This window comes from Roseofilum acuticapitatum BLCC-M154 (genome assembly GCF_030068475.1).
GTDB lineage: Bacteria > Cyanobacteriota > Cyanobacteriia > Cyanobacteriales > Desertifilaceae > Roseofilum > Roseofilum acuticapitatum.
This window is the reverse complement of the sequence record NZ_JAQOSP010000134.1, coordinates 1-57,671: the sequence shown is the minus strand read 5'-3', so window position 1 is coordinate 57,671 and position 57,671 is coordinate 1. Positions and strand designations below refer to the sequence as shown.

46 protein-coding genes and 1 tRNA gene (1 of these 47 running past the window's edge) are annotated in these 57,671 nt (G+C 45.1%); 23 read left to right on the top strand and 24 right to left on the bottom strand.

The genetic code is table 11. The annotated features are described in order from the left end of the window. On the bottom strand, window positions 1–4,248 hold the 5' portion of the coding sequence (locus PMG71_RS21220; protein ID WP_283755730.1) for a response regulator. Its footprint begins 954 nt before the window's first position; the window shows 4,248 of its 5,202 coding nt (coding positions 1–4,248); it begins with the start codon at window positions 4,246–4,248; the stop codon falls past the left edge of the window. 225 nt (window positions 4,249–4,473) lie between these two features. Here PMG71_RS21220 and PMG71_RS21215 point away from each other — a divergent pair, with 225 nt between their 5' ends. After that, window positions 4,474–6,441: a response regulator gene (locus PMG71_RS21215; RefSeq protein ID WP_283755729.1), complete on the top strand. Its 1,968-nt coding sequence runs from the start codon at window positions 4,474–4,476 to the stop codon at window positions 6,439–6,441. Between the two features lie 19 nt (window positions 6,442–6,460). After that, a complete protein-coding gene (locus PMG71_RS21210; protein WP_283755728.1) occupies window positions 6,461–8,389 on the top strand; it encodes a response regulator in 1,929 nt (642 codons plus the stop codon). On the opposite strand, the gene PMG71_RS21205 is transcribed toward PMG71_RS21210, so the two are convergent. Beyond that, entirely contained in the window at window positions 8,351–8,812 is a 462-nt protein-coding gene (locus tag PMG71_RS21205; protein ID WP_283755727.1) for an Lrp/AsnC family transcriptional regulator, read from the bottom strand. The two genes, PMG71_RS21210 and PMG71_RS21205, sit on opposite strands and share 39 nt — an antisense overlap. Before the next feature lie 134 nt (window positions 8,813–8,946). On the opposite strand from PMG71_RS21205, the gene PMG71_RS21200 reads away from it, so the two are divergent. Next, window positions 8,947–9,573, top strand: a complete 627-nt coding sequence (locus PMG71_RS21200; protein ID WP_283755726.1) for a LysE family translocator — start codon at window positions 8,947–8,949, stop codon at window positions 9,571–9,573. Here the strand turns inward: PMG71_RS21200 and thyX are convergent. After that, entirely contained in the window at window positions 9,562–10,284 is a 723-nt protein-coding gene (thyX, locus tag PMG71_RS21195) for an FAD-dependent thymidylate synthase (RefSeq protein ID WP_283755725.1), read from the bottom strand. The genes PMG71_RS21200 and thyX overlap by 12 nt on opposite strands. Before the next feature lie 87 nt (window positions 10,285–10,371). After that, a complete protein-coding gene (locus PMG71_RS21190; RefSeq protein ID WP_283755724.1) occupies window positions 10,372–11,775 on the bottom strand; it encodes an FAD-dependent oxidoreductase in 1,404 nt (467 codons plus the stop codon). Between the two features lie 277 nt (window positions 11,776–12,052). Between PMG71_RS21190 and lepB the strand changes: the two genes are divergently transcribed. Next, on the top strand, window positions 12,053–12,739 hold the full coding sequence (lepB, locus tag PMG71_RS21185; protein ID WP_283755723.1) for a signal peptidase I: 687 nt from the start codon (window positions 12,053–12,055) through the stop codon (window positions 12,737–12,739). A 151-nt stretch (window positions 12,740–12,890) separates the two neighbouring features. On the opposite strand, the gene PMG71_RS21180 is transcribed toward lepB, so the two are convergent. Both PMG71_RS21180 and PMG71_RS21175 read right to left on the bottom strand, forming a co-directional pair. Next, window positions 12,891–13,502, bottom strand: coding sequence for a hypothetical protein (locus PMG71_RS21180; protein ID WP_283755722.1), 612 nt, complete (start codon window positions 13,500–13,502; stop codon window positions 12,891–12,893). A gap of 236 nt (window positions 13,503–13,738) precedes the next feature. Next, window positions 13,739–13,906, bottom strand: a complete 168-nt coding sequence (locus tag PMG71_RS21175; RefSeq protein ID WP_283755721.1) for a metallothionein — start codon at window positions 13,904–13,906, stop codon at window positions 13,739–13,741. Window positions 13,907–14,037: 131 nt separating this feature from the next. On the opposite strand from PMG71_RS21175, the gene PMG71_RS21170 reads away from it, so the two are divergent. Both PMG71_RS21170 and PMG71_RS21165 read left to right on the top strand, forming a co-directional pair. Then, window positions 14,038–14,412, top strand: coding sequence for an ArsR/SmtB family transcription factor (locus PMG71_RS21170; RefSeq protein WP_283755720.1), 375 nt, complete (start codon window positions 14,038–14,040; stop codon window positions 14,410–14,412). A 21-nt stretch (window positions 14,413–14,433) separates the two neighbouring features. Next, the gene (locus tag PMG71_RS21165) at window positions 14,434–14,985 is read left to right on the top strand and encodes an ExbD/TolR family protein (protein WP_283755719.1); all 552 of its coding nucleotides are present in this window, start codon (window positions 14,434–14,436) and stop codon (window positions 14,983–14,985) included. Window positions 14,986–15,009: 24 nt separating this feature from the next. On the opposite strand, the gene PMG71_RS21160 is transcribed toward PMG71_RS21165, so the two are convergent. From PMG71_RS21160 to PMG71_RS21140, 5 genes are all read right to left on the bottom strand, one after another. Next, window positions 15,010–15,558 carry a hypothetical protein gene (locus tag PMG71_RS21160; protein ID WP_283755718.1) on the bottom strand — a complete coding sequence of 183 codons (549 nt, stop codon included), beginning with the start codon at window positions 15,556–15,558 and terminating at the stop codon, window positions 15,010–15,012. A 131-nt stretch (window positions 15,559–15,689) separates the two neighbouring features. Next, on the bottom strand, window positions 15,690–16,673 hold the full coding sequence (locus tag PMG71_RS21155; RefSeq protein ID WP_283755717.1) for an RNA polymerase sigma factor, RpoD/SigA family: 984 nt from the start codon (window positions 16,671–16,673) through the stop codon (window positions 15,690–15,692). Between the two features lie 612 nt (window positions 16,674–17,285). Next, window positions 17,286–18,389 carry a hybrid sensor histidine kinase/response regulator gene (locus PMG71_RS21150; protein ID WP_283755716.1) on the bottom strand — a complete coding sequence of 368 codons (1,104 nt, stop codon included), beginning with the start codon at window positions 18,387–18,389 and terminating at the stop codon, window positions 17,286–17,288. Between the two features lie 15 nt (window positions 18,390–18,404). Continuing rightward, on the bottom strand, window positions 18,405–21,584 hold the full coding sequence (locus PMG71_RS21145) for a PAS domain-containing protein (RefSeq protein WP_283755715.1): 3,180 nt from the start codon (window positions 21,582–21,584) through the stop codon (window positions 18,405–18,407). A gap of 96 nt (window positions 21,585–21,680) precedes the next feature. Continuing rightward, entirely contained in the window at window positions 21,681–23,378 is a 1,698-nt protein-coding gene (locus PMG71_RS21140) for a helicase HerA domain-containing protein (protein ID WP_283755714.1), read from the bottom strand. Window positions 23,379–23,536: 158 nt separating this feature from the next. Between PMG71_RS21140 and PMG71_RS21135 the strand changes: the two genes are divergently transcribed. Beyond that, on the top strand, window positions 23,537–24,301 hold the full coding sequence (locus PMG71_RS21135) for a hypothetical protein (protein ID WP_283755713.1): 765 nt from the start codon (window positions 23,537–23,539) through the stop codon (window positions 24,299–24,301). 155 nt (window positions 24,302–24,456) lie between these two features. Here the strand turns inward: PMG71_RS21135 and psaJ are convergent, their stop codons facing one another. After that, complete coding sequence (gene psaJ / locus PMG71_RS21130; protein ID WP_271936499.1) at window positions 24,457–24,582, bottom strand: photosystem I reaction center subunit IX; 126 nt, start codon at window positions 24,580–24,582, stop codon at window positions 24,457–24,459. Between the two features lie 39 nt (window positions 24,583–24,621). Then, window positions 24,622–25,116 (bottom strand): Photosystem I reaction center subunit III, encoded by a 495-nt coding sequence (locus tag PMG71_RS21125; RefSeq protein WP_283755712.1) that lies wholly within the window; start codon window positions 25,114–25,116, stop codon window positions 24,622–24,624. A 199-nt stretch (window positions 25,117–25,315) separates the two neighbouring features. On the opposite strand from PMG71_RS21125, the gene tsaD reads away from it, so the two are divergent. After that, the gene (gene tsaD, locus PMG71_RS21120) at window positions 25,316–26,359 is read left to right on the top strand and encodes a tRNA (adenosine(37)-N6)-threonylcarbamoyltransferase complex transferase subunit TsaD (protein WP_283755711.1); all 1,044 of its coding nucleotides are present in this window, start codon (window positions 25,316–25,318) and stop codon (window positions 26,357–26,359) included. Here tsaD and PMG71_RS21115 read toward each other — a convergent pair. After that, window positions 26,356–27,240 (bottom strand): alpha/beta fold hydrolase, encoded by an 885-nt coding sequence (locus PMG71_RS21115; protein ID WP_283755710.1) that lies wholly within the window; start codon window positions 27,238–27,240, stop codon window positions 26,356–26,358. The genes tsaD and PMG71_RS21115 overlap by 4 nt on opposite strands. 66 nt (window positions 27,241–27,306) lie before the next feature. After that, window positions 27,307–28,032, bottom strand: a complete 726-nt coding sequence (locus PMG71_RS21110; RefSeq protein ID WP_283755709.1) for an ACT domain-containing protein — start codon at window positions 28,030–28,032, stop codon at window positions 27,307–27,309. A gap of 77 nt (window positions 28,033–28,109) precedes the next feature. Between PMG71_RS21110 and PMG71_RS21105 the strand changes: the two genes are divergently transcribed. After that, window positions 28,110–28,640 carry a GNAT family N-acetyltransferase gene (locus PMG71_RS21105; protein WP_283755708.1) on the top strand — a complete coding sequence of 177 codons (531 nt, stop codon included), beginning with the start codon at window positions 28,110–28,112 and terminating at the stop codon, window positions 28,638–28,640. A gap of 182 nt (window positions 28,641–28,822) precedes the next feature. Continuing rightward, window positions 28,823–28,896: transfer RNA gene (locus PMG71_RS21100), tRNA-Pro, on the top strand. A 170-nt stretch (window positions 28,897–29,066) separates the two neighbouring features. On the opposite strand, the gene priA is transcribed toward PMG71_RS21100, so the two are convergent. Further along, window positions 29,067–31,586, bottom strand: coding sequence for a primosomal protein N' (gene priA / locus PMG71_RS21095; RefSeq protein ID WP_283755707.1), 2,520 nt, complete (start codon window positions 31,584–31,586; stop codon window positions 29,067–29,069). A gap of 376 nt (window positions 31,587–31,962) precedes the next feature. Between priA and PMG71_RS21090 the strand changes: the two genes are divergently transcribed. The 3 genes from PMG71_RS21090 to PMG71_RS21080 are packed head-to-tail and all read left to right on the top strand — an operon-like array spanning window position 31,963 to window position 33,845. Beyond that, entirely contained in the window at window positions 31,963–33,084 is a 1,122-nt protein-coding gene (locus PMG71_RS21090; protein WP_283755706.1) for an RNA polymerase sigma factor, RpoD/SigA family, read from the top strand. 26 nt (window positions 33,085–33,110) lie between these two features. Next, the gene (locus tag PMG71_RS21085; protein ID WP_283755705.1) at window positions 33,111–33,602 is read left to right on the top strand and encodes a GNAT family N-acetyltransferase; all 492 of its coding nucleotides are present in this window, start codon (window positions 33,111–33,113) and stop codon (window positions 33,600–33,602) included. Between the two features lie 36 nt (window positions 33,603–33,638). Then, window positions 33,639–33,845 (top strand): glycogen debranching protein, encoded by a 207-nt coding sequence (locus PMG71_RS21080; protein WP_283755704.1) that lies wholly within the window; start codon window positions 33,639–33,641, stop codon window positions 33,843–33,845. A 50-nt stretch (window positions 33,846–33,895) separates the two neighbouring features. On the opposite strand, the gene PMG71_RS21075 is transcribed toward PMG71_RS21080, so the two are convergent. The 5 genes from PMG71_RS21075 to PMG71_RS21055 form a co-directional block, all read right to left on the bottom strand. Continuing rightward, complete coding sequence (locus tag PMG71_RS21075; RefSeq protein ID WP_283755703.1) at window positions 33,896–35,482, bottom strand: glucose-6-phosphate isomerase; 1,587 nt, start codon at window positions 35,480–35,482, stop codon at window positions 33,896–33,898. 96 nt (window positions 35,483–35,578) lie between these two features. Beyond that, window positions 35,579–35,878, bottom strand: a complete 300-nt coding sequence (locus PMG71_RS21070) for a hypothetical protein (protein WP_283755702.1) — start codon at window positions 35,876–35,878, stop codon at window positions 35,579–35,581. A gap of 28 nt (window positions 35,879–35,906) precedes the next feature. Beyond that, window positions 35,907–36,104 (bottom strand): hypothetical protein, encoded by a 198-nt coding sequence (locus PMG71_RS21065; protein WP_283755701.1) that lies wholly within the window; start codon window positions 36,102–36,104, stop codon window positions 35,907–35,909. A 52-nt stretch (window positions 36,105–36,156) separates the two neighbouring features. Next, window positions 36,157–39,075: a UPF0182 family protein gene (locus tag PMG71_RS21060; RefSeq protein ID WP_283755700.1), complete on the bottom strand. Its 2,919-nt coding sequence runs from the start codon at window positions 39,073–39,075 to the stop codon at window positions 36,157–36,159. A gap of 75 nt (window positions 39,076–39,150) precedes the next feature. Beyond that, window positions 39,151–40,668, bottom strand: a complete 1,518-nt coding sequence (locus tag PMG71_RS21055; RefSeq protein ID WP_283755699.1) for an MBOAT family O-acyltransferase — start codon at window positions 40,666–40,668, stop codon at window positions 39,151–39,153. 204 nt (window positions 40,669–40,872) lie between these two features. On the opposite strand from PMG71_RS21055, the gene PMG71_RS21050 reads away from it, so the two are divergent. Further along, complete coding sequence (locus tag PMG71_RS21050) at window positions 40,873–42,339, top strand: cyclic nucleotide-binding domain-containing protein (RefSeq protein ID WP_283755698.1); 1,467 nt, start codon at window positions 40,873–40,875, stop codon at window positions 42,337–42,339. A gap of 69 nt (window positions 42,340–42,408) precedes the next feature. Here PMG71_RS21050 and PMG71_RS21045 read toward each other — a convergent pair whose 3' ends face one another. After that, a complete protein-coding gene (locus tag PMG71_RS21045; RefSeq protein ID WP_283755697.1) occupies window positions 42,409–42,717 on the bottom strand; it encodes a DUF3181 family protein in 309 nt (102 codons plus the stop codon). A gap of 400 nt (window positions 42,718–43,117) precedes the next feature. On the opposite strand from PMG71_RS21045, the gene PMG71_RS21040 reads away from it, so the two are divergent. Continuing rightward, complete coding sequence (locus tag PMG71_RS21040; protein WP_283755696.1) at window positions 43,118–44,053, top strand: acyl-CoA desaturase; 936 nt, start codon at window positions 43,118–43,120, stop codon at window positions 44,051–44,053. Window positions 44,054–44,330: 277 nt separating this feature from the next. Here the strand turns inward: PMG71_RS21040 and PMG71_RS21035 are convergent, their stop codons facing one another. Further along, window positions 44,331–46,400 carry an ABC1 kinase family protein gene (locus PMG71_RS21035; RefSeq protein ID WP_347179357.1) on the bottom strand — a complete coding sequence of 690 codons (2,070 nt, stop codon included), beginning with the start codon at window positions 46,398–46,400 and terminating at the stop codon, window positions 44,331–44,333. Window positions 46,401–46,521: 121 nt separating this feature from the next. On the opposite strand from PMG71_RS21035, the gene recN reads away from it, so the two are divergent. The 7 genes from recN to PMG71_RS21000 all read left to right on the top strand — a co-directional run bounded on the left by recN (window position 46,522) and on the right by PMG71_RS21000 (window position 55,434). Continuing rightward, window positions 46,522–48,249: a DNA repair protein RecN gene (gene recN, locus PMG71_RS21030; protein WP_283755694.1), complete on the top strand. Its 1,728-nt coding sequence runs from the start codon at window positions 46,522–46,524 to the stop codon at window positions 48,247–48,249. A 328-nt stretch (window positions 48,250–48,577) separates the two neighbouring features. Continuing rightward, a complete protein-coding gene (locus tag PMG71_RS21025; RefSeq protein ID WP_283755693.1) occupies window positions 48,578–51,706 on the top strand; it encodes an adenylate/guanylate cyclase domain-containing protein in 3,129 nt (1,042 codons plus the stop codon). Window positions 51,707–51,925: 219 nt separating this feature from the next. Beyond that, the gene (locus PMG71_RS21020; protein ID WP_283755692.1) at window positions 51,926–52,504 is read left to right on the top strand and encodes a hypothetical protein; all 579 of its coding nucleotides are present in this window, start codon (window positions 51,926–51,928) and stop codon (window positions 52,502–52,504) included. Between the two features lie 59 nt (window positions 52,505–52,563). Beyond that, window positions 52,564–53,016, top strand: a complete 453-nt coding sequence (locus PMG71_RS21015) for an ABA4-like family protein (RefSeq protein WP_283755691.1) — start codon at window positions 52,564–52,566, stop codon at window positions 53,014–53,016. Window positions 53,017–53,156: 140 nt separating this feature from the next. Beyond that, window positions 53,157–53,342, top strand: coding sequence for a TLTLP motif-containing protein (locus PMG71_RS21010; RefSeq protein WP_283755690.1), 186 nt, complete (start codon window positions 53,157–53,159; stop codon window positions 53,340–53,342). Between the two features lie 146 nt (window positions 53,343–53,488). Then, complete coding sequence (locus PMG71_RS21005; protein WP_283755689.1) at window positions 53,489–54,001, top strand: inorganic diphosphatase; 513 nt, start codon at window positions 53,489–53,491, stop codon at window positions 53,999–54,001. A 527-nt stretch (window positions 54,002–54,528) separates the two neighbouring features. Beyond that, window positions 54,529–55,434, top strand: coding sequence for an MBL fold metallo-hydrolase (locus tag PMG71_RS21000; RefSeq protein ID WP_283755688.1), 906 nt, complete (start codon window positions 54,529–54,531; stop codon window positions 55,432–55,434). 493 nt (window positions 55,435–55,927) lie between these two features. On the opposite strand, the gene ndk is transcribed toward PMG71_RS21000, so the two are convergent. Continuing rightward, window positions 55,928–56,377: a nucleoside-diphosphate kinase gene (gene ndk, locus PMG71_RS20995; RefSeq protein ID WP_283755687.1), complete on the bottom strand. Its 450-nt coding sequence runs from the start codon at window positions 56,375–56,377 to the stop codon at window positions 55,928–55,930. Between the two features lie 124 nt (window positions 56,378–56,501). Between ndk and hemC the strand changes: the two genes are divergently transcribed. Continuing rightward, window positions 56,502–57,470, top strand: a complete 969-nt coding sequence (hemC, locus tag PMG71_RS20990; protein ID WP_283755686.1) for a hydroxymethylbilane synthase — start codon at window positions 56,502–56,504, stop codon at window positions 57,468–57,470. Window positions 57,471–57,671 lie beyond the last annotated feature (201 nt).

The following is a 57,671-nucleotide window of genomic DNA, read 5'->3' as shown; positions in this document are numbered from 1 at the left end:
AACCTTATCGCGATCGGGATGGTTAGCAGATCTATCCGATCGCGTCACTTCTAGGGTAACAGAACCTTGAGAGGTAAATTTAATCCCATTATCCACCAAATTCAGCAGAACTTGCCCTAATTTTTTCCGATCTCCATGAACATATTGATGCACTCTTTCTCTAACTTGTATTTTTAATTCTAATCCCTTCAGTCGGGCTTTAAGTTGCAATATACTTTTTAAATTTTCCAGCACTTTGAGTAAATCAAAATCAGTGGTATTTAGGTCAACTTTACCAGATTCTATCCTCGACATTTCTAGCACATCATTGATTAAATTAAGCAGATGTTCGCCACTTTGATTAATAATCTTCAATTGCTCTTGCTGAGTTCCAGATAAGGAGCCATCGCGCCCCATGACTTGGGCAAACCCTAAGATCGCGTTGAGAGGAGTGCGAAATTCATGACTCATTTTAGCTAAAAAAGCACTTTTAGCTCGATTGGAAGCATCAGCATTTTCTTTGGCTATTTTTAACTCTTCTGATTTCTTCTGAATTTGATCGACTAATTGCCATTGTTGAATGGCGATGCTGAGACAATTTGCAATATATAGGGCTATTTTAATTTCATTTTCTTGCCATTCACGAGCCGATCGATTTTGATAGATTCCCAATAATCCCCAGAGCTTGTTAGAGGAAAATAAAGGAATTATCAGATAGGATCTAGCTTGCATTTTTTCCACAAACTTCAGATAATCAACTTCAAAACCGGCTTGATAAATATCTGTCATGCATAAATATTGCCCCTGACGATCGGATTGTTCTAAGGAAATGCATTTCAAAGGATAAGGGCATTGACTGGGAGTATCAAGCCAATGCTTAATTGCACAACTTTCATCGATAATGAGTTCTGACGGGCAAGAAAGTTGAATTTGCAAATCTAATAAAGAAGTCCATCCTGAAGAGAATGAGTCCGCAATAAATTGACCACTAAAGTTAGGGTTTAGTTGATAAATTGCGACCCGATCGCTATCAAATAACTGGCGGATTTCATCGGTTGTTAATTTTAAGGTTTTATCGAGATCCAATATTTGTTGTATGTGAGATAATATTCTCGCAATAGACCGCTCTTGTTGGGCGATTTTTTCTAATTTTTTTTCCGAAATATTCCGTTCTAGTTCTGCTTCGGATCGAGCTACAAATATATCGATAATAACTTGTTTTTGATCGTCTATATTTAATGATTTTGTGTCTAAAATGGACAGGTAACCAATGATTTTTTGGTGGGTATCTTTTAAGGGAATTCCCAAATAGCTTTGAGCATTTAACTGAGTAATTAGGGGATGATTTCCAAAGCGATCTTGTAAGTTATCGGGATAATATACCGACTCTCCAGATAACAGTCGATCGCAGGGGGCATTAATTGTTTCAAATTGCTCAATTCTCTGAACTTCTTTACCATTCCAGAAGGCTAAAATATCAACTTTATGAAACTGGGAATCACAGACTTTAGCAAGCAAGGCATATTTAACTTGTAAAATATTAGCTAAATATTGAGTACAACTCTCGAAAAAGTTGTTGCCTGTAGCAGAGGCAATGCCTTGGGAAATTAACTTTAATGCTAACTCTCGCTGCTTTTGAGCGGTGATATCTACACCAAAGGCTTGAATATCGACTAAAATTCCCCAACGGTCAACAATGGGTTGATTCGTCCACCGTAACCATCTGTGTTCTCCTGTCCCTGAGCGATACTCGTATTCCCAAGTTTTAGGATTTAGGGTGGTTAAGAGTTCTAGGATGTTATTTTCAAGGTCTTGTATAGATTTGGAGTTAACTAGCCATGAGTTCAGTTTTTTGCCAATTAAATCCCCAGGATTTTGATGAAAAAAATGACAGAAATACTGATTAACAAATGTCAGTTCGGTGTTGGGTTTCCAGCGACAAATTAAAACATCTTTTTGGACTTCAATAAGTTCGCGATATCGCCTTTCATTTTCTTTGATCTCCCATTCTATTTTACGAGTTTCTGTAATGTCTTCGACGAGGGCAAAAATAAATTGGATTTTCTGGTGTTCTTGAACGGGTGAAAGGGTTACTCTTCCCCATCGGATTTCGCCATTGTGGTGAACATAGCGTTTTTCAACTTGATAGGATTGAATTCTACCGAGTAATAAGTTTTGAAAATCGGGGTCATCTAGATTGTCATCGGCATAAATTATGTCGTGAATAGGACGGTTTTGAAGGTCTGTTGAGGGATAGCCGAGGAAGGATTCAAAGGCGGCATTGGTTTGTAAAATATGACCTTCTAAGGTGGTAATATATATGCCAATTCCTGCTTGTTCAAAAATGGCTCGAAAACGGGCTTCACTTTGTTGAAGGGCAGTGGTTATGGTTTCTAGGGGAGTGATATCCCGGACAACTAAGAGGATGGTTTTGTGAGATAGGGGGGAAATTTTGCCTGAAAACCACATGCGTCGATCGCCGATGTTGAGATGATATTGAAGGGTTTGGGTTTCTCCGGTGGCGATCGCCTGTCGAATCGCTCTTAGGTGTTCATCGGCTTCGGCTTGGGGTAAACAGTCATATAAACTCTTGTGTAATTTATTTTCTGGGGGTTCCTGGAGAAAGAGGGGATTATTGGTCATAAATTTCAGACAAATTCCCTCCTGGTTATAAACCATGATCAGATCGTCCATAGCCATGAGCATCGCTCTTTGTTCGGCTTCAATCTGTTTCTGATGTAGGATGGTTCCCAGTTGGGAGGCGATCGCCGAAGCAAAAGCTAACAGTTGATGGGATTGATGGTGAAACTCTAAGGTCGAGATTCCTGACAAAAACAGCACTAATACTGCCACCACCTGTTCCTGCTGTCCATCTCCTGAGACCGAAAGAATCGGAATCCATAACCCTTGCTGGATATGACACAGAGCCGCTAAATCCAGTTGTTGACAAATTTCTGGCGATCGCTGGGGAACATCCGGCACATATTCCGCCTTTCCAGTTGCCCAAACATTCCCCAGTAAGCCCGTTCCACTGCTCCAAATCTGCTCTTGACGACCCAGACGAAACCGCTCTAAATGGCTCAATACCTCTGGAGGCTCCTGTTTATGGCAATGCCAAGCAGGACTCAGGGTTAACGTCTGACCATCAGGACTCGGAAGCCAAACTTCACCATAGCTCCAACCACTAGCTTCACAGAGATGTTCCAGAGCGGATTGCAAAGCGCTGTCAAAATCCGGCGATCGGCTAATTGCTTGAGTCACCTTCAGTAATAATTGGGTCTCTTCTTCCGCCTGTTTCTGTTTCAGAGCCGTTTGTCGAATCCCGATCCACTTACCCAACCCTTGAGCCATCAGCTCCACAATATCCTGCGCTTGAGTATCAAATCCCTCCAGGCGATCGTGAGTTGAGCCAAAGATCAAAATCCCATACAGTTCATCCCTTACCCAAATCGGCGTGCCCATAAACGACTTCAACAGACAGCACCCCAAATTCAAAGACTTAAGAGACCTCAACCCCCGATGGATTTCTTCATGGGTAACCGTTTTTTGGCGGCGAACTACCCAATCCAAATCAGTATCCTGAACCCTCAGCTCCCAGGATGGACTCATGCTATCAAACGTTGATTCCAGGGCATCAATCACATACAAATCCCCTTCCAGATGACCCATCAAACCCACTGAACACCCAAAAATAGAACATCCCGTTTGCAGATAATCTCGAAACAAAGCTTCTATGGTTCGATACTGAGAAGTATTTAAACGATGGATCTGTTTGAGATGGACACTAAAGCACTCCAGTTTAGCTTCCATCAACCGGCGATATTCAATTTCTTCTTGCAACCGTAAATTCTGGGTCAGCAGTTGTTTTTGGGTCTGAGACGCTCGGATATGATAGTCAATCCGAGCCAGCACCTCAGATTTCAGAAAAGGTTTCGTCACATAATCAACTGCCCCAACTTCAAAAGCTCTAGCCTTATCAATTTCTTCACCTAGGGCACTAATAAAAATAATTGGGATATCCTGAGTTAACGGATCGCCTTTGAGCAAAGCACAAACTTGATAACCATCAAGTTCTGGCATTAAAATATCGAGTAAAATCAAGTCAGGTAGCATTGCCTTAGCACCTGATATTGCCAATGCACCTGTAACCGCCGATCGCACCTTATAGCCCTCTTGACTGAGCATCTTAGCAAACAAATGCAGGTTTGCTGGGATATCATCGACAACAAGGATATTGGGTTTAACCGGGACAGGTTCCTGCTTAATCATTAGCGATAGGTCAGACAATGAATGCAAAATGGGAATTGGATTTGAGAAACAGAAACAGAGCCATCATGAGTCTAAAGTTATTTTTGATTCATACTAACCCTGTGATTATCCTTCATTGTAAGTCTCTATGGATATTTTTGCCATAAATAGGCTGATCCTTGGGAGTAAAGGAAGAATTCCCCTATAAAGGTTCTGTTGTTTAAAGATCAATCGAGGGCTAATTTTATGACTTCTAATCGAGCGATCCTCTGTGTCGATGATGAGCCAAGTATTTTAGATAGCTTAAAGCGACAACTGAAAACTTGGTTAACATCAGGTTACTTCATTGAACAAGCTGAAAGTGGCATGGAAGCTCTAGAAATTGCCGAGGATTTTTTACTGGATAAAATTGATATTGCTTTAATTATATCCGATCATATGATGCCGAAAATGTCTGGGGATGAACTCTTGATCAGAATTCATGAATTATCTCCTAAAACATTAAAAATCTTATTGACCGGTCAAGCCAGTGCTGATGTAGTTGGAAGAGTCGTTAATCATGCTAAATTATACCGTTATATTTCCAAACCCTGGGATGGGGAAGATTTAAAGTTAACCGTGATTGAGGCATTACGCAGCTACGATCAAGATCAAAAATTAGCGCGACAAAATAAAAAATTACAACTGATTAACTCCGAACTAACAGAGCTGAATCAGGATCTGGAGAAAAAAGTCTATCAAAGAACTCAAGAATTAGAATTTGCCAAACAAACCGCAGAATTAGCCAATCGGGCTAAAAGTGAGTTTTTGGCAAACATGAGTCATGAGCTAAGATCGCCTCTGAATGTAATTTTGGGCTTTTGCCAATTAATGGAGCGTTCCCTTTCTTTGCCCTCAGAACATCAAGAAAATGTCCGCATTATGAATCGCAGTGGACAGCATCTCTTAACCTTAATTAATAATGTTTTAGACTTGTCTAAAATCGAATCGGGGAGAATGACCTTAGAGGAAAGTTGTTTTGATTTCATGAGAATGATTAATGATTTAGAAGATATGTTTAAACTCAGAGCAGAACAGAAACAGATAGAATTACTTTTTTCCATTTCTCCCCAAGTACCTACCTATATTTGTGCCGACCAAGTTAAATTACGCCAAATTTTAATTAACTTACTCAATAATGGACTAAAATTTACCCAAAAAGGCCAAGTCATTCTCCGAGTTTTACAGATCGATACTCCGCCAGCACCATCTGCCAAAAAAGTGGTTTTGCAAGTGGAAGTAGAAGATACAGGGCCGGGAATCGATCCGGAAGACCAGCCCAAACTATTTGAAGCCTTTGTCCAAAGTAAAACGGGAAAAGTTTCTCAAGAGGGAACCGGTTTAGGCTTGACTATTGCCCAAAAGTTTGTGCAGTTAATGAATGGTACAATTACCCTTGAAAGTCAAGTCGGTTATGGCAGTAAATTTCAGTTTACTATTGAAGTGTCTAGGGTGGATTCAGAGCAAATCACTCCTAGCCTTGGAAACTCTAGAGTCGTGGGTTTAGCTCCAGAACAGCCCATCTATCGGATTTTGGTTGTAGACGATCAATGGGAAAATCGCCAACTTTTGTTACATTTTTTAGCCCCCATTGGTTTTGAAGTCCAAACAGCAGAAAATGGCTCCCAAGCGATCGCCATTTGGGAAACTTGGAAACCCCACTTAATTTGGATGGATATTCGGATGCCGGTCATGAATGGCGAGGAGGTGACTAAGTATATTAGAGCCAATACACCCTCTACGGATCAAGCCCCCATTATTATTGCCTTAACCGCAAGCATCTTAGAACAGGAAATCGAGCATATACGGAAGGTAGGGTGTAATGATTGTGTACTGAAACCCTTCACAGAGGATCTGATTTTTGAAAAAATTGCCCAATATTTAGGGGTACGTTATATTCATAGCTATCATTCAGAAAAACCGAGGCAAGCGTCCATTACGGATTCTGTATCCCCATTTATTCTTAAAGCCGATAGTCTCAAGGTCATGCCCCATGAATGGCGAAAGCAGTTGTACGATGCTGCTGATGCGATTGATGACGATCTGCTTTTACAGTTAATTGCTCAAATTCCAGAGCAACAGTTTTCTCTGGCTAAAGCGCTCACTGATTTAGTCAAAAAATTCCGATGCGATCAAATTTTAAGTTTGATCGAAGAGATAGATAATTTAGATTAGGAGATGGTTTTTAAAAGCTGTGGATACTTATAAAGGTAATATTTTAATTGTTGACGATCAACTGGAAAATCTCCAGGTATTATCTCAAACTTTATCCGAAGCGGGATACAAAGTAAAGGGCGCGGTGAAAGGGGAAATGGCCCTAAGAGCTTCCCGATCCGGAAACTTGGATTTAATTCTTTTAGATATTAAACTACCTGATATGGATGGCTATGAAATTTGTCAGCAGCTTAAAGAAGATGAACAAACCCAGAATATTCCCATCGTGTTTCTCAGTGCCTTAGATGAAGTGCTGGATAAAGTGAGAGCCTTTCAAGTTGGGGGCGTAGATTATATCACCAAACCGTTTCAGGTAGAAGAGGTTTTAGCTCGCATTCAACATCAGTTGACGATTCGACGACTGCAAAATCAACTACAAGAGCAAAATAAAACCCTACAACAGGAAATTCAAGAGCGGAAAAAAGCTGAAGAAGAAGCGGCAGCAGCATCTAAGGCAAAAAGTCAATTTTTAGCCAATATGAGTCATGAACTTAGAACTCCTTTAAATTCTATTTTAGGGTTTACTCAAGTGATGCTTCGGGATTATCAAACGGATGATGAACAGCGAGAATATTTAGAGATTATCAATCGAAGTGGTGAGCATTTATTGGATTTGATTGACGATATTTTGGATCTCTCCAAAATTGAAGCTGGAATTATTCATTTAAACGAGAAGGATTTAGATCTTTACTCTTTATTAGATGGATTAGAGGATTTATTTCAAGTTAAGGCGGAATCTAAAAAGATCATCTTAGAATTTAATGTCGATCCACAAGTGCCCCAGTACATTCAAGCGGATGAGCAAAAGTTGCGGAGTTGCTTGATTAATTTAATTGGTAATTCTATTAAATTTACTGAAGTGGGTCGCGTGCAATTGAGCGTTAATGTAAAAACAAATCTAGATCGATCCGATCTTGAATTCCAGGTCAGTGATACAGGTCCAGGTATTTCTAAAGAAGAACAACAGGATTTATTTAAGGCTTTTGTACAAACTTCAACGGGGCTTAAATCAGCTCAAGGTAGTGGTTTAGGATTATCCATTACGCAGAAGTTTGTGCGTTTAATGGGGGGGGAGATTTCGGTTAGTAGTGAAGTGGGAATAGGAACTCTATTTACATTTTACATGCCCTTGAACCTAGGCAATCAATTTTCACCTTCATTCAAGGAACGGGATGATCTGCAAGTGACTCATTTAACTCCGGATCAAAAAAGTTATCGGATCTTAGTGGTTGATGATACCCCAGAAAATCGCAAGCTTTTGGTTAAGTTGCTCGACCCAGTGGGGTTTGAAGTGATGGAAGCCAGTAATGGTCAAGAAGCGATCGCGCTGTGGAGCAATTGGCAACCTGACTTGATTCTTATGGATACTCGGATGCCAGTTATTGATGGTTTAGAAGCAACTCGTATCATTCGAGAGCAAGAACAACAGAATGGTCTACAATCAACCGTGATTATTGCCCTAACTGCTAGTGCTTTTGAAGAGAGACGAGCAGAAATTATCCAAGCTGGTTCCGATGATTTTATTTGTAAACCCTTTAAGAGTCGGGTGATTTTTAATAGTTTATCCCGTTATTTAGATGCTTCTTATATTTATGAAACGATGCCCCAATCGAAAAGGAAGCTTAAAAAACATCGGAAACGCAGCGATCCCTTCTGGTTAGAAGAGTTTAATCAAGTTGCCCAAACCTGGATAGAAAATCTCTATTATGCAGCGAGAGAAGTCAATGAAGAACGGGTTGCTGAGTTGATTAAAGAGATCGCCCCCACTCATAAGGATTTATCTGAAGCTCTGACGATGTTGTTTGAAAATTTTCGCTTAGATATTATTATGCAAATCACTCAGGATTATTTGGAGCGCGATCGCCATAACTCATTCACTCCCCATAATTCCTCGTCTCGGAAGCGGTGATGAGAGAATAATAGAGGTGGAGGTTTGCCCAAATTGACTCAGTTGATTGATAATCTCCTCTAAGTGTGTCATCGAAGATACGGTCACTTCCATGAAGAATGAAACATTACCGGTAACATGGTGACAGGATCTCACTTCTGGTAAGGCTTGAATGACGGCTAAGATCTGCGGATATTGCTGGGGAGTTGTGGTTAGGGCAATGATGGCGGCAATAGGATAGCCCACTTTTTCTGGATGTACCTGGGCGTGGTATCCGGTAATGATACCTGTTTCTTCCATGCGCTTCACCCGTTCGGCGATCGCCGGAGCAGACAACCCCACCTTTCTCCCCAACTCGGCAAACGAGATTCTGGCCTCTACTTGCAGAATCTCTAGGATCTGCCATCCCGTCAAATCTAACAGTTTTTCAGAATCGAAAGTCATTTTTCTATTTTACCTTATATTATCCAAAAAATCAAGTCATTTACCTTTTATTTCCCCTTTAACTTCCCTTAAAACTTAGTTATTCTAAAGTACAGTAACCCAAAGTCATCAGAGAAACCGATTACTCATTACTCATGGCACTTGCAGTCATTCTCAAAGGATTAATCATCGGTTTTTCCATTGCTGCACCCGTTGGCCCCATTGGCATCTTATGTATCCGGCGCACCTTAAGCCAAGGCAGAATTGCCGGATTAATCTCCGGTTTAGGTGCAGCCACCGCCGATGGTTTCTATGGCTGTATTGCCGCATTAGGATTAACCTTTATCTCGAATCTCTTAATCGAACATCAAATTGGACTACGGCTGATAGGTGGACTTTTTCTCTGTTATTTAGGATGGCAAACCTTTCGCAGTTCACCTAGCGAACAAGCCGCTAAAATTGACGGTAAAACCCTATGGCGTGCTTATGTTTCCACCCTATTTTTAACCCTCACCAATCCCCTCACCATTCTCTCCTTTGCTGCCATTTTTGCCGGACTTGGAGCCGGAAATACCTATGGACAAGGATTAGCACTTCTGCTCGTGTTAAGTGTCTTTTCTGGGTCAGCACTCTGGTGGTGTGTTCTGGTTACTGGTATTGGCTTCATGAAAGACAAAATTACTCCCCATCGTTTGCGCTGGATTAACCGTATTTCCGGCATTATTTTATCCGGATTTGGATTACTTGCCTTCTGGAGTATCATCTTTAAATTAGGGGGATAGCTTCGCCTTTTTCAGCCGATTTTTCTCATACCATTTTGCCACTTCAGGCATCCAACTTTGGAAATGGGGAAAGATATGTTCGCAAAGTTTTTGGCATTCTAGTTGAGCATCAAGCTTATATCTTAAGTCTAACAAATGCATCAGCGATCGCCCATTCAAAGAGACCACAAAATGCTGCCTAACATCAAAAGGAATAATTCCCCGTGCATGTTCTTCCGATATCCCCATCTCCACCATTTGCTGATACCGTTTTGCGGCTTCCAAACACCATTCTAAATCTGATTGTCGCTGTTCTTCGGTATAGGTATAATGCTTGCCTTGACGATTACTATATTCTCCCACTGGACGCAGGTAAAACACCTCTTCAATCGATTTTAAACCCTGAGCCGCTTGTATAATTCGCGATCCTGTATATCTATTCGATTGTACATCGAATGAAATTCCGACCCGATGAGTCCGTACCTGTTGCATGACACTGTGGGGAAAATAACCACAATTCAAGACAATTTGAGGATGTTCTAAGGGGCCATAATGTCCCCGACCCCCGGATAATAAATGTTTAACAATCAGTTCTCCCGCTTTAGATTCATTCGGCCATTTTTCTCGTTCATCGTAAACTAGATTTTCACTATAATCTTGATGCATTGCTGCATAAATTACCTGTTGAGGATTGGGGGTTTGAGCAATGACTTCAACTCTAAATTTATCCATGATTGAGAAAATCAGATTAAGCCCGATCGAATTCTGGGAAATGACCGTCTTAGAATACCATAATTGTTAACCCTAATGATGAATCCTTTAACCTCGCTTCCAGGATAGCCACCACTTGAGAAAGGTTTGAGACCAAAAGGACTGATGAAATTGCTGAAGTTGCCAGCGATCGCCCACTCTCGTCAGCAGTTGTGATACACTGCCGAAGACTCCCGGACTATCCGGCAAAGCTTGCACCTTGATCTGATGATTAATCGCTAGACTCAAAGATTGAATAACTTCTTCTGCTCTAGTTCCCAAAACCGTTGCCCCCAAAATCCTACCATCGGGTTGCACAATCACTTTAATAAATCCAGTAACCTCTCCGGATAAAACCGCCGCCGGATTCATTTTTAGCTGCTCTTGAATCACCTGAACTTTATCCCCATATCGCCGTCTTGCCCCAGCTTCCGTTAACCCCACTCTAGCTAAGGTGGGCTTGCTATAGATGGTGTAGGGTAACTGCTGATAATCAAGGGTAAAGAAGGGTAAGAATAAAGCATTTTTTAGGGCAAGTTTCGCTTCATATAAGCTAATATGGGGCAAAGAATATCCCCCTAAAATATCCCCACAAGCATAAATCTTCGGGTTCGTAGTTTGCAGCTTATTATTCACCCTTAAATGCTGGTTAGTCCAGTCTATTCCCAGTAACTCCAAGGTGGGAGCAGGAAACGGCAGAGCAGGAGGAGTGACTAATAAGAGCTTATCAAAGGCGATCGCCCGATTACCGACTTGTAACCAAGTTTTGTCCTCAATCAGTCGCGCTTGAGTCACCTGAGTTTCCCCTAAAATCTCCACCCCCAGAGCCTCCAGTTGGCATTGAATCAGATCCGACACTTCCGGTTCTTCCTGGGGTAAAAGTCGCGAATTTTCCGTAATCAGAGTCACCTTAGACCCCAACTCTTGGAACAGGTGCGCCAGCTCAACGCCACAAGGAGCAGAGCCAATAATCGCCAAACAAGAGGGTACAGACTGCAAACTCGCCAAACTCTTAGGAGTCAGATAACCCGTACTCGCCAACCCCTCAATCTCCACCCTAGGATCAGTTGCAGGAGCCAACAAATAGGCACAAGAGAGCAAACGACGGTTCCTTAAAGCGACTGAAATTTGTCCCCCCTTTTCCTCAAACTCCGCCCCCTCGTAAATCAAATCAACCCCTAACTGCTCCAGAGCAGCAGGAGAATCAATCAACGCCAAAGTCTCCACCCCAACTTGTACCCATTGGCATAACCGTTCATAGGAGAGCGCCTCACCATCCCTCATCGGATACCGTCCATTTTGCCCCGATCGCAACGGCAGGGGCAACCTTAAGCAATCCTGGACAGTGTAGCTGTGAGAAGACTCTGGCGGCAAAATCAGGGCAACTCTGGCCCCGTATTGTGCCGCCATTACTGCCGCATAGGTTCCCGCAGGCGAACCCCCCCAAATAATCAGATCGTAATCAACAGACACAATAGGTAGCGATCGGATAAAGGAACTTTCCCAAACTTCTACACCTCAAATCAAGCTATACCGAATCCCAACCCCCTTGAACGACTGAGTAGGAAAAACAACTTGTACAAAGTAGATGACGGATTCAACACAAGTAGACAGAATAGGAAACTTATAGATAACATCGTTAGAACCTATTGTATTCTAGCAGTACACTAAAACAAGCTCCTAAATCATCAATAGGCACTATCTGCCTCTCAGCCTGTGCCTCTCCCTTGCTTCAACTTCGTCCTAACCTATGACTCGTGTGAATAAACCCAACTCTGACCAGAATACCAACCCAACTCCCGAAAATCCCTGGATTGAGGGACTCAAAACCATTGGACTGGCCGCCATTCTGGCCATTGGAATTCGTCATTTTGTGGCCGAAGCCCGTTATATTCCCTCCGGGTCAATGCTACCGACACTGCAATATGAACCCACCAACGATCGCCTCATTATCGATAAACTAGGCTATCGGTTTAGCGATCCCAAACGGGGAGATATCATTGTCTTTTCCCCCACCGACCGGATGAAGGAAAAAGACCCCAATTTCAAAGATGCTTTAATTAAGCGAGTCATTGGTTTACCGGGAGATAAAATTGAAATTGTCAGTGGGCAAGTTTACATCAACGATCGCCCCTTAGACGAGCATTATGTAGCCTCTAATATTAACCCCTCCGCCCAGATTACCGAAACCTCAGATCATCAATTTACCAGCATAGAAGTTTGCCCTCCCGATCAACAATTTCTCGATCAGCCTCAAATCGTGCCTCAAGACTCCTATGTGGTTTTAGGCGATAATCGCAACAGCAGTTATGATAGTCGCTGTTGGGGGGCCGTACCGCGCAAAAATATCATTGGTCGCGCCATACTTCGCTTTTGGCCCTTGGGACGCTTTGGAACCCTTGATGGAGTCCCCATTTATCCCGAAGGAGAAAGTTAATTCAGGCTCTAGGGGCGAATAATTACTTGTTCACCCCTACAACAGTTCTCTACAAAGTTTCTAACAGGGATTTTTCCCGATCGCCCACCCAATCCTTGGGTCTAGATAGAGGATATTTAGGCATCAAACGATTAATTGAATGATAAGGAGTTTATGCCCCCTGCAAAATGCCCAACAAACTCTTGAGCAAGGGGTCTAAATCATCAGGAACCTTAAATAAATTGAGATCCTGAGTCACTTGTTTAAGATCGCGATCCAATTGACCAAAACGCCACACATCCCCCATCGTCACCGCTCCATAGAATACGGCTTGTTCCTCAATATGCGACAGAGCAATTAACTCAACGGCTAATTGAGTAAATCCTCTGGTCAGGTCATCATTTTTGGCTTCAACCACCAGTAAATTATGAGTCGATCGCAACAGATAATCAAAATTACCCTTGAGCCAATTATTAACAGTTAAAGGATATTCAATCCGCATCTGACAATGGCAATAGCGGATCGTTTCTAGCAAGACTGGGGAAACCAGGGTTTCTCGTCTTGCCGTCTCATTACTCAAGCTAATAAAGGGTAAAGTCTCTTCAATGCGTTGCTTGAGTTCTGGTACGCGGTCTAGAGGTTGAGTGGTTTGGGGTAGAGAGAGACGGGATTTAACCAGAGTATAGTCAAACTCGGCTAAAATATCGTCGGCTTCATAGGGCAACTCAAAATAAGACCGAAAGGTGTAGGATTGCCCTTCCTGGAGAATTTTCAGTTTAGCCATAGCAACGCTGACTCCTGCCAATACAATACCCAATCATCGTAATGCCGTGACACAGCTAAAAATGTGCATTAGCGTAGGGTGGGTTAGGCGGCTAAAACCTAGACTGTGATAGCAATCTCTCAATCCGCCGTAACCCACCATTTTAGAGTTGTCACGGCAGTAGGGTCGGCAGGAGGATAAGCGATATCATTACAACTTCTACCCGCATACCCTGCCCAACTTATTCAGATTTTATACTATTTGTGACAATCACATCCCTCATGCCCACAGCCTGAACCATCAGGATGACCATTGGCACAAGCTTCACTACAATAAACTTGGCCGTTTTTCTTGACCCCAGTTGTCTCGTCAACCTTACAGCTACAAGACTCACAAGCACATTTGAGTTGGGTTGCAGTTGCCATAATTTTGTCTCCTTAACTTATATCTGAACAGATATTCATATGTTAGCACACAATAATTGAAAGATTGTTCAGATATTGTTAAATTTGAGGAAGCAACACAATAACGGTGTACTCACTCATTACTCAACTTCATGTCACAACCTCACTGCTCCCCCCACTGTCCCCCCGAAGACTTAGATACCGAACACCGCAAAGATTTAGAATCCCATCTTCTCCATCCCCGGAGAGCCACAAAAATGGCAGAATTCTTTAGTATCCTTGGAGACCCCAATCGCTTAAGAATCCTGTCCCTCTTAGCGACAGAGGAATTGTGCGTGTGTGATTTAGCCAGCACCCTAGAACTCACCGAATCCGCCGTTTCTCACCAACTGCGAATCCTCCGCGCTCACCGACTTGTCCGTTACCAAAAACGGGGCCGAAAAGTCTATTATTATCTAGACGATCGCCATATCCTCGATCTCTATCAGACTGTTGCCGAACACCTAGACGAAAGCGAATCAACCTGAAAACCGAGAAGCAACCACACTATGAAAATCAACTGGGATAATCCAAGTGAAGAAGCGCGGATCGAAGTGATCCCCCTCATTGATGTTATTTTCTGCATTTTGACCTTTTTTATCCTAGCGGCGGTGGGGTTGACGCGCCAGCAAGCAATTACGGTAGATTTGCCTAGTGCTGCCACAGGAACCACCCAAATGCAGGATATGCTGATCGTCAGTGTAGATACGGTCGGACAAACCTATATTGAACAGGAATTAGTGCCTAGGGATCAATTGCGGCAACGGCTGCTGGCCTATCAGATTCAGGCTCCCCAGGGCTTAATGGTGCTGTATGCCTCGAAAACCGCCCTTTATGAAGATGTTGTCCAAATTTTGGATTTAATGCGGTCTGTGGGCGGCGATCGCGTCGCTTTGGCCACCCTTCCCACAGGGGTGAGTGCCCCAGAAGTTCAACCCCCCGAAGCACCGAACCTAGATTTAGGCATTCCCGGTTTAACCCCCTTACCCACTCCCGTTCCTGCTCCCGAACCCCCCGCTACTGTCCCCCCAGCACCAGCGACTCCAGAGGCTCAGGAATAATCATCGGGGAATGGTCAAACAATATTAATTGTTAATGGTTAATTGTTGTACATCTTGACGACAGGTTTCTAGATAGCCAAGCTCATCATCCCTCAGTTCTGCAATGCGGTGCATACCTTGTGGCTTAAACTGGATGTTGAGAGCATCTGGACTAGAGGCGATCGCCACCGGTTCTAAAGCCATTTGATAGGGATAGGGAGTGCGATCGTAACTATCAATCACCGTCATCCCTAAGTGGTTAGGGCCAACTTGTCCATAGAAACAGTCAAAAGAAGAATTGGGAAGATATAAAGCCCCCAACAGCTTGTGCTGACGGGCTTCAAACACCATATAACCATGGCCGATCTGATCCAGTTGAGGAGATTCTCCATAGAAATAAACCCCATCTGGGAAGTGGGCAGTGGTTTCAGATGGAGAAGGAGCGATCTCAACACTCGAAGCCGTTTGAGACAGCGAGGGAGCGCTATTTCCGAAGGAGACTAAGAGCGTAACCATTAGAGGGGTTAGCACGGATGAGGAGTGTGCCAACGTTGAGGTTAAGCGTTGCATTTGAGATGAAAATAATTGAAGCACCCTAGTCTCCTCCTTTAAGAATAGATAGATATTAATCAGTGGGATCGGTTGACTTCCTTAGAAGCACCCATGGGGTTTCTTGGAGTTGAAACTGAGTGCTTCTGAGGTTTTCGGCAAAACACAACTAACCTTTAGCTGGCTAAATACTCGCGCACCAGACCCCGATGGCGACGCAAGTAGGTTAAGGCTTGTCGTTCCAATTGGCGGACGCGCTCCCGACTTAAACTCATGCGTTGACCCACTTGAGAGAGGGATAACTCATGACCATCTGTTAGTCCAAACCTTAAGTTCAATACCTCTCGCTGTTGAGGGGTGAGGTCGGCAATCAGATGGTGTAAGTCTTGGCGCAGGAGTTCTTGAGTGGCATAGTGTTCCGGAGAAATTCCGTCATCTTCCAAGAGTTCTTGGAGTTCCGTATCTTGGTTATCACCCACCCGTAGGTCTAGGGAGACCGGTTGACGGGAGAGGGTGAGGTATTCACGGATTTGAGCCGGTTTGAGGTCTAAAGCCTCAGCAATTTCCGTGGGAGTAGCACTGCGACCGAGTTGCTGGGAGAGTTCCCGTTGAATTTTCTTGATTTTGTTGAGTTTTTCGGTAATGTGGATCGGTAGGCGAATGGTTCGACCTTGTTGGGCGATCGCCCGCGTAATGGCTTGGCGAATCCACCAATAGGCATAAGTAGAGAATTTATAACCCCTCATGGGGTCAAACTTTTCCACTCCTCGCTCTAGACCGAGGGTTCCTTCTTGGATTAAATCCAGAAACTCCATATTTCGTTTCTGGTATTTTTTTGCGATCGCCACCACCAGACGCAAGTTCGCTTCAATCATTTTTTGTTTAGCTCGTTGACCTTGCTTAACAATCCGATCCAACTCTTGAGGATCTAATTGCACTAGATCCGCCCATTCCCGGTCACTGATCGAGCGATCGAGTTGAACTTCTTGTTTCTCCTTAACTTCAATCAACTGCATCATATGCTGAACCTGTTTACCCAAGACAATCTCTTGCTCATGGCTCAACAGGGGAATACGACCGATTTCATGGAGGTAAGTCCTTACCATATCTGCCGTATAGGTGGGGGTCTTAGTTTGTGTCTTGGTCTGTGTCTTGGTCATGGTTTTAGGCATAGGATTAAGTCGTCGTCAAGATCGGGGTTAAAGCTGAAAACTTGAGAGCCAAAAACCGTCTACTGAATTTCATAGACGTTTCCCGGACATCTATCTATATTGGGGGTATCTATTCCTAGGGTTCCCGATCCGTTGCCAAAACTTGACAACTCGGACTGGAGCAATCAGTTAATCGACCTTTTAGCCCCTGGTTCCGTTGGGATATTCCCTAACTTGAACGTCTCTTTCAAAGATGGGGTGAATTTCCGGCTGTTGTCTAACTTGCTTTGTTTCTAAGATAAGTTAAACTTCTACTTCAATACCTCCTCCTTTCAGGTGAACTTGAAGTTTCCTTTTCTTACGCCAATTAGACTAAGTTTTTTTACTTATTTGACTTACAGAAATTCATCTCTCTTGTCCATCTCTAGGATCGAATATTTTCCAGGATGTGTCAGTTCGGTTCATCATCGAAATTGCCGAACCTTGGCCGATGTGCTGGAATGACGAATTTTCTCCCTTTCAGTTCCTCAAACCCTCATGGGAAAGCTCTCAAGCCTTTCTAGACTTCATTTGTAGTATAGCGTAACTTGTCGATTAAATCAACCCCCCATCACCCTATCTCTACACCTCCAAAGAAGGCAACCGAACCCGAAAGGTTGTACCGACTCCCACCTGACTCGAAACCTCAATTGTTCCTTGATGACATTCCACAGCTTGCTTAACAATATACAAGCCGATCCCAGTACCCTTAATTTTGCCCACATTAGTCGCTCGTTCAAAGGGGCTATAGAGGTTGTCTAGATCTTCGGGGGGAATTCCAATCCCCCGATCCTTAACTTCTAAAAGAACCCCATCCGGTTGAGCCGTTAGAGTCAAGCGAACCTCTCCCCCTTCTGGAGAATATTTAATTGCATTAGAGAGTAAGTTATTTAAAATATGCTGAAGGATATCTTCATCAAGATATTGACACAAGTGTTCGGGATCATAGTCAAACTTTAACTCACATTTATGGTCAGCAATAATCTCGAAAAAATCCAATCTTTCTCGGCAAAACTTAACGATATCAATCGGCACAGGATTTAAGGGTAACTTCCCCGATTCTACCCGATCGATAGTTAGCATTTCCTCCAGTTGTAGAGTCATGTTTTTAATTGCAATTTGCATTCGATCGAACTGCTTACTTTTTTGAGATAGATTCAACTCATCTCCATATTGCCGCAAAATTTCTAGGGATACCAAAATATGAGTTAAAGGGGCCCGTAAATCATGGGAAATCATCGAGACAAAACGAGATTTCAGCTCACTGAGTTTTTTCTCCTGAAGCCAAAGAGATGCCATTTTGCGATCTTTTTGGTGTTTAGCTAGAGACAGGGCGATGGCGGATTTAATATCTTCTAGCTTTGCGGGTTTATTCAGGTATCCATAGGCCAAAGTTTCGGTGGCATCTTCCAAGGTTTTGGTATCACTAAAAGCGGTTAAATAAATAATGGGGATATCATAGTCTTGAAGGGCACGGGCAGCTTCAATTCCACTCATATCGCCTTGGAGCTTAATATCCATTAAAATCAAATTGGGCGGGTCATTGATAACCCGATCGATCGCTGCTTTACCGGTTTTAACAATTCCAGAAACTTCATACCCTAATTCTTTGATATTATCTGCTAAGTTATGAGCTGCGATTAACTCATCCTCGACAATTAAAATTTTTTTAACTAAAGCAGTCATAGTTCAATAATTTGATCAAGAACATTGTTTGAACTTTAAGTGAAAACCTGTTCCGTTTTTGGTTTCCACTTTAAGATCGGCATCTAACTGATCCGCTAGAATAGAGACTAAACGCATTCCTAGGGAAGGGGACTGTTGCCAGCTTACTCCAGAAGATAGCCCTACTCCATTATCAATAATCTTTAAATCCAGTTGTCTATTGTCAATTTCACGGAATTTAATCCACACGGTTCCCTTTCGATCGCCGGGAAAGGCATGTTTTAAGGCATTCGTGACTAATTCGTTGATGATTAAACCGGTGGGAATGGCGGTTTCTATGTTGACTTGGACGGGATCGGCTTCAATTTCTAGGTTAATCTGATTGGAGTGCATCCGATAGGAGGCAGAAATACTGAGAGCCAAACTATGGATATATTCGGCAAAATCGATCCGAGAGAGACTCTTAGAGCAATAGAGCTTCTCATGAATGAGAGCCATGGTTTTGAGGCGCTTTTGGCTATCGAGTAACAGCTCATTGAGACTCGGATCGCTGACTTGCCGAGATTGCATATCCAGTAAACTGTAGATGATATTGAGATTATTTTTGACTCGGTGATGGATTTCCCGCAACAAAACTTCTTTTTCAGCTAAGGAGGCTTTCAGTTGGGCTTCTGCTAATTTGCGATCGCTCACATCAAAGATCGCCCCATCAAGATAAACCAGCTCCTGTTGCTCATTCCAGACTCCTTGACCTTTCTCATAAACCCAACGGATGCTACCATCACGGGCAATCATCCGATACTCCAGCTCAAAGGGACAGTGTTGCTCTAAAGCTGAGTTTACTTGCTCTTGTACCCCAGCTAAATCCTCTGGATGCAGCAAGGCAGCTATCCCCGGTACTATCTGAGACATCATTTCCTGGGCACTGTAACCGGTAATCCCTTCAATCGCATCACTAATAAATTCTACAGTCCAATCTTCATTGGGTGAACAGCGATAAATCATCCCTGGGATGTGAGAAACCAAGGTACGGTAGCGCCTTTCATTCTCTTTCAAAGCCACTTCTACCTGTTTACGAGCAGTAATATCTTGAATGAGTCCAAAGAGTTTAATTACCTCTCCCTGCTCGTTAACAATGGGTTGTCCTTGGGCCCAAATATTACGCACTTCACCCCAAGGGCGAAGGATGCGTAATTCAAATGTATATTCCTGTCCTTGGGAAATGGCTTGCTCAACGATCGCCTGAAATTGACTGCGATCGTCGGGGTGATAGTGTTGAATATGTTGGGCATAGGTTGGGGGTTGATCCCAAGTCGGATCTTGACCAAAAATGCGAAAGACTTCATCTGACCAAAAAATTTCTTCAGCGATCAGATCGAATTCCCAGCTACCTAAACGAGCAGCTTGTTGGGACGCTGCCAGAAGTTGTTGACTTTTCTGTAGAGCAGCTTCGGCTTTTTGGCGATCGCGCAAATCGCGGGCGATCGCACAGCTATACTCTAACCCCCGATACTGAAAGAAATTGAGATTAATTTCTACAGGAATTTCCACACCCGATTGGCTCTGATAGATGGACTCAACCCGCATAAATCCGGAAGATTTGACCTGATGCCAGAACTTTGTCCAAGTGCAAGTGCCACAAGAGCGATCGATTTCCCCGATATTCATCTGCAACAATCGATCGCGGGAATACTCCAAGGTCTGACAAGCGCGATCGTTAACATAAATGAGTTGACCTCGATCATCAAGCAGCAAGACAGAATCCATGACCCGATTTAGGGTAAACTGAATTAACTTGAGGGTTTCGTCCGCCTGTTTTTCCTTAGTGATATTCTCGACGATGACAATCCCATGGGTAGGACTAACTGGGAGAGAGTTTACCAAAGCATTAGGGGTAGAAATGACTGAAGCAATCAGCTTTACCCACAAAAATTTTTGACTCTTATGAATACAGCGTTGTTTAACCTGAAAAGAGGGAATTTCCCCCTTCATTAATCGATTCAGCAGTGTCTGACCCAAGTGGCGATCGTCAGGGTGAAGTAAATCGACTAAAGTTAGGGATTGCAAGTCTACACTAGAGTAGCCCAACATGCGGCACAAAGAGAAATTAACCCGTTCTAAACCATACTCAAGATTGAGAATAGCAATCCCTAAAGGACTATCTTCAAAAATGTGACGAAACCGAACTTCACTTTGGCGCAAAGCATTTTCCATCTGATGGCGTTCAAGAATTTCCGCTTGCAGTCGATCGTTCACCTTTTGCAGTTCTTGGGTACGTTCTTCTATGGACAATTCCATCTGTTCATGGAGTGATTCTAGTCTGAGTTCTACCTGTTGTCGTTTTAAGGTATTGGCCAGTAATTCACTTGCCCATTTCAGTTGGCTAATCTGATCCTTTTGCCAAGTTTTAGCCTGTCGAACTGTGGAAAATCCCAGATATCCCCTTAAATGATCGTTGTCGATCAGGGGAAGCAGTAACAAAGATTGCGTTTGCATCGCAGAGGCGATCGCATGTTCAGCTTTGGCTTCTGGGGGAAAATCTTGTAAGCAATGAATGGGGATGACTTGCTGCTCCTCTAGATGCTTCATCCACCAAGGGGTAAATTCTACGGGAATTTGATGCCAGAGGGGGGGTAAGGGGCTAAGATCTCGATGATGCCACTGATAGCGGAGTTGGGCGATCTGGCGATCGCTCACTAAGTCAAATAAGTAAGCGCGATCGCATTGATAATATTGCGCCAAACGACCGATCGCCGCTTCTAGCGCCCGATCCAGTTCCCTAGAGTCTAAGCGCATAAACTGAGTACAGAGGCTACTGATTAAATGCTCAAATTCAATACATTCTTTCAGCTTCAGTTCTTGTTCTTTTTGGTCAGTAATATCCCGACTATAGATAATATCAGCACTTTCTTCTCCTAAAACTTGCCAACAATCCGTTGTTTTGATTCTCTTTTGTTGGTGATAAAGGCTTAAGCAGTGGACTTGAAATTCAGCTCCTTTTTCCAGCAAAGGAGGCCAGTTTTCTGGATTCAGATCCCGTTGAAGAAGCTTAGAGATACTCTGATGATGCCAGCAAGATAGGTTAGATAGGCAAATTTGGGCGGCGATCGCCTCTTGTATCCATTCTCCAATTCCAGGGGATAACTGTCCCTCTTGAAGATACTCCTGAAGGAAAATGGTATAACTTTCTATCCAATCCTCTGCCGATCTCGACATTTTCGATTTGCTATCTCCAGCCTAATTGATGGGTTATTCTCCCGTCGATCCTGTTTTTCTATTGTGCTATATAACCGGCAATTTTGCTGTAGGGGATCAAAACCCCAGATCGCTCATCGCGGCTTCTTCTGCTGCAAAAATATCTTCATCAGGGATATCTTCCCAAGCGGTTTCACCGACTTCAGTATAGAATTTTTGATCGTAGGGTCGAGTTTGGACGACGACTGGCATAGGTACGGCATGACCTAAAATCAAAGCTTGTTGTTTAGAATCGAGTTTAGAGAGAACCGATCGCAAGTTTCCGGCTCCAGAAACTCCAGTAAAAATTGCTTCAATATCCTTATCATCATTCAGTAAAGCGGTCACGCGGGTTCCCATTTGAGACATCACTTCCTTATCAATGCCAGAGGGACGCTGATCGACGACTAAGAGCGTGACAAAGTATTTTCGCATTTCTCTGGCGATCGTGCCAAAAATAGTTTGACTACTGATACTTGGATCGAGGAACCGGTGAGCTTCTTCGATGGTAATGACGAGGGGTAAGGGGCGATCGCTCGATTTTTTTGTCTGTAAAAAATGTTCAGCTTTCTTCACATAAGATTGATGAATCCGGCGGGTAATCATATTCGTCGCTAACATATAGGAGAGGAGATTCGCTTGGGAACCAAACTCAATCACCACATGCTTACCCGCAGCTAAGGTATCTAGAATTTGCCCAAAAGGATTTTGGCGCGTCACTCCCCTTAAATATTTCAGTTGCGTCAAACGGTTAAGTTTTCGTTGTAGTGCCGTAACCGACGACTTGCTACCATTATTATCGAGACAAAAATCTTGGATCTGTTCATTACTCATATTCAGCAATTCTAAGATCCAATTTTTGCCTAACTGATTTTTCAGCAACAGAGCGCTATCTAAACTCGCCTCCGATAGATTCAACTCCTGTTGCACCAGAGCCAGATCTTCAACCTCAATTTGCTCAAAACTCAAATATAATTCTTGGGCATCCCGAATGCCTCGGCGTTGGGCAGACTCTGGATCGAGGGTATACACTTGAACTTGGGAAGGAAACAGTTGTCTTAACCCTTTGGCTGTATTCACCGTTTTCCCTTCACAAACGGCTTCCCAGCCATATTCAGAATGCATATCAAAGATTAAATTCACGCCCACTCGCTGTTTAATAATCCCAGAGAGCAATAAACGCGCTAAAAAGGATTTACCGGTTCCCGATTTGCCGAAAATTCCGTTACTTCGTTCCACAAATCGGTCTAAATCAATGCAAATCGGAACCTCCATATCCACCGGTTGACCAATGGAAAAATTATGGCGATGGGGATCGTCCTCCCAACCAAACACCGTGCGAAAGTCCAGTTCTTGTGCTTCATAGACTTGGCTAAAGTGGCTAGGAATGGTTTTAACCGGTTTGAGGGTAAAATCAACGGTAGTTTGGGCAGTAAATGAGGCTAAATTGGATTGAGCTTCTGAACGAGAGGGCGAAATCTCCTGCTCTTGGGGGGTAATCATCAACATGGGAGTGACTTCTAGGGTTCCGTAGGTGCTACTTCCTGCTAAGACTTCCTGTAAAAAGAAGTTGTTGGGATCGGGGGGATTGGCTAAGATGCGCGGGCTTGCTGTTCCCAATGTTACATCGGTTAACAGACAGAAAAACCGCGATCGCCTGCCCTGAATCACCAAAAATTTTCCCACGCGCATTTCTTCCACAGAGACATCAGGATGCAAGCGCACTTCTAATCCTTTAGAAAGGGAGCCTTGAACAACGGAACCTAGAGGAGTCATGATCGATTAAAAATTAAAAATTAGAACTTAAAAATTATGATTCTTTAGTATATCACTGAGTTCATATAGAGATATCCGGTCAGCAGGTTTTAAAAGTATAATTTACTTAAGGTATGATCGGCCGTTACTTATCTGCTCATCTTCCTCAATCCTGTATCATGACTCTATTTGATACCATGCAATCGATTCTTGCCCAACTCCCTTTAGAAGCCCGTCAATGGACAGAGGGGTTATCTTGGCGGCACAGAAGATATGTATTGTCCCTATGCCATCTGTTATTGTCTGCGCCATCAGATATCCAAGCTGAATTTTTGGATGAATATACGGCTGATGGTATTGTGGCGAAATTAGTCCAAGATCAAAGAACCAAGGAAAAGGTGGAATATTATTTACAGTTGTTTCAAATTCCTACGGTTTTGGATGAACAACAATTAAGACTCTATATCCGCCAGTTTTATGTTCATTCTGCCCATGATTTACGATGTAAGCCGCAGAAGTTTTTGGAATCTGTGCTACAACTGGTGGTTAATCCTGAAGAAAAAAATAATGTTTTTACTTATACCCTGGGTTTTGAGCTGTTGTTAATGATGTTTGGCATGAGTTGGCTACAACATGAACGGCTTTATCTGATGCAAATTAACCAAGAGTTTTTCCTCAATAGTTATATTAAGCCAATTCAACATACCCATAAAATTAATCATATTATTACCCCAAAGGATGAGCGCTTGTTTTTTGCTAAACGAAGCTTTTTTGTCCAAAAGCCTCAAGTCTCAGATAAGAAAGCGAGGGAATTGGTTATGGCAACGTTTTCCACAGAAACGGTAACGAACTTGGGGTTTTCTGTTATTCGCCATGAGAATGCTTTTGTTTTTGACTATGATTATATTACGAGTGAAGAAGATGAAGAAAGTCCGTTAATTTAATGGAAATAGCCCTAAAAATTTTCCTTTTAGCCATAATCTTAACGGTCAACTGTCGATAACGAAAAAACGCCTTTGGGGTAAGGCCAAAGGCGTAATGATTTAATTCAATTTTTCCTTCCCAACACAGCAAATTGCTAGGTGAGTATGCCTGAAACTTACATCGGATGGAAAAGTAAGTCAGGGTAAAAACGGTTAAACTCAATTAAAATGCCAGCCGTGACTGTTAGTAATAACATAATCAGAACTGGAGCGGTGGACAGATACTTAAGTAAACCTTCCATGTGAAGACTCCAAAACAAAACACAGACTTGAACAGAATGTTAACGGGGTGAAACCGTAATTTCGCTATCTTTAGCGAACATTTCTCCGCTCATCATGTCTTTGGCTGCGACCAGGGGCCAAGCAAAGCCAGTGAGCATCATTTTGATCGCTAGAGGTACATCGATAACCACTTCTTTTTCTTCCGCGTTTTTCTCACCCCGGATAGCGATTAGGTAAGCACGACCTACCCAACCAATCCAACCGGCAATGTACAGGAAGAGTAAGCTGGGGATAATGAAATCGCCAGCATGACTCAGACGACCATCAACCACGAGGTGGGGGAGGCCATCTTCGCCACAGAGGGCTTCGGAATAGCGTTCAAATCGTTTGGCCCCAGATTGGGGATCATCGGTGGTGGCTCGAGCTGCTTTAGCCCGTTGCAGAAAAGCGGGTGATTCACTACAGGGAACCAAGTTGGCTAAATCCGCAGAAGCGGGGGGAACAAAGCCCAGCCACAAACAACACATCAAAACCAGAACAAGCAATCGTCGCATGGAAGTGTTTCCTTTTGTTACGAAGTGCAAATTTTATGTTACAAAGAAACCGAAGGCTCTTATGAAAGCCAATCATACTGGACTTAAGAGACTCAGTAAAGATTAAGCTTAAAAAAGTCTCTAAAATGGGCTTTTCTGACCTGTCCACAAGGGAGTGGTGTTCAGAAAAGGTTTTTCCCTTACAACAAGGTAGCAGGCAATGGTAACGGTTCTAGCAATTGAAACAAGTTGTGACGAAACTTCTGTGGCAATTGTAAAAAATTGTAACGTTCTGAGTAATTTTGTGGCTTCCCAGATGGCCGAGCATGGCCAGTATGGGGGAGTTGTGCCAGAGGTGGCCTCTCGTCGTCATTTGGAAACGGTGAATGGGGCGATCGCCACTGCCCTAGAAGAAGCGAACCTGTCCTGGTCAGAAATCGATGCGATCGCCGCCACCTGTGCCCCTGGTTTAGTGGGAGCTTTACTGGTGGGCATGACTGCGGCTAAAACCCTAGCCTTATTGCACGATAAACCCTTTATTGGCGTTCACCACCTGGAAGGCCATATCTATGCCTCCTATCTCACCAACCCCGACTTAAAACCCCCCTTCTTGTGTCTGTTGGTCTCTGGGGGTCATACGAGCCTAATCCAGGTTCACCAATGCGGCAACTATACGACTCTGGGGAGAACCCGTGATGATGCGGCTGGAGAAGCCTTTGATAAAGTCGCTCGTTTGCTGGGATTGGGCTATCCAGGAGGCCCCATTATTGACCAATTGGCTCAAACGGGTAATCCCCAAGCTTTTTCCTTACCCGAAGGCCGCATTTCCTTACCCCAAGGGGGATATCATCCCTATGACTGTAGTTTCAGTGGCTTAAAAACGGCGGTGATGCGCCTGGTGAATCAACTGAAGGCGGATAACCCCGATTTACCCATTGCCGATTTAGCGGCGAGTTTCCAGGAAACGGTGGCTAGAGCCTTGACTAAACGCGCCATCCGAGCGGCTCTCGACCACAATTTATCTACCATTGCCATTGGAGGAGGAGTAGCGGCGAATCGGGGATTACGGCAACACCTGAAGGCGGCTGGAGAGGAGAATAATCTAGAGGTGCTGTTTCCACCGATGAAATACTGTACCGATAATGCGGCAATGATTGCTTGTGCGGCAGCCGCTCATTGGGAAAAAGGCGATCGCTCTTCTTTAACTCTAGGGGCGCAATCGCGGATGGATTTATCTAAACTTCAAACCCTCTATCGTCCTTAACTCGCCAGGCGATCGCCTATTGGAGCCTGAACCAGGCGATCGATCTGCTCGGCCACCCGATCGGTTGCTTCAAGCATGGAAAAATGGCCACAACTAGGAACTTCCACCACATTGTCATATCCAGAGCGGAACAACTCGTGAAAACTAGCCAAATGTCTCACATAGCGAGGTTCCATCACCTTATCCTCAGCCCCCGCAATAAAATAAACCGGCTGTTGTAGATGGGCAACCAATTGGGGTAAGCGGTGAACCTGTTCCTCTGTGGTTGAATCCAATAAAGAGCCTAATGCCGCCTCATATTGGGCGCTGACAAAATCAGCTAACCGTTGTTTCCCCCAAACTCTAGAGAGGGGTTGATAGACCTGAGAGCGAGTAAAGAGCCAATCGAGCAAAGGTATATCCACCAACCACCGAGGCCGCCGTTTGACCAACTGAGCGCCCGCAGAGCGGAAGCGCTCGAACTCCTCTTTTAAGTAAATGCCGCCCCCAGAATTGAGTCCAATCACCCCTTCAATGCGATCGCCCAATTGAGCAGCCGCCCATAGGCACACACTGCCCCCCAGGGAATGGCCCACCAGCCAAGCCTTCTCAATTTCCAATTGATCGAGGAGAATACCCAAATCCTTAGCATAATCACTGGGAGAATACCCCAAAACCAGCTCACCTTCAGGGTCTTGTAAACCAGGACTAGCATGGGACTCACCAAAGCCACGCAAATCATAGGCCAAACATTGATAGTGCGATCGCAGTTGTTCAACCAAAGGCCGCCAATAAGCCCGGCTCAATAACCAACCATGAACAAACACCAAGGTCGGATTAGCCGTTTTCGGTTCAGTTAATTCGTATGTATGGGAAACGCCCAGGATATCGATTTTTGCCATCCTTCTATCCTATCCTGAACCGTGTCCTAGTCCGATCCCTTCAGCAATTTCGATCCCGATGGAGAGCTAATTGAGATCCCCCAATAACCTCTGCTTCACACTTTCGGCAATCTTCTGACCCAAATATTCCGGAATCAAGCTCTCATTGGGGCCGAGCAAGTAGAGAATCAAGCGAGTGCGTCCCCTCCAAACCAACAGATTAGCATTCACCACCAATAAATCTTCTTGCCAAATGGCATACATCACCTTGTAGAACAAGCCGGGTTGATTATCTGCTTCAATGAGCAAAGCCGGTAAATGGAACACCGGATCGACATAAAACTCTGTATCGACCTGTTCTAAACCCGCATCCAGGTTAAACTCGACCGCCAACATTTCCTCCACCTCAAAGTGGCCAGCTAATGCTTCCTGAATCGCTCGACAGACATTTTCCGCAGTTTTCTCCATCAGGGTTTTGCCTCCCCTAGAAACCACCAGCTTAATAAATACCAGCATGGGCGGATGGATTTGACCATAGAGACTGAGGCTATGAATGGTTAATCCATAGGCAGCCAGAACCCCAAAGATATCACTCAAGAGGAAGGACTGATTACGATAAGCAAAGTGGAGAGCGCTTTTCGAGCCTTCAGCCCGAACTTCGATGACAGCTTTCTGGGTTTTGTAGAGTTGATAGGCCAGCTTCAGGTTTTGCAATTGGATGTCAGAACTGACAAACTGTTCATAGAATTGGGGAAACGCCCGGTTAAAGCGTTTGAGCAGTTCTAAGGTAGAGGATTTTAAACCCTGAGCCATAATAGAAGGAAAAGATTGTGGGAGATATACTAAGCTAATATTGTTTATTTAACTTTGACTACTTCAATTACACCTGCATGGGTTTTTGGAAAAGCTTGTTTAGCAGCTCGGATGCTCCGATAACACCAAGTCCAGTGAAAGCACTGGAAGACTTTGCCAGTTTGGATCTCAAGAGCGATTCGGGCAAAATCTCACGTATTGTGTTTAGCACCAATCGGGACATTGACCTATATGAACTGGAAGAGCTATGTGATGCAGTAGGTTGGTCTCGCCGTCCTTTACGGAAAGTCAAAAAAGCGATCGAACATAGCTTTCTCGTGATTTCGATGTGGGACTTACGAGGTAATCATCGTCGGTTGATTGGCTTTGCCAGGGCAACCTCAGACCATGCTTTTAATGCAACGCTCTGGGATGTGGTGGTTCATCCAGCATTCCAGGGGAAGGGTTTGGGCAAAGCCCTGATGAAACATACGATTAAGAAACTTCGTAGTGAAGATATTAGCAACATTACCTTGTTTGCCGATCCCCATGTGGTTGAATTTTACCGCAGTCTGGGTTTTCTCCAAGATCCAGAAGGGATTAAGGGGATGTTTTGGTATCCTAACTAGGAGAGATCGATCGAGATTCATCTTCAGTGCATGAAAGGGCTATCTACCGTTATTTCCCTTTTTGTTTTTTGGCGGGATTTTTACCTATCTGCAAAGTCTATCGCCTTGAATGACCTATTTTTTGTTGAGATGGTCTCTAGCCAAATTTCACTTGAATAGGTTACACTGTAATCAGATTCATCCGGGATGTAGCGCAGCTTGGTAGCGCGCCTGCTTTGGGAGCAGGATGTCGCAGGTTCAAATCCTGTCATCCCGATTCATCTCAATTGCTTATGATAAAAGGGTTCTCACCTGCGGCAGGGTGTACTGAAAGGGATGCCTGCACCTAAATTCACCATAGCACCCCCCAAAGGGGGGGTCAAGTAATAGGTCATGGGGTAAGATATAATATCAAATCTATTTAAGGATTTGATATTATAGTGTCAATTATCCAAAGTTTAGGGGATCGATATCTACGCTTAAACGGACTCTAGCAGAAGAGAGCGATCGCAACTCCCCTAACCCTGGCAGACTAATCTCCATTCCTGGAGGAAACTTGAGCAAAATCTGCCAGCGATAGGCATCGGAGACCCGCATCACCCGCGCCGGTGCAGGGCCTAAGACCTGATAGCTTCCTGCTCTCGACTCTAGGACTTCGGCCACCTGTTGGGCAGCCGTTTGCACTTCCATTAAATCTAAGCCACTGAAGCGAAACAGCACTAAGGAACTGTAGGGCGGATAATGGTAGGACTCTCGCTCCAGTAGCTCCTGCTCCATAAACCTGTCATAGGCATTGTGTTGAACGGCTTGAATGGCGCGATGGTCGGGGGAATAGGTTTGAATAATCACTTGGCCGGGGTCATCTCCGCGACCGGCACGACCGGAAACTTGGGTCAAAATTTGCACGGCCGCTTCCCCAGCGCGATAATCTCCCTGATGCAACAAGCCATCAGCGGCCACGACTCCGACTAGGGTGACTCCGGGAATGTCTAATCCTTTGGTTAACATCTGGGTTCCCACTAATAAGTCGGCTTCTCCTTGCACAAACCGAGTCAGGAGAGTGCGGTGGGCGTTTTTGGTGCGGGTGGTGTCGCTGTCAAAGCGAATGACGCGCAATTCTGGGAAGAGTTTGGCCAGTTCTTGGGTGACTCGTTGGGTTCCTGTGCCAAAGTGCTTCAGATAGGGGGATTGACATTCGGGACAGTGGGAGGGTTGCAGTTGGGAAAAGTTGCAGTAATGACAGCGCAACCGTTCGGTGGCTCCTTCGTGGGTGTAGTGGTAGGAGAGGGAGACATCACAATGGGGACATTCGAGGACATAACCGCAACTGCGACAGGAGACAAAGGTACTATGGCCGCGACGGGGGATGAAGAGGATGCCTTGTTGCTGGCGTTCGCGCAAACCTCTTAAATGATCTTGTAGACTGCGGCTAAAAATTGAGCGGTTTCCCTGTTTGAGTTCCTGACGCAAGTCCACAATGGAAATGGGGGGCAGGGGCCGGTTTTCTACCCGTTCGGGTAAACTCAGGCGCGTGTAAGTATTCCCCGACCGACTGCTAAACCAGGTTTCCATGGATGGGGTGGCGCTACCCAAAATCAGGGGGCAATTTTCCAATTGTGCCCGCCATTGGGCGACTTGACGAGCGTGGTAGGTGGGTGCGGGTTGGCTTTGTTTGAAGCTGGTGTCGTGTTCTTCATCCAGGATAATTAAGCCCAGACGAGGCAAGGGGGCAAAAACGGCGGATCGGGTTCCGATGACGATTTGGGGGGTTCCTTGGAGCATCTGCCGCCAGGTATCGTAACGTTCACCATCGGATAGGGCACTATGGTAAACGCGGATTTTTGCGCCGAATCGGGCCCGGAAGCGATCGGTGAGTTGGGGGGTGAGGCCAATTTCTGGGACGAGGACGAGGATGGATTGTCCTTGTTCTAAAATGGGGGCGATCGCCTGAAGATAAACTTCTGTTTTGCCCGATCCGGTGATTCCATGGAGCAGAAAGGGATGATACCCCGATCTCTCCTGAATGGCTTGTAAGGCTTGAGCTTGTGCGGGAGTGAGGGGTTTAGCTGTATCGCGATCGGGCATGGGGCCGGTATCAGTGCGGAGTTGTTCCTGCTCTTCGATGACCACCCATTGCTTCTGTTCTAAGCTTTTGATTAACCCCGAAGACGTTTGTCCTTGTTGCAGCAGTTCAGTCACCAACATTTCCCCCCCCTGACGAGCGAGAAGGCTTAAAATTTCCTGTTGTCGGGGTGTTAATTCTTTAGGTTCAGGTACAGTAAACTTAACTAGGGTTACCACCTGTTGGCGCTTGGGTTGAAGAGATTTAGGCGGCTCTATGTAGCTTTCTACCCATCCCCGTTTTAACAAATCGTTCAGTCCGCGATCGGCCTGATATACCTGTTTTTTCAGATAACTCCAAGAATAATCTCCCGTTGAGCTACTCGATAGGACATTCAGGACTTGTTGGGCTGAGACATCCAGAAAAATTTGGGCTTCTTTGGGGATGCAGTCCGTTAAGCGGATACGACGTTGGGATTTAGCCAATAATCCTGGAGGGAGAGCCATACGAATCACCCGCATTAAGGGAGTATGGTAATAATCGGCCACTTGGGTTAACAGTTTCCAATACCTGGGGGGAAAAAAACCCGGACTAATGACCTCATAAACCGACTTAATCTTTTCTGGGGGAAAATCTGCTGGAGGTTCCGATAACAGACGAATGGCGATCGCCCCCAATTGTCCAGAACGAGAAGGTACACTCAGAATATCCCCCGGTTGCACCCTCAAGTTGGGGCTTATAGCATAGGTATAAAGCTTTGGCTCCCCTAAGTCCTGTTGATCCACATCCAGCAAAACCTCTACCCAGCGCTCTTGGGCAGCAGACTCCAGATAAAACGGACTCTTCGAGGCTGATACTCGGAAACTGCTAACAGGTTCTTGCAGGCGATCCAGTTTACTGATCATAAAGCTTTAGATGGCGAACTGCTTCCATACTACCGTCTCCAAAGCCGATGACCAGTTACCCATCACCAGCGCCAAGCCCGATCGGTAGCTTGAGACGGGTTAAATTCTATCAAAAAGATTAGGATTTATCATTTTCAGGGTCAGAGTGTATCGTAGTCCACAGAAACTTGAGAAAAAACAACACAACAATAACTTTTGTATCCTTTACTCAGCTCTTTATTGCCAACCTTAAATTATGCTATTACACTAAGGACACTCCGAACCCTTCTCGCTCAAATTCCCTTGACTTAAGCTTACAAGTCGTCTTCTAAAATAATCGCTCCTCACACCACAGATCCTTAATCCTTTGAAGTGCCACTCAATTTTGTCATTTCCTATGTTGAACAGCCCAAAAAATCACGGATCGATCGATCGGGAATACGATAATTCCCAGATGAAGTCAGAGGCAAAAGCTTCTGTTTTAAGTCCCCTGAATTTATTATCATCAGATCCCGTAGACCCTGCTTCCTCATTATCTACCCAAGATTGGACAGATTCAATCGCTTGGATCAATGAGGATACGGTAGGTCTATTTCTCAAAGAAATGGCACGTTATCCCCTCTTGAGTGCAGAAGAAGAAGTAATCTTATCTCGCCAAGTTCAAGAAGGGGTGGATCTGCAAAAAATCACTGAACAAATTATCGCTAAGACAGGAAAAAGTCCAACCCTTAGCGAACTAGCTGGTGCGAGTGGGTTAAGAGAAGCTGAAATTGGCATTAAACTTAAACAAAGCCAAATTGCCAAACAAAAAATGGTGCGATCGAATCTGCGATTGGTGGTGTCGATTGCGAAACGATATGTGAATCGAGGAGTTCCATTTCTCGATCTGATTCAAGAGGGTGCATTGGGATTAAATCGAGCCGCAGAAAAGTTCGATCCCGAAAAGGGTTATAAGTTTTCTACCTATGCCTACTGGTGGATTCGTCAGGGAATCACCCGCACCTTAGCTAACCATGGACGCACAGTAAGATTGCCCATTCATGTGGTGGAAAAGCTGAATAAAATGCGGGTGATGCAACAGCAACTGCGGCAAAAACTCGAACGCAACCCCACGGAAGTGGAACTAGCAGAAGCATTGGAAATTTCGATTGCACAATTGCGCTATTTGCATCAAGTGCGTCGGCGATCGCTCTCTTTAAATCATCGCTTTGGAGAAGATCAAGATACGGAATTACTCGATTTACTCGAAGATCAGGGAACCCAATCTCCAGAAGCGCAGATTAGCGAAACCATGATGCGTCAGGAAATCCTCTCGGTTCTCAGCGATGTACTGACGGAACGGGAAAAAGATATTATTTCCTTAAGGTATGGCTTAAGCACCGGAAAACCCTATACTCTAGAAGAAGTCAGCCATTTGTTCAATCTCTCCCGCGAACGAGTGCGGCAAATTCAAACCAAAGCTATGCGGAAATTGCGTCGTCCTCAAGTGGCTCAACGGTTGAAAGCTTGGCTGCGCTAACTTAAAAATCGGTATTTGATGCAACCATGACTCCAGGCGATCGCCCCCAACTCGATATTCGACCCGCAACCCGCGATGATGTCCCCATTCTATTCGACTTGATCGGCGCGTTAGCCGAATATGAGCAATTATCCGATCAAGTGGTCGGGAGTGTAGCCGAGCTGGAAAAACATCTGTGCGATCGACACTATGTAGAAGCCTTAATTGCCCAATGGGAGGGAAAACCGGTGGGGTTTGCCCTCTTTTTCCATAACTATTCTACCTTTCGCACCCAACCCGGACTCTATCTCGAAGACCTGTTTGTGCGACCCGAATATCGCCGTCAAGGGATTGGGTCTGCCCTATTGAAAACTTTGGCAAAAATCGCTCTAGAGCGGGGTTGTGGGCGCTTTGAGTGGGCGGTATTGGACTGGAATCAACCGGCGATCGCCTTCTACCAACGCATGGGCGCTGATGTGCTTCCCGACTGGCGAATTTGTCGCGTCACCGGTTCAGCCCTTAGCGACTTAGCCACTTAGAATCTAGATATTTCTTACTTTAGGAGTATATGCCCTATGACTATTTGGGTGAATGAACAAATCGATCCCTCTGGCATGATCTATGCTTGCATTGCCTGTTCCGATCACAAACAAGCTCAGGACTGCCACGACTCCTTTAACAGCAACCTCACAGAAGACCAAAAACAAGCCGGATGGACAGCTCGGATGCGTACCGTTTCTTCTTGGGAAGAAGTCCCCGCAAGTGCCTTGAAGTTGAATTGAATGGGGGGATGGGGGGATGGGGGGATAGCCTATTCCCTATTCCCCATTCCCTATTCCCCCGTGACCTTCAACTGCTGGAGTTGAGAAGCATCACCTTGCAAGACGACTCCGCGATTATTGGCCGCTAAATGACGGACAATTTTGTAAACCGCTTCGGTTTCTTCTGGAGCATTGGCAGCAGCCGCTAATTCCGCCAAAGATAAAGGCTGATTACTCTCGGCTAAAGCCTGCACAATTTGATTTTGCAACTGGAGAATACTGGCAGCCGCTTTTTTACCCGCTTCTACTCCCGGTTGGTGATAGGCATTGATATTCACCAAGGTGGCATATAATCCCACTGCCCGCTCATAGAGGGCAATTAATGCACCTACGGTGCGGGGAGTCACTTCCGGAATCGTAACCGTAATCGAATCGCGGTTATTGTCGTATAAGGCTTGGCGGGTTCCTTGCAAGAGTCCCGACAGATAGTCGCCCGATGTCACACCTGGTTCAACTTCGGGAGACTCTTGATCCCGGTCTTTGAGGACTTCAATAAAGGTGACAAAGAAATTGGGTACACCTTCGCGCAATTGCTGGACATAGGCATGTTGGTCGGTGGAGCCTTTATTTCCATAAACGGCAATCCCTTGATAGACCGTATTGCCGTCTAAATCCTTTTCTTTGCCCAAGGATTCCATCACCAACTGTTGCAGATAGCGGCTAAAGAGCAGCAAGCTATCTTTGTAGGGCAAAATGACCATATCTTTTTCCCCTTTGCCGTTTCCCGCAAAATACCAGGCAAGGGCGAGGAGGGCGGCGGGATTTTGTTTGAGTTCGGGGATGCGGGTGGCTTCATCCATTTCTTTGGCTCCCGCTAACATTTGATCGATGTCGATGCCTTGCAGAGCGGCGGGAACTAAGCCAACGGCGGAGAGTTCGGAAGTGCGTCCCCCTACCCAGTCGTGCATGGGGAAGGTGGCTAACCAATTTTCCGATTCCGCCATCTTTTCTAGTTTACTGCCATGGCCGGTAATGGCGATAAAGTGGGGACTGTAGGGGAGGTTGGCGGCTTGATAGGCGGCTTGAACTTCGACCATGCCGTTGCGGGTTTCTGGTGTGCCTCCCGATTTGGAGATCACAATCGCCAGGGTAGTGTGCAGTTTATCTTTAAGTTTACCTAGGGTGCGATCGATACCGGTGGGATCGGTGTTGTCTATGAAGTGAATGTTGAGTTGGGGAGAGGAGGAGGCTAAGGCTTCAGCGACGAATTCCGGCCCCAGAGCCGATCCCCCAATCCCAATGGAGAGAATATCGGTAAATTTAGGGGCGTTGGGGGGTTTGATGGTTCCGGAGTGGATATCTTGGGCAAAGCGATGGATGGCTTCTAGGGTGTCGTTGATTTCGGCTTTTAGTTGGGAGTTGGGGGCGATATCGGTGTTGCGTAACCAATAGTGGCCCACCATGCGGCCTTCATCTGGGTTGGCGATCGCCCCAGCTTCGAGTTTGGCCATTTCCGCAAAGGCTTTGTCAAACTTGGGTTTCATTTCGGCAACGAAGCGATCGTCAAACCTCATTCGACTAATATCGAGATAAAATCCGAGGCCGTCGTGGGTGTACAGCCAGTCTTGATAGCGTTGCCAGAGGGTTGCTGCATCCATAACCAGTCTTCTCCAAAGGGTTGAGGCATTTTCGGCGATCGCCGATCAAAACGAATGAGAGCTTACTTTGAGACTCTCCCCTAGACACAATACCGTTTAGATCTTCGGTTTGGGAAGAATCCGGATAAATTTAACAATTTGTCCCATCACGGCGATCGCAATCAGGTATTCTCCCATCGTAAAATGATAGAACATCCGCTCTGGCCCGAGTCGATGGAGTTTGGGCAGATCTTCTAGGCGTTTCAGGCTCAGAAACTCCGTAAATACAAAGTGATAAATCTTTTCATAGCTGCTCTTCTCTTTCCTCTGTAACTTTTGTAGATCTTGAAGAAAGCTACGGTGATAGAGCAGTTGATATTGAATCTGGGATACCGTGGAGGAAGGCGCAACAGTCATCGGATTTTCACCTCTGCCAGTAATTCAGTCATCGGTGATGCAAAAACCCTAGAGCTTCTTCACGAGTCATGAAGTCACCTGGCTTTATTGTATCCATAGTCACTTGAATCATGGTCAGTACATAAGCATCCACACACAGAGGCACTAAAAAAGTCCAAACTTCTTGTAAGTATTCTTCCGGAAGTTGATCGACGAGATCGTGGATCTGTTGTCGTTTTTTTTGCATAAACCCTACCGTTGAGATCGGAGCTTGCCATCTGCCTTACCCATTCTAACCTCTAGGGCGGGACAATTTCATCTAAGTTGCGAATGACGGTTGGATTGGGGTTAGCTGAAGGAGAATTCGACGAATTAAAAATAGCATCGATCGCTCTATCTAGAGTATTCGCCATCACGATCTGATTGTTATAAGCTACAATCACGCGCACTAGGGTAGGTAGACTATTTTGCTCCGCTTCTAAATACAGAGGTTCCACGTAAAGCAGGGATTTTTCAATGGGAATAATTAGGAGATTACCCTGAATTGCTTTTGATCCCTGCCGATCCCACAGAGAAATCTGACGGGAAATTTCCGGGTCTTGATTAATCAGAGCATCAATTTGTTCGGGCCCATAAATGAGCTGTTGTTTAGAAAACTGATAGAGTAAAAGTTTACCATAATTTTCGCCATCGGAACGACCCGCTAACCAGGCAATTAGGTTATTACGGCTGGCGGGGGTAAAGGGATAGAGTAAGATAAATTCCTCTCGGTTTTCTGTGGGTAATTTAATAATTAAATAGTAAGGTTCTACGGTTTGGGGTTGACCGCCATAAATTTCTAGAGGAACGCGCCATTGATCTTCGCGGTTGTAAAATACTTGCGGATCGCGCATATGATAAGTTAAAAGTTGATTAGATTGGATATTAAATAGATCTACAGGATAGCGAATATGAACCCTTAGAGATGGGGGCATATCGTCTAAGGAGCGGAACAGCTTAGGAAATATTTTGGCTAGGGTTTGAATCATCGGATCGGAGTCATCGGCAATGAAGAAATAGACCTTGCCATTGTAGGCATCGACGACAACTTTTACGGAGTTACGAATATAGTTAAAGGACAGCTCTCCAGGGTCAGAATAGGGATAGCGATCGCTGGTTGTATAGCCGTCAATAATCCAGTATAAAAAATTTTCTTTATTAGCACTCCGATCGCCACTTAAATCGGTATTAGCAACCACTAAATAGGGGTCTTGATCGAATTGGAGGAAGGGCGCGATCGCCTTGACGCGATCGACGATATTGCGGCGAAATAAAACTTTAGTTTCTGGGGTAAAAGATTGGGTTAACAGCATTTCCCAATCTTTCAAGTATTTAGCAAATAACCACCGTCTCCAACGACTGGCGATCGGGACTCCCCCTGTACCATCATAAAAGTTATATTGGTTGGCATCTCCTTGGGGATAATCTAACTCTGGCTCCGTCGAAGGAGTCATAATATAAGTATTGGTCAATTCCCCATAATAAATTCTCGGTTGACCAATGGGGATACTATCTCGAATTCGAGGTTCCGAAATCCAAACAGGAGTCGTTTCTCCTTGGGGATTTTCTGACCCAATATCTTTGACATAATATTCCGGCAAGCCATCCTCTGCTACCGTATTCACCGGGGACATCGTAAACCCGTATCCATGGGTATAGACTAAATGTTCATTCACCCAAGTTTTGGCCTCTTGAGGAACTCCTTCATAGTCTAATTCTCTAGGGGCTAAAATAACCTGTTGTTTAGAACTTCCTTGATAATCAGGTTTGCGGAAAGTGTAGCGTTCAATATCTGCATCCAGAAATTTATAATATAAGCGAATTTGCTGAAGTTGACGGTTGGTTTGCAATAGGGGGCGGGTATCCCAGAGCCTGATGTTATCGAGCGTGAGTTTATTGTTGAGCAAGTCTTGTACGGTTAACTGTCCTTCAGGATTAAAGGGATAAACTTCAATTTTGTCTAAATTAAAGGCTGACCGAGTAAACTCAATGCTACGCTTGATAAATGGAGTTTCTCGACCCAGTTCATTGGGTTGGACAATTAAGCGTTGACTGAGGACAGGAAGGGCATAGTTACTCACTCCAGCAATCCCTAAATAGAGAATCATTACATAAATCAGGTTTCTCCAAATATCGCATTTCTTCGCCCAATAAACAGAACGACCTAAGAGGAAAATTCCATAGGCGGCTGCCAAAATAGACAGCACTTCAATCATGGGTTTTTGGGTATAAATATCGGTGAAGCTTGCTCCATAAATGACTCCGGTGGGAGAATAGAGCAGTTCATAGCGAGAGAGGGCATAACTATAGGCAACGCTAAACATGACAGCAGCACTGATGACTTGCAGATGGCGGCGCTGTTTAGGGGAAAAACCGGGGAAACTACCGAGGGCTAAACTTCTACCCGATAAGAGATAGATAATGGTAATGCCAAGTAGGGAAAAAACACAGAGGATAACGAGCCAAAATTCGAGGAGATGGAGAACGGGTAAGCTGAAGATGTAGAAGCTAATATCTTGATTAAAGAGGGGATCGACTTGATAAAAGGAGGTGGGATTAAAAACGGCTAAAATTCTGGCCCAATGGCTGGATAAAATGATTCCTAAACCGTAACTTAAGAGAATGGCGATCGCCAGTAAGGTTCTTTGGGGAATGCAAACGAGAAGGATAGGAAAGGCGAGAATGAGTAAGGCTTTCAGGGGAGAAGAGGGTAGCTCTAAAAAGGTGTCAACGGCTGATTCTGGGCGAAAGCGAGGGGGCAGTTCGGGGGTTGGACGGGCAATATTAAAATCGGTATGCCAATATTGGAGGATGACTTCTCCATATTGCAGGAGCATTAATCCCAAGACGAGGGTTAAGAGTCCGAGGGAGACGAATAACCAACCGAGGGGAACGCTTTTGGGATATTTGGGATAAGCGTCTTGATCTTCCGGGGGGTTGGGATGTTTGAGGAGGTTAGCCACCCAGAGGTTACCGCACAGATAAAGGGTGCTGAGTCCAAAAACGATCGCTCCGACGATGAGTTGGGTTTGCACTCGCAGAGAAAATTCAGTCCCATAACCGAGTTCGTTAAACCAGAGTCCTTCGGCAATTAAGTTGGTGGTGATGTCGAAGGTGAGCCATCCTGCCAAGAGGATGACTGATATCCAACCGATTTTGGGCGATCTTAACCACTGCATATTTTGGCGGCGATTGACTCTTTTGGCTTAACATTCAGGTTAGCTACTCCTATTCATAGGATAGCGGAATCGTCGCTAAAAATCAAAGTAAATATAGGGTAGTGCCCCTTGGGGAGCGAGTAACCAGACTAAATATAAACTGATAGGAATTAAAACTAACTTAATGGGCCAATTAAGCTGTAAATTTAAGCGACGCTGCAATAAAAAGAGAAGGGCCATCACACCCACGAGAGCGAATAATATCCAGGTAAATTGGAGGCGATCGATTCCCAAAGTATCCAGATAAATTTTCTGGGTAAATTGGGGATCGGCCTCTTTGCCGAACAAGTGGGAAATGGCAAACCAGGAGTCTTTTAAGTTAGGCAGGCGGAAAAATATCCAAGCCGTAAAGACCATCAGTTGGGTCATGAGCCAAGCTAATACTGTGCCGGGTAAACTTTTCCAAAACGTTTTTAAGGCATAACTTGTTTTGGAAATACTATCGATTAAACGATGGACAACTAATGCCAATCCATGATAAACCCCCCAGATAATAAATCCCCAGGCTGCACCATGCCAAATTCCGGCAATCAGCATGACCATCAGCAGATTGAAACAGGTTCTAAAGAGTCCTAAACGAGAGCCTCCCAAGGGAAAATAGAGATAGTTTCTGAGCCAATTTCCGAGGGTCATGTGCCAGCGTCGCCAAAAGTCGGCGATGCTGGTGGTAAAGTAGGGGTCTTCAAAGTTTTCGGGTAAAGTTAAGCCGAGTAAAATGGCACTGCCGCGCACAATATCGACATAGCCACTAAAGTCTAAATAGAGTTGCAGTCCATAGGCGAGGGTGGCTAACCCTAAATCCCAACTTCCGGCACGGACTAAATGAGTAAAACTGAGGTCTACAATCACGGCTAAACGGTCAGCAATGAGGGCTTTTTTGGTGGCTCCTAATGCAATGAGCCATAAGCCTTCGGTAAACATTTCGATGGTGGGAAATTGAGGATTTCTCAGTTGGGTGGTGAGTTGGTGATAAAGGGTGATGGGGCCGGAAATGAGTTTGGGAAAAAAGAGTTTATAGGCGGCGAATTTGGTGAAACTTTTGGCTGCGGGTGCGCCTCGATAGACATCGACTAAATAGGCGATCGCCTCGAAACAGAAGAAACTCAGTCCCAAAGGGGCGATTACATTGTCACTCACCCAGTCCGCAGAAGCCGTAGCAGTGGGGAGTTGAGCGATTTGACCCACGGAACCGAGGACAAAGGGAATATACTTAAAGCCGAATAACAGAAAGATATTTAAGAGGATACCAAGGACTAAAACAAAAAAACGCCGTTGATTCCAACCCGCTTGAGCAAACTGCCACTCTTGGTTAGAGAGCTGCCAGTCTTGGGCGTGGGAACCCTGTACAGAGTCCGGAACCAGGACTTTGGCTAAACTATAGTTCACCCAAGTCATTGCCAACAGCAGGGGAATATATTGGGGTTGCCAAGAGGCGTAAAAGAGTAATGAGGCGATCGCCAATAACAGAAACCGTGTTTTCCCCGATCGACTTGACCAATAGAGAATACAAACACTGAATAAAAATACACCATAAAGGAGAGAGGTAAAGCTCATGGGTTATGGGGGAGTACCAGAATATAGCCTTGTCCAATGATATCCGGGCAATGGTAGCACAAATTAGACCATTCAATGTTCTCAACCCATACATAAGCGCGGCGATCGCAGAAATATGATAAAACATAACCAAATCTCAATATATCTCCTGAAAACCCATCAGGTTTATGAGTATCGGTAATATAGACTTCTTACTAGGCTGACATGAGTAGCACGATCGCAAGACTTTGGGAAACGATAGTTAACCTAATTAACCATATTTCTACCTCCTCTATTCTCACCATTGGCAATGAACAGATCACCATTCTTGCCATTATCAATATTCTCGTTTCCTTAGCCATTGTTCTCGTCTGTGCCAGACTCCTAAAAAATTTCCTCAAATATCGTCTGCTCCGCAAGCTCAAAATTGATGAAGGCAACCGCCAGGCGATCGCCACCATTGTCAGTTACAGCTTTTCCACCATTGGCTTTTTAATTATTCTACAAACCAATGGCTTTGATATTGCCTCTCTAACCGTACTAGCAGGCGGTTTAGGCGTTGGTATTGGTTTAGGCTTACAAAGCATCACCAAAAACTTCACCAGTGGACTTACTTTACTCGTAGAACGCAAACTCCGCATTGGAGATTTTGTCCAATTTGACGGCATGGATGGCTATGTTAAAGAAATTTCCCTGCGCTCTACCTTAATTCGGACTCGGCGCGGAGGTTCCGTCATTGTTCCCAATAGCCATTTAGTCGAAAATATTATTCTCAATTGGAATTTTGAATCCCCCACAAACCGGATTCAAATTCCCGTAGGAGTAGAATATGGTAGCGATCCAGTTCTAGTCACTGAAGCCCTCCTTAAAGCCGCTTATCTGGAACCTTCAGTCAGTTCTGATCCTCCACCCAAAGTCATTTTTATCGGCTTTGGAGCCAGTTCCTTAGATTTTGAACTCTGGGTTTGGGTTTCCCGTGTAGATTTAGAACCCCATATTACCAGTTCCCTCAATTTTTTAATTGAATATCACCTCAGACAATATCAGATTACCATCCCCTTTCCTCAACAAGATCTCTGGCTCAGAAATCCAGAAGTTCTCTATCCTTTAGGACGCAGAAAATCAGAACTTCAGGAAATCTTAGAAGTCACCCAAAAAACAGCCATTCAGCCACCGCAACCTTTAGCCCTTCGAGATCTACTGCCCCAAGTTACCTATTTTGAAAACTTCACCGAACTGGAATTAAGGCAACTGATTGAAGTCGGATGTCGGCGACGTTTAAGAGCCTCTGAAGTCCTCTTTCGAGAAGGCGATCCAGGTGATGGATTTTATATTGTTCTATCAGGTAAAGTTGAGGTTTATGTCGAAAAAATTAATAAACATTTAACCAATTTAGACCCCGGTAATTTTTTTGGTGAACTGTCCTTAATGCTGGGAATTCCACGTACAGCCTCAGTTCGTGCCGTCGAAGAGACCATTTTATTTGCCATTAATCATAAGGGATTTGAACAACTTTTGCGCGAACACCCAGAACTCTCTGAAGTCATCGTTCAAGAGTTTGCGAAACACCAAGAAGAACTTTCTGAACGACAAAAGCAGTTGCGGGAAATGGGCTTAGTTGATGCCTCTGAAGATGATAAAAATCCGGTGGTTTGGGTAAGAAAAAGACTCAAAAACTTATTTGGTGTTTGATCGGGGACTTGAGGCAAAAGGAAATCGTTATTACCTAATCCTATGACCTATTGCCAGTGCATAACGCTCTTAAAGATTATGTTGAAATTCTTCAAGCAAATCCATTAAATTTAACTGTGCTTGCATGGGCATTAAATCTAAAAGCGGTATTTGTCTGCGTCCTCCCCCTAGTTTTACGGTGATTGCTTGCAGAATTTCTAACACTTGGTTTTCTTCTAAACGATGATCCTCTAATAAAGGATAGAGATGCTCGGCTAAAGGGGTATGAAGATGGGCATCATTGAGATAAAGATGCCATTTGGCAATATCCATATAGACATTTTCGCCGATTTCTGCCGCTAATTTCTCGATTACTTCCGTGGGATAGCTACTGCTCATAGATTTTCCTCCTACTCAGGTTCGATTAAATCAGCCTATTTCATATTACTGCTGATTCTATTTTAAGGACGAATTACCCTATAGGGAATCAACCTAAACTGCGAGATTCCTATAAATATCTTTTTTTTGTTATATACCTTTAAAAGGATTATAGCAGAATTTAAGCCTCTCAATCCTGGGGGAGTCGGGCAGAGAGAACCGTCCCTTCGAGAGCCGCTTAGGTAGAAGTATGAGACGAGGGTTCTCAGGAGCGACAAGCTTTTTTAAAATCAAAAATGGCTGACTCAGTAAGGCTTTGAGACATTAACAAAATCTTAAGAGAACCTAAGATTACCCTGGAACGGTCGAAAAGCTGATACAATCCGTAAAAGTGCTTAATGATTTGATAAAAGGTTCCTGGATGACCAACTACAGTAGTTCTGAAGCCGTAGCCGATCTTAATCGCCGCAGAGTGATTAACACGATCACCCTAACCCTTCCTAGAATTGGGTTCCTAGTGGCGATCGCCGCAGTAATCTGGTGGGAAAAATCGGTTGCTCCCCTTGACATCGCCTTACTCGTCGGTTTTTACATTCTCACCATTCTAGGGGTGAGTGTAGGATATCATCGCCTATTCTCCCATAAAGCCTTTAAAACCGGGCCAATTATGAAAGCCCTAATCGGTATTTGTGCTTGCATATCGACTCAAGGAACGATCGCCAGTTGGGTAAGCCATCATCGTCAGCATCACCTCTACAGCGATCAACCCGGAGACGTTCATTCCCCCCATCTACATGGAGAAAGCTTCTGGGGGAAAATACAAGGATTTTGGCACGGCCATTTTGGTTGGATGGTGGGTGCTACTTGGGTGGAACCCTTACCCTATATCAATGATTTAAAAAGCGATCGCGTCGTGCAATGGGTCGATCGTTTCTGTCTAGTCTGGATAGTCCTGGGTTTAGTCCTTCCGGCTGCCATCGGTGGAGCCATTTGTGGCACTTGGGAAGGAGCATTGCGAGGCCTAATCTGGGGCGGAGCATTACGAATTATGCTCAGTTTCCAAGGAACCCTCACCGTCAACTCCATTTGCCATTTGTGGGGAACTCAACCCTTCAAAACCGGAGATTTCAGCCGCAATAATCCCCTAATTGCCATTATTACCCTAGGAGAAGGTTGGCACAACAACCATCACGCTTTTCCTTACTCAGCTCGGTTTAGCATGAATTGGTGGCAAGTAGACTTTTCCTGGTGGGTGATTTCTATCTTGCAACGTCTCGGTTTAGTTTGGGATGTTAAATTCCCCTCCGATCAAGATATTGAGCGCAAACAACAGGAAGATGCTGTTCTAGCCAATTAGCTCCTAGTTCTTGCTCCAATACTATTTAGGTTGGGTCGTCGCTAGACCCAACCTAACTCTAGAACAATTCACAAAAGGAAAAACCACTTTCCACTGCTTCAGATTCTTGCATTTTGCCTAGGGCAAAGGACTATACAGCAGTTTTCGCTGCTATGCGGTAGACTTTGATCCCCCTTTCATGTCCGCTTGCGGAAAATCCCCCTTAAAAAAGGGGGACTTTCTTATTCCCCCCTCTTATTAAGGGGGGTTAGGGGGGATCTTTTACTACTGCACCTCATTACCGCGCAAAGCGCTGTATCACCGCAGCAGGTAAAGCCAAAGGAGGAGAATCTGACTTAGGAACCGATGCCCACTTTTTTTCAGAAGTCCCCTTTTCTATCTCTTCACTCAGCAAAACTTCCCGAATAAACCGCGCCAAAACCCGTTGAGCCAATCCACTCGCAATTTGTTGTCCCATTTGCTGAGTTTCAGGTTTAAACAGCACTTTGGGCAATAACGGCACAATCTTCATCGGATCAAACCCTTGAGTTTCCTGCACAATTTGTAAAATTCGCTGAATATGTTCAAGATTCTTCCGATCTTCTGGATCGGTTACAGAAACCGGTTGAACTGGATTTTGTCCATTCATCCCCACTGTTTTCCGGAAGCGATAGGTGACATTTTCTAAAGTATTTCGTCCCAGAGCATCCACACTTTTAACAATTTCTTCAACGATGCGATCGCGAATAAAACTCCCTCGATCGGAAAACAGAAAATCAATGGTCTGATTCAACACCACATCTAGATCGTAATCTTGGCTATTGCGGGCATTTTTGAGCAAGTTTTCCAGCCGATTCCAGCGAAAACTACCATCTTTGAATAATAACTCCCTTAAAGAGGTTCGCAATTCTGGGGACTGATCCGTTAATAACCGTTTAGCCACATAAGGATAGGCCTTACTCAACACCTTAAAATTGGGATTTACATTAATGGCAATCCCTTCTAAAGTCACCAGAGAGCGGATAATCAAGGCATAATAGGCGGGAACTCGAAAGGGGTAATCATACATCACCTGAGAAAGTTGATCGGTAATATTCTTAAAGTTTAACTCCGCCACAGATGCGCCCAGAGCATCATTAAAAACCTGAGATAAAGCGGGAATAATCGGGGTTAAATCCGTATCTGGCGTGAGAAATTCTAATTTGACATAATCATGGGCCAAGGCAGAAAAATCTCGATTGACTAAATGAACGATCGCCTCAATCAACCCATAGCGTTGATAAGGCTTAACTTCGCTCATCATGCCAAAATCCAGATAGACCAATTTGCCATCCCCAGAAGCCAGTAAGTTACCCGGATGGGGATCGGCATGGAAAAAGCCATGTTCGAGCAATTGCCGTAGGGAACATTCAACCCCCACTTCAATTAAATAGGACGCATCTAAACCTTGCTGGCGAATTTTCTCTAAATCTGTTAATTTTGTGCCCGTAATCCATTCCATGGTTAATACCCGACGGTTGGTATATTGCCAATAAATTCGGGGCACATAAATATCCGGCAGATAGCCATACAATTGCTCAAAGCGCTCCGCATTTCTGCCTTCATGGGTATAGTCCATTTCTTCATAAATGCGAGCGCCAAATTCATCAGCAATAGCGACGAGATCGCTGCGTAAGCGCCAACTTTTCTGTATCCAACCGGCTAAACTACGAAGAATATACAGATCGAGGGAAATTCGTTCCCGTAAATCGGGTCGTTGAACCTTAATGGCGACGATTTCCCCAGTCTTGAGCTTACCTTTGTAAACCTGACCCAAAGAAGCAGCCGCTACCGGTTTAGGACTAATTTCAGCATAGATAAATTCGGGGCGATCGCCTAACTCTTCCTCAATAAACTGGTACGCCACCTCATTGGGAAACGGGGGCAGTTGGTCTTGAAGCCGGGTTAACTCCTCTAAAAACACAGGGGGCAGCAAATCCGGCCGGGTGGATAAAGCTTGCCCGACCTTAATATAAGCTGGCCCTAATCGGGTTAAGGTCTCCCGCAACTGAACCGCCCTGCGTCGTTGCTGGTTTTCCGAACTTCCGGTTCGTTTATCCCACCATAACCCTACCACTAAGCCCAAAAAAGACCAGACTAGGGCGATGATTCGTCCCCAAACTTCCCAGATACGGGAACGGTAAAAGGCGACTAACTCCAGGGGATCGTAATGGATTTCCGGGGGTTCTACGGCTGAATCATTGGGTATGAGCGTCGGTTCTGACATAGGACTAAAATGTGCAGAAGAAGAATCATGGGGACTTCCAGAGTCCTCAACAGTTGACAACCCCTGTTGATGGGAAGATGAAGATGACATATTGACATTCATGGCTTGAGGTGGGACAGATCGATCGCTTTGTAAAGTAATTGTAACAATTTGCCCTCCCACAAGCTCGATCAATTTCATTCGGTTTCCCGGATCAAGTGCTTTGCTGGTAAGTATGCCGTCTATGTTAATCTCCCTGAAAATTGAGAATTTTGCTTTAATCGATCGCCTAGAATTGGACTTTGGCCCAGGCTTAACGGTGTTCACCGGGGAAACTGGAGCTGGGAAATCGATCATTCTAGATGCCCTGGATGCTGCCCTAGGAGGTAAGTTAAACCCGAAAGCGATCCGTTCTGGAGCTTCTCAGGGGTTAATTGAAGCGACCTTTACCCTCTCTCCCTTCATCGGGAAATGGCTGCAAGAACAGGACATTGAGCCACTCGAAGACGAAACATTAACTTGTAGTCGGGAGATCAAAATCTATGAAGAGACATATCGATCGCGATCGCGCTTAAATGGAATTCTGGTGAACCGTGGACAAATGGAAGCGCTGCGGGAAGGGTTAGCCAGTCTCACGGCTCAAGGGCAAACGGTACAACTCGGAGATCCTCAACGACAAAGGCAATGGTTAGATCTCTATGGGGGGGATGAACTCTTAGCCCTACAGCAACAAGTGGCAATTGCCTATGAAACCAGTCAAAAACTGAAGACTCAACTTCAGCGCCAGCGCCAAGATGAACAATCTCGACTGCAACGGATCGACCTTTTAGAATATCAACTCAAAGAATTAAATCAGGCCCAATTAACAACCGCCGATGAATTAGGCGAACTCGAACAAGAGAGTCAACGGCTCTCCCACAGTGTAGAACTGCAACAGAAAAGTTATCAAATTTATCAAGCTCTCTATCAGGGCGATCGCTCCCTAGCGGCTGCCGATCTGCTCGGACAAGCCAAAACCCTACTCGATGATATTTTACCCTACGATCGCCAACTGCAACCGATTCTAGACTTAGTAAATGAAGCCCTCGTGCAAGTCGAAGAAGCCGGACAACAAATCAATGCCTATGGCGATCGCCTGGAAACTGACCCCGAACAGCTCGATAGGGTCGAATCACGCATCATTGAACTCAAACAAATCTGTCGTAAATATGGCCCATCCCTATCCGAGAGCTTGACCTACTGGCACAGCATTCAAACCGAACTCCAAGACCTCACTGCCAGCAGTGAATCCTTAGAACAATTGGAAAAAAACTATCAACAAGCCCTAGAGCAATTAAAAACATTATGTAATCAGCTACACTTACAACGGCAAAAGGCAGCCGCTAAACTAGAGGCGCGTTTGGTCAAGGAACTCAAACCCCTAGCCATGGATAAAGTGCAATTCAAAGTCGCTCTGAGTGCTATCCCCATAACAGCCACAGGGGGCGATCGCATCACCTTCGGCATCAGTACCAACCCCGGAGAACCCATCCAACCCCTAGCCACTACCGCTTCCGGAGGAGAAATGAGCCGCTTTTTGTTAGCCCTAACCGCCTGTTTCTCCCAGATTAACCCCGTCAATACCCTCGTCTTTGACGAAATCGATGCTGGGGTATCGGGACGAGTGGCAGAGGCGATCGCCGACAAACTCCATCATCTCTCCCAACATCATCAAGTTCTCTGTGTTACCCATCAACCCCTGATTGCCTCCCTCGCCGATCGCCACTTACAAGTGCGTAAAGAAACCATTACCGAAACAGACATCAACGATCCTAGAACCGTCATTCGAGTCACAACCCTCAACGAGCAACAACGCTCCCAAGAACTTGCTCAACTCACCGGAGGAAACTCGGCGATTGAAGCCCTATCCTTTGCCCAATCCTTATTGGTGCAAGCGGCAAAAAAACGTCAACGCTATCATCAGTCCCCTTAAACCCGATCATTATCTTCCATGAACACCTATCTAAATTTCCCAGAGTTGCCCCCACCCAACCCCCTAGACTTATTTTTCGGTACACTGATAAAACCCTTAACCAGCACCAAGGATAGCCCTTGGATACCCCCCCATCCATGGCTGCAAAATTCAATTGCTATTAAAATTAGGCTATCCTAGCTCTTGAATCTTCTCGATTCCTCCTTTAAGATCCACCTAACCGATGGTTTCGTTATCTTAGCTGTAGCTCAATACATTAAAAAAACGCCGTTAGGCCCTTGAGTTTCCTACCAAACCAAGACATAAATCTTATATATCGGTGACATCTATGGCAACCTCATCTTCCAACTCTCCTATTGTGGACACAACCGCCACCACGATCGATATTGATGCAATTAGCGCAGATGGAACTCCGTCCCATACCGTATCCGCAACCGTCATAGATGTAGAGGGAAATGCCACCCAACCGGCTTCCCCAGAACCGAGTACCACCCCCACCAGAGGCGGAGGATTAGTCACCACAGGAGGCGGCGGCGATTTCTCCGCTTTTTTAGCGCCCCTGAAAAAAGATACCTTTAAGCAAGTCGTTACTGATGTTGAAGACAAGCTTAAAGTCGTGAATCAAACCCTATCGATGTTGGATAACCTACTCGATAATCAAGGGTTTGATGCCATCCTCGATGAAATGTTGCGATCGATTACCCTAAAAACCGGGGAACTCCTCAACGCCGATCGCACCAGTATCTTTCTGTTTGATGAAGAAAAAAATGAACTCTTCACCATCGTTGCCAAAGACGAAAAAGGCAACGCCCTAGAAATTCGCATTCCCGCCGACAAAGGGATCGCCGGAGAAGCGGCAACCACGCGCCAAGCCATCAATATTCCCTACGACTTCTACAATGATGAGCGATCGACCACGGCCCAAGCCTTCGACAAAAAAAATGGCTATCGTACCTACACCATGATGGCCATGCCCCTGGAAAACGAAGACACCGGGGAATTAGTAGCAGTCGTCCAACTGATCAATAAACTTAAAGTTGATGTCGATCGCGAAGCCAACTTAGACGAAAAGATCGACTACGACGGCTTCACCAAAGAAGATGAGCAAGTCTTCAAAGAATTTGCTCCCTCCATTCGCCTCATCCTACAATCCTCCAAATCCTTCTACGCCGCCACCCAACGGCAAAGAGCCGCCTCAGCTCTCATGAACGCCGTTAACTCCCTCAGTAAGAGCAGCCTCGATCTAGAAGACACCCTCAAAAAAGTCATGGATCAGGCAAAAGAACTGATGAATGCCGACCGCTCCACCCTCTGGCTCTTAGACGAAGAAAAAGGAGAACTCTGGACAAAAATCCCCATTGGCGGCAACTTAACCGAAATTCGCATCCCCAGAAGCGCCGGATTTGCTGGCATGGTTGCCCAATCTGGAGAACCCCTGCTCATTCCCTTTGACCTCTATAACGATGAGCGCTCCGAAACCTCCAAAAAAACAGACCAAAAAACTGGCTATCGGACCTGTAGTATGCTCTGTATGCCGGTCTTCAATGCCGACGACCAGCTCATTGGCGTAACCCAGCTCATCAACAAGAAAAAACAAGGCGAATATCCCGACTACAACCCCGAACACTGGCCCGAAGCTCCAGAACAGTGGAAATCCAGCTTTAACCGCAATGACCTAGAATTCATGCGGGCCTTCAATATTCAAGCAGGAGTGGCGCTACAAAATGCCAAACTCTTCGATCAGGTCAAACAACAGCAAAAAATGCAGGAAGATATCCTGCGGAGCTTAACCAATGGCGTAATTTCCACCGATAAAAATGGTCATATTATTGCAGTCAACGAATGTGCGAAAGAAATATTAGGACTAGATAAAACAGAACTCGAAGGGCAATTGCTCAAACCCCTCATTCGGATCAAAGAAGGGGACTTCACTAAATGGATGGATGCAGCCCTTGCACCGAAAGAGAATAAAGACCGCCAGCAATTTTATCCCGATCAAACCCTCATCCTTTCTGGAGAAGATGGGGAAGATATTGAGCAGAGCGTCAACCTCTCCATTAACTCTATGAATGATGCCCTCGATCCGACCAAAATCAATGGCGCATTGGTGGTGATGGAAGACATTAGCGACGAAAAACAAGTCAAGAGCCTGATGTATCGCTACATGACCCCAGAAGTAGCGGAATCCCTACTCGCTAGTGGCGACACCGGACTCGGTGGCAAACGCAAAGAAGTTTCTGTTCTGTTTAGCGACATTCGCAGCTATACCACATTAACGGAAAAATTGCAAGCGGAAGAAGTGGTAGCCATGCTCAACAGCTACTTTGAGGAAATGGTCGATTCCGTCTTCCGCTATGGGGGAACCCTAGATAAATACATCGGCGATGCTCTAATGGCGGTGTTTGGCTCTCCCGCTCCCCTAGAAGATCATGCCTGGTGCGCCATGCAAACTGCGGTGGAAATGCGCTATCGCCTGGCCGAATATAACCAGAAGCGCAAAGAACAAGGCTTGATGGAAATTAGTATTGGGATTGGCATTCACTCCGATGTGGTCGTCAGTGGTAACATCGGTTCGTCCAAACGGATGGAACTCACCTCTATTGGAGACGGGGTGAATTTGGCTTCCCGTTTGGAAGGAACCAGTAAGCAATATGGAACGGATATTGTTATTAGTGAGAAAACCTTCATGAGTTATAGCGATCGCGTCTATGTCCGAGAACTCGATAATATTACGGTAAAAGGAAAGAGCAAACCCGTAACCATTTATGAGTTATTGGGCATTCGAGAAGGCACTTCTGTGGTCGGTCGTCCTTTGACAGAACGGCAAGAAGCGATCAGAAACCACTATGAACAGGGACGCAAGCACTATTTACAACCCGCCCATGATAAATTGTCTTACAACGAAATCTTAGCGGTATTGGAGCAGTTAGAAGATTTATCAGACTTGGAGTTGAAGAAAATCTCCTATGATGAAACTCAGATGCTCTCCAAGATGCTGGCCCAGGTTGACCGGGAAGAGTTAATCGAGATTTTAGGGGAAGCAACCCTAAAGCGGATGCTCAATGTTGAAGACCTCAGTCGCAAAAACGTCACCGATACCTACTGGCAAATGACTTTACCAGAAAAAGTTAATGAACTGACTCCCCGTCAAGTGAAGAAATTGCTGCAAGCCAAGGTAAGTCAGTTTGCCGGAGCAGCAGAAACTCGGCAAATGTTGGCCGAAGAAGCTCAGGAAATGACTTCAGCACAACTGCGTAAGTTTATTGATTTGGCTCGCGAACCCTTTGCAGCTAAGGCGAAAGAGTCGTTTAAACAAGCTCAAGAGGAGTTCCAAAAGGTACTAAACGTCGATCCAGAGAATAAAGCGGCTAAATTACATATCCAGCGCTGTATGCTCTATGAAGATAATCCCCCCGATGAAACTTGGGATGGCGTATGGAAACTGACGGAAAAATAGACCCAACCTGAAATCGCTTAAACTGACTTAAACTGAGTTAAGCCTGGGTTGCTTGACCGCGATCGCCTTTCTGGTTTAGATTGGTAAGAGTGGGTATTCTCAGAACATGGGTGTAAGGGTAAACCCCAAACTTAGCTCAGTAGCATCCATGGAACTCTGACATCATCATTCTCATCACTAAAAATTGATTCAAGATTAAATTAACAGCAAATTGGGTTTATGAACGATGTGAATTGGCAGTCGAAATATCAAGATTGGATTGGTAAAGTCCGTCTTTTCTTACGGCAAACTGCCCAAGCCTATCTCTCCGATACACCGAGACTGCCAGAATCTCTTGCCCAACAAATTGTGCCCTTATCCCAAAAAGCGCAAGAAATTAGAAAAATTTATCAAGATGAGTCAGGTCATCTCCCAGAAGGGGACAAGGACTTGCTCTGGCTGGATCAAGTCTCCCAGTTCTTGCGACAATTATCTTCACTCTATTTGTCAGATCAACCCTCCTTACCGCAAAATTTATTGGACTTGTCGAGCCAGGCGCGAGTGTTGGCAAAAGAAGCACAACGGATTCAAGAACACTCCCCTAGCTCTAACCCGACTGCTCCAGGGATAGGCGCAAGTGCGGATATGGATGAGGCCGATTCTCCTCCCACCTTAGCTACAGATGACATCACGATTGAAAACCTGCAAAAAAAAATTAAACTTCAGTGGGCCGATAGCCCGAACCCCAATGCCCCCGAATGGGAACAGTTAATCATCCTATTAGATGTAGCCAAAGGACTCTACCGCAATTTAGTTTAAGGCATAGCTCAGAAAGAGGAGAGTATAATAGCCTCTACTGGGTTATTTAAAGTGAATAGATGCTCGACTGGTTATTTAATGGCGCAAACCTCTTTGTGCTGCCCTTCTGGACGTTGATGATCGTGCTACCCAATTGGGGGGGGACTCGATGGGTGATGAAGTCGTTCCTCCCCTTTGTGGCTCTGGCGGGTTTGTATGTTTATCTACTCGTTGGCACGATTGATGGAGAGTCGGCGGCGGCTTTAGCTAATCCCCAATTAGCGGATTTAGCTCGGTTATTTGCTAATCCCCAGGCAACGGCAACCGGTTGGGTGCATTTTCTGGTGATGGACTTATTTGTGGGACGCTGGATTTATTGGGAAGGACAACGGACTGGAGTTTGGACAGTTCATTCGATTATCCTTTGTTTGTTTGCCGGGCCGATTGGTTTACTCTCCCATATCCTCACCCAAGCCATCCAGGGGCGTTTTTTGACTCCATCTTCGGAATCAACTACTCCAGAAATGGGTTAATCGACAGGTGGTGAAGATTGTTGTCAAACCAACAATCTGGCCCTGCCCCATCAGTAAAATAGAAGGGAGGGGTTGATTAACTTCCCCCTCCCTATTTAATTCTTGTTTTGTTCAATAGAGGTCATTAAGCCCCTTTCTGTATGGAATCAGATAGTGAGTCGGCAAGTCCGAGCCAACCCCGAAAACCGAGGGTGGCAGATGTGATTGGCACAGCCATTGCGTTATTAACCTTGGCCTTACCCCTGTGGGCGATCGCCTACTATTCTTCAGGTAATGTCAGAATTGTGCCGGGTGTGAGCTATCCCTTACCGCAAGCCAGAGAATGACCCCCATTAACTGAAAAAATTTAGCCGATTTAAAATCATTAATTTAGACCCGGACTTGGGAGAGATGACCATCTTCCCCTAAAATTTGATTCGGGGAGAGGAGGCTCGATCTTCCTTTCTCCATCGATCCCATTTGGAGAAAAATCTTGGATTTATCACTCATTCCCGCCCAACCCAAACCCGGCTTATTGAATGTATTGATCGAAATCACAGCCGGAAGCAAGAATAAGTACGAATATGATAAGGAATTACAAGCCTTTGCCCTAGACCGAGTATTGTATTCTTCTGTCCACTATCCCTATGATTATGGATTTATTCCCAATACCCTAGCTGATGATGGCGATCCTCTTGATGGTATGGTCATGATGGATGAGCCGACCTTTCCCGGATGTGTGATTGCTGCACGACCGATTGGAATGCTAGAAATGATTGATGGCGGCGATCGCGATGAAAAAATTCTCTGCGTTCCGGATAAAGACCCCCGGTATAGCAGTGTCAAATCCCTTAAAGATGTTGCCCCCCATAAACTAGAGGAGATCGAGGAATTCTTCAAAAGTTACAAAAATCTGGAGAAGAAAGCTGTAGAAACCCTAGGTTGGAAAGATGTCGATCGAGTCTTACCCTTGGTCAAAAAATGTGTCGAAGCAGGCGCTAAGTAATTAGTCCTGCACAAATCAGGGCCATTCTTCCTAACCCCAACAGGCGTGAGATTCGGGCAACCCTCTCTTTGCTCACGTCTGTTATCCTAGGGGAAAAGTATCCCCCCTGAACCAATAAATTAAGGTAAAATCAGGACATCTAGGTAATCTCAATTCCGAAGACCTACAAAGGTCATCATCCTCAAGGGATGCCAACCATCTCCAATCCCGATCGGGGATTAACCTAGAGTTTAGGGTGCAACAAGTCTCGATCGCACAGACTTGAAATAAAGCGGTATTTATTAACATTGCTCAGACAACAGGAGATCGACCAAGAAAATGAATCAAAGTGATAGTGGGACATCTGAATCAGATCGGGTTAAGATGACCCCATATACTCTGTTTACCTTTCTATCTCCTCTTGTTCATCCCTGTGAAACCCACTAGGAAACCTTAGCAGCAATGGCTAGGCTAGGCATAAGATGACTTACGCTCTGGTCTTTCTCAAAAACAATACTCAGCTAAACCCAGGCTAAATTTAGCGAAAGATGTCACAATCCGATCCCTCAGTTCCTGTTGTCAAACCCGAATCCAACTCGGATTATACCGAATCCGTTGTTGCGTCTCCCTTAACCCTTAAATTCTGGGGTGTTCGAGGTGATATAGCTACGCCCGGTGAACAAACCGTCCGCTACGGTGGCAATACTTCCTGCATAACCTTAGAAACCCCCAAACATCTATTGATTTTTGATGCGGGTACTGGGGTTCGCCTTCTGGGTAAGTATCTCTTAAGTCGAATGCCCGTAGAAGCCCATTTATTTCTCTCCCATTGTCAGTGGGATCGAATTCAGGGCTTTCCGTTTTTTGTGCCTGCGTTTATCCCCATCAACCGATTTTATGTTTATGGCTCTTCAGCAGTCAATGGCGATTCCATGCAACAGCGACTCAAGGAACAAATGCAACCGCCTAACTTTCCAGTCCCCATTGAAATTATGGGATCGGATCTGAAGTTTTGTGATGTGGAGCCGGGAGCGGTACTGAAGTTAGAAGCGATGGAAATTCATACCTGTTGTTTGAATTCAATTAATCAAACTTTGGGCTATCGCGTTCACTATGGAAACCAAGTTGTAGTCTATGCTACAGATATAGAGTCCGATACAGATAACCTCGATCCCCGATTGATTGAGTTAGCCCAGGAAGCCGATGTACTGATTTATGATACCCATACCTGGATGATTGATGAACAGGGGGCTAAGGATAATCCTCAACCGAAAGATTGGAATTGGAAAAGTGGGATTGAGGTGGCGAAAAAAGCTGGGGTGAAGCAGTTGGTGATGTTTCACCACGATCCCGGTTATACGGATGATTCTTTGGATCGGATTGAACGACAAATTCAGGCGGTTTTTCCCCAGGGTAAGTTAGCCCGTGAAGGGATGGAAATTGTGGTTAATTAACAATTCAATTAACAATTAAGATCGGATACAGCAGTTTCCTCTGCTATGAGGTACATTAATGATGGTTTTTAACGATATCTAGAACAGCTCAGAGCTTCTACCAAGTCTATTGTTTGCTCCCCCCATTCCCCCATTCCCCCATTTCCCCATTCCCCCACTCCCCCACTACAGCGCAAAGCGCTGTATGAAGGAGTGGGAGCGTCTCGCTCGCAGGGGAAAACAATAGATTGAAGGAGTGCGAGCGTCTCGCTCGCAGGGGAAAACAATAGATTGAAGGAGTGCGAGCGTCTCGCTCGCAGAGGAAAACAATAGATTGAAGGAGTGGGAGCGTCTCGCTCGCAGGGGAAAACAATAGATTGAAGGAGTGGGAGCGTCTCGCTCGCAGGGGAAAACAATAGATTGAAGGAGTGGGAGCGTCTCGCTCGCAGGGGAAAACAACAGGGAGCAAGATGCTCCCACTCCTCTAATGCATCAAATTAGCTGAAACAGTCCACTACTCGTATAACCAAGAAGTCATACTCGGTTCCCAATCGGCTAATTCATCTTCCTTAAACCAAAGGGCAATTTCCCGTTGAGCCGTTTCAATCGCATCTGAACCATGAATGAGATTGCGTCCCACACTCACTCCTAAATCACCGCGAATGGTTCCCGGTTCCGCACTTAACGGATTGGTTGCACCGATTAATTTCCGGGCTGATGCCACAACTCCATCCCCTTCCCAAACCATAGCAACTACTGGGCTGGAAATAATAAACTCTACTAAGCCAGCAAAAAAAGGCCGTTCCTTATGCACATCATAGTGCTGCTCTGCCAGCTCTCGACTGACCTTCATCAACTTTAAGCCTACTAATTTAAAGCCCTTACTTTCAAAGCGAGTGATGATGTTACCTACTAATCCCCGTTGCACACCGTCAGGTTTAATGGCGATAAAAGTACGTTCCAAAGTTATCTCCTTTTTAGATTAAGCGCTTCCAATTATCTCATTCTTTGCCATCCTCCGATCTCTGCATCTCCATTCCCTGGTACTCTAGATCGAGTGAGTCTATCTGCAAAAAAAACGATCATTAATGACCTCCTCTGCTACAACCCCTACCCGAACTGTACGCCTGGGTTCCCGTAAAAGCCAACTCGCTCTGGTTCAAAGCGAATGGGTGCAAGCTCAACTCCAGGCCCACTACCCCGATACCCAGTTTGAAATTGAAACCATGAGTACCCAAGGGGATAAAATCTTGGATGTTCCCCTGGCGAAGATTGGCGATAAGGGGTTGTTTACTAAGGAATTGGAAGTGGGAATGCTGGCCAAACAAACGGATTTGGCGGTGCATTCTCTCAAAGATTTACCGACTAATTTACCGGAAGGCTTGGTTCTCGGTTGTGTGACTGAACGGGAAAACCCGGCTGATGCATTGGTGGTGAATGCCAAGTATGGGGATAAGACTTTGGAGACGCTCCCGGATGGTGCGGTGGTGGGTACGTCTTCCTTGCGCCGTTTAGCCCAATTGCGCCATCATTTCCCGAAGCTGACGTTTAAGGATGTGCGCGGCAATTTGAATACTCGGCTGAAGAAGCTCGATGATGGGGAGTATGATGCCCTGATTCTAGCAGCAGCCGGTTTGAAACGCTTGGAAATGAGCGATCGCATTCAACAGGAAATTCCCTCTGATATTTCGCTCCATGCCGTAGGCCAAGGGGCATTGGGTATCGAGTGCCGTGAGGGAGATACGGAGATTTTGGACATTATCCAAGTCATCCAACATGAAGCTACTCTCTATCGCTGTTTGGCTGAACGGGCTTTTCTGCGAAGCTTAGAAGGGGGATGTCAAGTGCCCATCGGGGTGAATACCTCTATTGAAGGCGATCGCCTTACATTAGTGGGTATGGTAGCCAGTTTAGACGGTCAGCGCCTGATCCGCGACCAAATTACCGGCAGTTGCCAAGAAGCTGAACAACTGGGAATTAATCTAGCCCAAGAGCTACGGGGACGCGGTGCAGGGGAAATTCTGGCTGAAATTCTGGCCCAAGTTAACCGTAGTTAAGCACCCCAAGTAGGGGCGAAAAATTTTTCGCTCCTACAGCAATCATATCAAGTCCGATTGTTCATGTCCGCGAAGCGGAAATACCATGATTAAAAATTTAGGGAGCGAGACGCTCCCACTCCAGTAATATCAAGGGATTAGAGGAGTGCGGGCATCTTGCCCGCTTCTTAACAGATTTTCATGTCCGCTTGCGGAAACCGG

What these genes read in the sequence shown, in the direction of transcription:
- PMG71_RS21215 (WP_283755729.1), top strand. Translation starts at nt 4,474, where the DNA reads ATGACTTCTAATCGAGCGATCCTCTGTGTCGATGATGAGCCAAGTATT.
- PMG71_RS21205 (WP_283755727.1), bottom strand. Translation starts at nt 8,812, where the DNA reads ATGACTTTCGATTCTGAAAAACTGTTAGATTTGACGGGATGGCAGATC.
- PMG71_RS21200 (WP_283755726.1), top strand. Translation starts at nt 8,947, where the DNA reads ATGGCACTTGCAGTCATTCTCAAAGGATTAATCATCGGTTTTTCCATT.
- thyX (WP_283755725.1), bottom strand. Translation starts at nt 10,284, where the DNA reads ATGGATAAATTTAGAGTTGAAGTCATTGCTCAAACCCCCAATCCTCAA.
- lepB (WP_283755723.1), top strand. Translation starts at nt 12,053, where the DNA reads ATGACTCGTGTGAATAAACCCAACTCTGACCAGAATACCAACCCAACT.
- PMG71_RS21180 (WP_283755722.1), bottom strand. Translation starts at nt 13,502, where the DNA reads ATGGCTAAACTGAAAATTCTCCAGGAAGGGCAATCCTACACCTTTCGG.
- PMG71_RS21175 (WP_283755721.1), bottom strand. Translation starts at nt 13,906, where the DNA reads ATGGCAACTGCAACCCAACTCAAATGTGCTTGTGAGTCTTGTAGCTGT.
- PMG71_RS21170 (WP_283755720.1), top strand. Translation starts at nt 14,038, where the DNA reads ATGTCACAACCTCACTGCTCCCCCCACTGTCCCCCCGAAGACTTAGAT.
- PMG71_RS21165 (WP_283755719.1), top strand. Translation starts at nt 14,434, where the DNA reads ATGAAAATCAACTGGGATAATCCAAGTGAAGAAGCGCGGATCGAAGTG.
- PMG71_RS21155 (WP_283755717.1), bottom strand. Translation starts at nt 16,673, where the DNA reads ATGACCAAGACACAGACCAAGACACAAACTAAGACCCCCACCTATACG.
- PMG71_RS21150 (WP_283755716.1), bottom strand. Translation starts at nt 18,389, where the DNA reads ATGACTGCTTTAGTTAAAAAAATTTTAATTGTCGAGGATGAGTTAATC.
- PMG71_RS21145 (WP_283755715.1), bottom strand. Translation starts at nt 21,584, where the DNA reads ATGTCGAGATCGGCAGAGGATTGGATAGAAAGTTATACCATTTTCCTT.
- PMG71_RS21140 (WP_283755714.1), bottom strand. Translation starts at nt 23,378, where the DNA reads ATGACTCCTCTAGGTTCCGTTGTTCAAGGCTCCCTTTCTAAAGGATTA.
- PMG71_RS21135 (WP_283755713.1), top strand. Translation starts at nt 23,537, where the DNA reads ATGACTCTATTTGATACCATGCAATCGATTCTTGCCCAACTCCCTTTA.
- psaJ (WP_271936499.1), bottom strand. Translation starts at nt 24,582, where the DNA reads ATGGAAGGTTTACTTAAGTATCTGTCCACCGCTCCAGTTCTGATTATG.
- PMG71_RS21125 (WP_283755712.1), bottom strand. Translation starts at nt 25,116, where the DNA reads ATGCGACGATTGCTTGTTCTGGTTTTGATGTGTTGTTTGTGGCTGGGC.
- tsaD (WP_283755711.1), top strand. Translation starts at nt 25,316, where the DNA reads ATGGTAACGGTTCTAGCAATTGAAACAAGTTGTGACGAAACTTCTGTG.
- PMG71_RS21115 (WP_283755710.1), bottom strand. Translation starts at nt 27,240, where the DNA reads ATGGCAAAAATCGATATCCTGGGCGTTTCCCATACATACGAATTAACT.
- PMG71_RS21110 (WP_283755709.1), bottom strand. Translation starts at nt 28,032, where the DNA reads ATGGCTCAGGGTTTAAAATCCTCTACCTTAGAACTGCTCAAACGCTTT.
- PMG71_RS21105 (WP_283755708.1), top strand. Translation starts at nt 28,110, where the DNA reads ATGGGTTTTTGGAAAAGCTTGTTTAGCAGCTCGGATGCTCCGATAACA.
- priA (WP_283755707.1), bottom strand. Translation starts at nt 31,586, where the DNA reads ATGATCAGTAAACTGGATCGCCTGCAAGAACCTGTTAGCAGTTTCCGA.
- PMG71_RS21090 (WP_283755706.1), top strand. Translation starts at nt 31,963, where the DNA reads ATGTTGAACAGCCCAAAAAATCACGGATCGATCGATCGGGAATACGAT.
- PMG71_RS21085 (WP_283755705.1), top strand. Translation starts at nt 33,111, where the DNA reads ATGACTCCAGGCGATCGCCCCCAACTCGATATTCGACCCGCAACCCGC.
- PMG71_RS21080 (WP_283755704.1), top strand. Translation starts at nt 33,639, where the DNA reads ATGACTATTTGGGTGAATGAACAAATCGATCCCTCTGGCATGATCTAT.
- PMG71_RS21075 (WP_283755703.1), bottom strand. Translation starts at nt 35,482, where the DNA reads ATGGATGCAGCAACCCTCTGGCAACGCTATCAAGACTGGCTGTACACC.
- PMG71_RS21070 (WP_283755702.1), bottom strand. Translation starts at nt 35,878, where the DNA reads ATGACTGTTGCGCCTTCCTCCACGGTATCCCAGATTCAATATCAACTG.
- PMG71_RS21065 (WP_283755701.1), bottom strand. Translation starts at nt 36,104, where the DNA reads ATGCAAAAAAAACGACAACAGATCCACGATCTCGTCGATCAACTTCCG.
- PMG71_RS21060 (WP_283755700.1), bottom strand. Translation starts at nt 39,075, where the DNA reads ATGCAGTGGTTAAGATCGCCCAAAATCGGTTGGATATCAGTCATCCTC.
- PMG71_RS21055 (WP_283755699.1), bottom strand. Translation starts at nt 40,668, where the DNA reads ATGAGCTTTACCTCTCTCCTTTATGGTGTATTTTTATTCAGTGTTTGT.
- PMG71_RS21050 (WP_283755698.1), top strand. Translation starts at nt 40,873, where the DNA reads ATGAGTAGCACGATCGCAAGACTTTGGGAAACGATAGTTAACCTAATT.
- PMG71_RS21045 (WP_283755697.1), bottom strand. Translation starts at nt 42,717, where the DNA reads ATGAGCAGTAGCTATCCCACGGAAGTAATCGAGAAATTAGCGGCAGAA.
- PMG71_RS21040 (WP_283755696.1), top strand. Translation starts at nt 43,118, where the DNA reads ATGACCAACTACAGTAGTTCTGAAGCCGTAGCCGATCTTAATCGCCGC.
- PMG71_RS21035 (WP_347179357.1), bottom strand. Translation starts at nt 46,400, where the DNA reads ATGAATGTCAATATGTCATCTTCATCTTCCCATCAACAGGGGTTGTCA.
- recN (WP_283755694.1), top strand. Translation starts at nt 46,522, where the DNA reads ATGTTAATCTCCCTGAAAATTGAGAATTTTGCTTTAATCGATCGCCTA.
- PMG71_RS21025 (WP_283755693.1), top strand. Translation starts at nt 48,578, where the DNA reads ATGGCAACCTCATCTTCCAACTCTCCTATTGTGGACACAACCGCCACC.
- PMG71_RS21020 (WP_283755692.1), top strand. Translation starts at nt 51,926, where the DNA reads ATGAACGATGTGAATTGGCAGTCGAAATATCAAGATTGGATTGGTAAA.
- PMG71_RS21015 (WP_283755691.1), top strand. Translation starts at nt 52,564, where the DNA reads ATGCTCGACTGGTTATTTAATGGCGCAAACCTCTTTGTGCTGCCCTTC.
- PMG71_RS21010 (WP_283755690.1), top strand. Translation starts at nt 53,157, where the DNA reads ATGGAATCAGATAGTGAGTCGGCAAGTCCGAGCCAACCCCGAAAACCG.
- PMG71_RS21000 (WP_283755688.1), top strand. Translation starts at nt 54,529, where the DNA reads ATGTCACAATCCGATCCCTCAGTTCCTGTTGTCAAACCCGAATCCAAC.
- hemC (WP_283755686.1), top strand. Translation starts at nt 56,502, where the DNA reads ATGACCTCCTCTGCTACAACCCCTACCCGAACTGTACGCCTGGGTTCC.